This window comes from Virgisporangium ochraceum, from assembly GCF_016863655.1.
GTDB classification, from domain to species: domain Bacteria; phylum Actinomycetota; class Actinomycetes; order Mycobacteriales; family Micromonosporaceae; genus Virgisporangium; species Virgisporangium ochraceum.
The window spans coordinates 57,672-115,342 of record NZ_BOPH01000081.1 but is presented as its reverse complement, the minus strand read 5'-3'; the positions used below and the strand labels follow the sequence as shown (position 1 = coordinate 115,342).

The following is a 57,671-nucleotide window of genomic DNA, read 5'->3' as shown; positions in this document are numbered from 1 at the left end:
GTGCCTCCCATGTCGATGCGCCGCACCACCACGGCGCGCAGGCGTGACTGCGGAACGAAGCCCTCCTGCCGGGAGTCGTAGCTCTCGTCGGGGTTGTCGCCCACCACCAGCACGTGGTGGGCGGGCACCGTGCGCACGCCGCCGAACGCCGGCAGCCCGGCGAACTCCGCCGGCACCGGGTCGCCCGCCGTGGCGCGGAGCCGTTTGACCAGCCACAGCCGGCCCGGGTCGGTCGGACGGACCGCACCCGGCTCGGCCGGCGGCGCGAGCAGTACCAGGCGACCGCGCCGGGCCCGTCCGGGCCCGATCCGGCGGGCCAGGACCCGGTCGCCGTCGACGAGCGTCGGCGCCATGCTCGGCCCGTCGACGCGGACCAGGACGAGGGTGCGCCGGAGCCACCACACCGCCGCGGCCGCCGGTACGGCCGTCAGGCAGGCCGCCACCAGGATCGCCGTCGCCATCGGATCAGCCCATCGTCGGCTGGTAGCCGGAGGCCTGCAGCGCGAACAGGGTCGCGTACTCGCCGCCGGCGTCGACCAGGGTGTCGTGGGTCCCGCGCTCGGTGACCGTGCCGCCCGAGAGCACCACGATCTCGTCGGCGTCGCGGATCGCGTTGAGGCGGTGGGAGATCAGCACACTGGTCAGCCCCTGCCGCTGTGCGCGCAGCCGGGCGTGGACCTCGTGCTCCGCCGCGGCGTCCAGCCCGGCGCTCGGCTCGTCGAGGACGACCAGGTCGCGGCTGTCGCGCAGAAACGCCCGGGCGATCGCGATGCGCTGCCGTTGCCCGCCGGACGGGTTTACGCCGGCGGTCTCGACACCGACCCCGTCGACGCCGGCGTCCGGAACGTTGAAGCGCCGGCTGAGCATCGTGTCGTACCCCTTCGGCAACGCGGCGAGGACGTCGTGGATCCCGGCCCGTTCGGCGGCGGCCGTGATGCGGTCGCGGTCGTCGAGCCGCCGCAGGTCGCCGACGCCGATGTTCTCCGCGGCGGTCAGCTCGTAGTTGACGTAGTCCTGGAACACCACGCTGATGCGGGCCCTCAGCTCGACCGGGTCGAGGTCGCGCAGGTCGACGCCGTCCCACAGGATCGCGCCGCGGGTCGGGTCGTAGAAGCGGCACAGCAGTTTGACCACTGTGGACTTGCCGGCCCCGTTGCGACCGACCAGCGCCACCGCCCGTCCACTGGGGATGGTCAGGTCGAGGCCGCGCAGGATCCACGGATGCCTGTCGCTGTAACGGAACCACACGTCGCGGAACTCGATCCCGGTCCGCAGCGGCCGTGTGCCGCGTGCCGCCACCGGCAGGTCGGGCCCGTCGGCCAGGATGGTGCGGTAGCTGTCGAAGAGCAGCAGCGCCTCGATGGCCCGGGCGACCTGCTGCGCCGCGGCGGCGAGGGCGGCCTGCACACCGAGGACGGCCGCGAGGAACATCGCGATGTCGCCGACGCTGTGCTGACCGGTCCGCGCTCCCGCGGTCACCGACAGGAGCCCGACCCCCGCGACCACCGACGCCGACACCGACAGACCGGCCTGGACGACCACGGCCCGGCGGTCCGTGGCGTGTTCGGCCGCCTGTGCGGTACGCCGCTCCCGCAGCATCCGTTCGCGCAGGAAGCCGCCGAGACCGAACAGCCGCACCTCCTTCGCCGCCTGCTCGGTGGCGAGCATGTCGCGGTAGAAGAGCTCGCGGCGCTTGGCGGGGCTGATGGTCCACTCGGTCCAGGCCCGCCGGCGGCCGATGAGCAGTTCGGCGACCAGGACCGGGACACCGGACAGCAGCACGACGACGGCCATCGCCGGGCTCGCCGTCCACAGTGAACCGACGAACCCGCCGACCGTGACGACGGCGGCCAGCACACCGAACGAGCTGTCGATCACCTGCCCCGGACCCCGGCCACCGGACTCGTCGGCGAGCACGAGCCGGTCGAGGAACGCCGGGTCCTCGAAGCGGGCCACACCCACGACCCGGTCGACGGCGCGGAACAGCCGGTCCTTCGCCAGCAGGGCGATCGACCGTTCGAGGCCGGCACGCAGGTAGGCCAGCACCGCCGGAACGAACCCGACGAGCAGCCCGACGACCGCGAGGGCGGCGACCGCGGCCCGCCCGCCGCTGCCCGCGGCGGCACCGCCGACGAGGTCGTCGAGGACCGTGCGGGTGAGCACCGCCGCGGCGACCGGCAGGCCCGCACGGACGAGCGTGCCGGCCGCGTAGGCGGCCATCCGGCCCGGTGCGGCCCGTACCGCCAGGGCCACGGCAGCGCGGACGTGCGCCGCGATCCGGGCCGGCGCCAGGCCGAGGCGCTGGTCGTCGCCGGGGTTCACGGCCGGGCCGCTCCGGCGAGGGACGGCCGGTCGTAGTCGTGGGCGGCGATGACCTGGTCCGGCCCGATCGTGCAGAACGCCGGCGTGGCCATCACGTGGAAGGCCCGTGCCACCGGTCCCCGGCGCGGCTCGGTCACGGTGCGGACCTCCGGACCGAACGCGGCGACCATGAGCCGGACCTCCTCGGGTTCGCGTTCCCGCACCACCACGAGGGTCCGCGACCGGTCGCCGAGCGCCTCGGCGGCCGCGCGGAACCCGGTCACGTGCGACTGGCAGACCTCGCAGTCGGGGTCGAAGAACCCCACGAGGGTGCCGGTCGTCAGGTCGTCCCGGTCGAGGGGCTCGCCGAGGGTCGTCGTGGCGGAGAACTCACCGACCCGCTCGCCGATGTCGGCCATCGACGGAGCGCCCTTCTCCAGGGCGGCGAGCCGGGCGTCGAAGCCGGCGACCCGGCGCAGCAGCACGAAGGTCAGAGCGACGTTCAGGACGACGACGAGCGTCAGCACGACGGTGAGCGGAACGACCATCGCGGGCGGCCTCCTCCGGGGATGCGGTGACGGGCCGGGCCCGGCGGCGTGCGCCGGGCCCGGTACTCGGTTCAGCAGCAGGGACGCTTGCCGTCGACGGTCCTGCCGGCGATCAGGACGCCGTCGTAACCGCAGCCGTTCACGCACCGGTAACTGATCGGCGCCGCCTTCGCGGTGGCCTCCGGCAGCACCAGTTTGATGACGGCCCGGGTCAACTTCTTCATGCCGATCTCCTTACGGACGTTCGGATCCCCTGCCGGGCGGCAGAAGTCTTCGGTGGCGGCACCGGCCGCAGCAGGTGCCGGAGGTCGTCGAGCACCGTGACGACCGCGCCGGCCAGCACCCCGGCGAGCACGGCGAGCAGACCCGCGCCGAACTCCACGGCGCCGCCCCGTGCTCCGGTCACCGCCGCGGCGACGGCGACGGCGACCAGGGTGAGGTTGCGGACGATGTGGACCGCGCCCAGCGGGGTGTCGCTGTGCCCGAAGCACTGGCAGGTCGTGCGGACGCCCCGGCGCACGGTGCTGGCGATCGCCAGCGCCAGCCCGGTGAGCAGCACCGCGGCCAGGCCCAGCCCCAGCAGCGCGGTCACCGGCAGTGGGACGGCCAGCAGCAGCACGATCGCCACCTCGGCCGCGACGACGAGAACGGCGACCGGGCGCACCCACGGCTCCGGCAGGATCGCCATGCGCCTGGTCGACCGGCGGAACGCGCCGAAGGCGGCCGGACTCCGCAGCTTCGTCCACGCCGAGACCAGGAAGACCGTGGCGAGCAGGGCCTTTCCGCACAGTGCCACGTACTGCATGAGCCCTCCCCCGTGAACCGCGACGGATACCGGTCGCTGATCAACTGCACGGTATGGGACCCGACCCCGCCCGGGACTCAGCCGCGACACACGCCGCCGACGCGCCGCTGACCTGCGTGTCGTCGCGAAACTGCCGCCGCGGTTTGGCGGGCGCCCCATCGAAGCGGCAGAATGACTTCCGGTTGATCTTGGGTAGGTCGGACGAACACGGGGAGGCGTCCGGGTGACCGACGGTGTCGACGACATCGCCTCGAACCTCCGACTCCGCCGCCGGCGGGCCGGGCTGACACAGGCCGACCTGGCGCGGCGCAGCGGCCTCAGCGTGCGCGCCCTGCGCGACATCGAACGCGGGCAGGTCCGCGCGCCGCACGGGGCCACGCTCGCCCGGCTGACGCAGGCGTTGGCCGGCACCGACGAGCCACGGACCCCGGCGGGCACGACAGGCACGACGGCGGGCCCGACGGCGGGCCCGACGGCAGGCACGGCCTTCGAGGTCGACCTGCTCGGTCCGCTCGTGGTCCGCGTCGCCGGGCGCCCGGTCCGGTTGCGGGGTGCGGCCGAACGGGGACTGCTCGGGCTGCTCGCCCTGCACGGCGGCCGTCCGGTGTCCCGCGACGAGATCGTCGCGACGCTGTGGGGCGACCGTCCACCGAAGACGAGCATCACCCAGGTGCAGACCGCCGTCGGTCGGCTGCGCCGGCTCGTCGACCCGGACCGGCGACGCTGGTCCGGCGCCGGGCCGCTGCGTCACGTGCGCGGGTCCTACCAGCTGACCCTGCCGGCCGGTCACACCGACCTGGAGCGCTTCGACACGCTGCTGGCCGAGGCGGACCGGGGCGGTGACGCGGCCCTCGACCTCCTCGACCGGGCGCTGCGCTGCTGGCGCGGGCCGGTGCTGCAGGGCGAGTCGCCACGCCTGCACGCGCATCCGGCGGCCTCGGCCGCCGAACGGCGGCGGCTCACCGCGATCCAGCGCCACGCCGAACTCGCCGCCGCGCGGGGCCGCTACGGTGACGCGCTGCGGCACCTCACCGCGGCATGTCAGGCCGAGCCGTTCCACGAGGGCCTGCACGCGGGCCTGATCCTCGCGCTGGCCGGTTCGGGAGCGCGGGCCGCGGCCCTGCAGTGCTTCACCGACCTGCGGCACCGGCTCGCCGACGAGCTCGGGGTCGAGCCGAGCGAGCCGGTACAGGAGGCGTACCGGCGGGTCCTGCGCGGTGAGACGGGCGGCGGATGGCCGGGCACCGCCGTGCCGACCGGCGCGGGCATCGTGCCGGCGCAGCTGCCCCCGGTCACCACGACTTTCACCGCACGCGACGACGAGCGCGCGCGGCTGCGCGACCACCTCCGCCGCGACGGCGACGGCCCGGCCCTGTGCGGCATCGCCGGCATGGGCGGCATCGGCAAGACCACGCTCGCGGTCAAGGTCGGCCGCGAGGTGGCCGCCGACTTCCCCGACGGCCAGCTGTTCGTGGAGCTGCGCGGCGGCGGGCCGGAACCGGCCGACCCGGGACGGGTCCTCGGCACCTTCCTGCGGGCGCTCGGCCTCGCCGCCGCGGCCGTTCCGGACGGCACGGACGAGCGCGCGGCACTCTTCCGCAGCCGGGTGGCCGGCCGTCGGATCCTCGTCGTGCTCGACAACGCCGCCAGCGAGGCGCAGGTACAGCCGCTGCTGCCGGCCGGCCCCGGCTGCGCCGCGCTGATCACCTCCCGGGCGCGGATGCCGGCGCTGGACGGTGTGCGGTGGACCGACCTCGGGCTGCTCTCCCGGTCCGACGGCGTCCGGCTGCTGCACGCGGTCGCCGCCACGGACGCCGACGCGGCCGACGGGTCCGACGCCGCCGCCGAGATCGTCGACCTGTGCGACCGGCTGCCGCTGGCCATCCGCATCGCCGGCGCCCGGATCCTGGGCCGTCCACATTGGACGCTCGACCGGCTGGCGGCGGCGCTGCGCGACGAACGCGGCCGCCTGGACGAGCTGACCATCGGCGACCTCGCGGTCCGGGGGTCGCTGCGGCTGAGCTACCGGGCGCTGGAAGACGACGCCGCACGGCTGTTCCGCCGGCTGGGTCTGCTCGACGACGGCGACGTCAACTCCTGGGTCGCCGCGACCCTCCTCGACATGCCGATCGACACCGCCGAACGGCTCGTCGACCGGCTCGTCGACGCGCAGCTGCTCCTGGTGTCGTCCCCCGGCCCGGGCAGGCACCTGCGGTACCGGCAGCACGACCTCGTCCGGCTGTACGCCCGCGAGCGCGTCGACGCCGAGGAGCCGCCGGCCGAGCGTGCGGCCGCCCTCGTCCGCACCTGGACGGCGTTGGCCGACCTCGCCACCGAGGCCGACCGCCGGTCACCGCTGCGCATCCTCACCGCGGTGTCCACCGCCACCGGGTCACCGCCGTCGACCGACCCGTGGGCCGAGACCCTGCTGACCGACCCCGCCGCCTGGCTCGACGCCGAACGCACCCTGCTCATCTCGGCCGCCCGCGCCGCGGCGTCCGCCCGCGCCGGCGCCCTGGCCTGGCGGATCCCGGCGGCGTCACTGGTGGAGTTCCAGACACGCGGCCTCTTCCACGACTGGCGGGACACGCACCGCCGCGGGCTGCGGGCCGCCGTCGCCGCGGGCGACCCGGTCGGTCGTGCCGTGATGCACCGCAACCTCGCGCAGCTGGAGGTGTTCGGCGGTGGTGGCGACTGGCGCCGGGGCATCGCGGAGGCCGGTGCCGCCCTGGCCCTCTTCCGGCGGACCGGCCGGCGTCACGGCGAAGTGGACGCCCTGTTCCTGGTCTCCGCGGCACACCTGCGCCTCGGCGACCTGGACCGGGCCCTGCCCCCGGCCGAGGAGGGACTGCGACTCGCCCGCGGCACCGGCGACCGGCGGGCCGAGGCGAACCTGCTGCACCAGGTCGGCTGGATCCACCGGATGAACGGCCGGATCGACATCGCCCTCGACCACCTGGAGCGGGGTCTCCGGCTCGCCGACGACGGCGGCTTCACGCGGCTGCACATCTGGCTGTCCCTCGCGGTCGGGATCGTGCGCCGGGAACAGGGCGACCTCGAAGCGGCGGAACACCACCTGCGAGGGGCACTCGCCGCCGCCCGGCGGGCCCGCACCGACGGCGACGTCGGCAGCATCCTCAACCACCTGGCGGCGCTGCAACGACGCCGCGACGACCCGGCCGGCGCGCGGCGGACCGCCGAGGAGGCGCTGCGCCTCAGCCGCACTGTCGGCCTGGCCCTCAACGCGGCCGACGCGCTGCTCACGCTGGGCGAGATCCAGATCGACCTCGGCGCCGGCGGGCGCGCCCGCGACCTGCTGACCGCCGCCCGCGACCAGCTGGCGGGTCTCGGTTCGGCGTACGGCCAGGCGCGGGCGTGGAAGGCGCTCGGCGTCGCCGAACAGCTCGACGGGCGTCCCGACGCCGCCCGCGCCGCCCGCCACGAGGCCCGTCGCCTGTTCGCCGACGTCGGCAGCGCCGCCGAGGTCCGCGCCCTCGACGCGCTCCTCGAGGAGTGAGGCCGGCGCGGTCTCAGTCGACGTGCAGCCAGGACCGCAGTTCGGCGATCTCGGCGTCGGTCGGGTCCATGCCGGCGAGCCGCGACTGGGCGAGGACGCCGTCGAGCACCAACCGGCCGATGTCCTTGGCCGACGCGTTCGGCTCGGTGTTGAGCATGGTGCCGGCCCACCGGCAGGCGCGGACGGCGAACATGAACCCGGAACGCGGGATCTGCAGGCCGCGTTCGGCGGCCCGGTGCCGCGGCCATCTGGTCGCCTCGGTGAGGGAGAACGTCCCTTCGTGCAGGTACTCGGCGAGCAGTTCGAAGATCACCGGCCAGCTGTCGGACCCGATGCGCGGCAGGTTGGTGATCGCGCTGAACGCCGACACCGCCGCGGGCAGCTCGACCGGGCCGGTCTCCGCTGCCATCGCGTCGACCGGCGGCTCGTGGCGGGTCACGTCCCACATGTGGTGCTGGGAGAAGCCGACGTTCGGCAGGTCCAGGCGGGTGACCGCCTTGACGAACGAGCCCGCCCCGAACCACCGGCTGGCCCGCGCGGCCGGACCGAGGTGCCGCGCGGCCTGCTCCGCGAGCTGGGCCAGGTTCAACGGCTCGTCCGCCCGGGCGTAGGCCGCCTCGATCCACTGCCGGAAGGCCCGCTTGTCCGCGGAGACCGACGTGGTCGGCACGGGCGTGGCGGGGACGGGGACCGGTTCGTCGACGACGTCGAGATTGTCGATCCCGACGTCGTCGCCGGGCTCCGACATCAGGTCGACGACGTCCTGCTCGTCGAGGTAGCGGTCGGCCAGGGCCTCGTAGGCGGCCGACGTCGGGCCGGTGGCGATCACCGTGATGTACCGGTCCTCGGCGCGGACCACCTGCAGCAGCGGGGTGAAGTCGGCGTCGCTGGAGGCGATGATGAACTCGTCGTAGCGCACGGTCGCGCGCATCGCGGTCATGACGTCGATGGTGATGCGGATGTCGGCGCCGTTCTTGGCGCCGCGGGTCAGGCTCGGGCAGTCGATCACCTCGAACCCGGCCCGGGTGAAGAACGGCCGGAACTTCGAGAAGTACAACCGGGTTCCGGGCGCGCGCGGGTCGTCGACCCATCCGGCCGGGTTCATGTAGCTGCGCAGGATCAGCCAGCGCCGCGACACGTCGTCGTGGTGGGCGTCGGCCAGCCGTCTCAACCAGACCGACGGCCGCTCCACGACGGCGAGCGCCGCCTCGGGATCGGCGGCGAGCAGGCCGCCGAAGAAGTTGTCGAAGTCGACGAACAGCGCCGTCCGACGAGCGTCCACGCTCCTACCTCCGCGCCCATCCGACGTGGTCCCTGGTCGGGCCGGCTGGATCGTGCGCGCCGGTCCGGGTGTGACCCTATGCCACGACGCCATGATCAACGGCACGTCACGGCCGCGCACGTCGAGTTTCCCGGATGTTGCCGTCGGGCATCCACCGACATGCCCTAGACACATCTTGTGTCGACCGTTACCGTCATGTCGACCATTGATGTTGTCGAGTGCCGCGACCGGTCCGGAGGTTCAAGCGTGAGAAGCCGCCTGCTCGCCGCCGCCGTGACGATCGGACTGTGCGTGGGTGGACCGGTCCCGCCGGCAGCCGCCGGCACACCCGCCGCCGGCACACCGTGCCTCACGTCGTCGCCCGCACAACCGGTGTGCGTCGAGGGGACCCTGCCCGACGGCACCGCCTACCGGTTCGCCGTCCCGCGCAACTGGAACCGCATCGCCCTCGTCGACCTCGACTTCGCCACCAACGGCCTGACCTCCGACCTGACCGCCCGCCTGCTCGAACGCGGCTACGCCCGCGGCGGCACCACCCGGCTCGTCACCGGCTGGAACATCCGCCAGGCCATCGACAACCAGGCCGCGGCCCTGTCGGCCTTCGAGACCGCGTTCGGCCGCGTCCGGTGGGCGATCGCCTCGGGCAGCTCCATGGGCGGGTTCGTCTCCGCCGGCGTCGCGCAGGTCCACCCGGACCGGTTCGACGCGGCGGTCGCGTTCTGCGGCGGCCTCGGCGGCGCGGTCGGCCAGTGGAACCAGAAGCTCGACACCGTCCACTCCCTCAGGACGCTGCTGTTCCCCACGTCCACCCTGCCCGTCACCGACATCCCCGCCGACATCCCCGCCGCCCAGCAGGCCTGGATCACCGCCCTCGCCACGGCACAGAACACCCCCGCGGGACGGGCGCGGATCGCACTCGCCGCGGCCATCGGCCAGCTCCCGGCCTGGGGCCTGGCCCCCGACGGACAACCCACCCCGCGACCCGAACCGCGCGACACCGCCGCCCTGCAGGAGGGCATGTACCTGGCCCTGGCCGGCGGACCGCTCCCCTACATCGGCCAGGCGATGAGCAGCCGACGCCAGATCGAACAGCTCGCCGGCGGCAACCCGTCCTGGAACACCGGCGTCGACTACACCCGGCAGCTCGCCGCCGCCCGCCCGGAGATCCGCCGCACGGTGCGCGACCTGTACCGGCAGGCCGGTCTCGACCTCGACGCCGACCTCGCCACGCTCGACACCGCACCCCGGATCAGCGCCGACCCGGCCGCGGTCGGGTACCTCACCCGCGGCATCGTCTTCACCGGCCGGCTGCGCGTCCCCGTCCTGACCGTCAGCGACATCGGTGACCAGATCTCCACCGTCGCGCAGCAGCAGTCCTACGAAGCCGCCGTCCACAGGGCCGGCAACAGCCGGCTGCTGCGACAGTCCTATGTGGAGTCCGCCGGGCACTGCGCGTTCACCGCCGCCGAACAGGTCGCCGCCGTCCAGGCCATGACCGACCGGCTACGCACCGGCCGCTGGCCCGACACCGGCGCACGGGCGATGAACCGACGCGTCGACCCGGCCGCCGCACCCGGGCGGTACATCCCCTACGAACCGGAACGGTTCAACCGCCCCTTCTTCGGATGAGCGCCGCTCGTCGGGCACATCCCGTGACGGTCGCGACAGTTTTCGCCTTGGAATCGCGGGCACCGGATCATTACGGTCGATCGTCGGCGCGCCGGCGTTCCTCGGCGGCCCCGGCGCGCCGCCCGCCCGCGCCGCCCGCCCGCGCCGCCCGCCCGGGCCGCCCGTCGCGCGGCCCGGTCACCGCGCGCCTCCACGCGGTCGGTCTGCCGCTCGACGTGACCGACACGCCGGTCCACGAGCTCGACGGCACGGTCGCCGGCGTGCACCGCCTCTTCCTCGACCGCACCGCGGAGGTCCTGGCGGCACGGCGGCCGGCGATCCTGAACGCGCTTGCCCGCACGGAACGCGCCAGCGGCCGGCGGGAGGCGCTCGTCGGCGCCCTGCACCTGTTGGACAGGGCGCCCGACGTGCCGTTCGCCGTCGGGTTCCTGCTCGACGCGCCCGACACCTGGGACACGTGGGCGTGTCCATCGCCGTCGACGATCCCGTAACCCCGGTCTAGGGATCCCGCTCAGAACGTGTTCGTCTGGACGTTGTGGTCGCCGATCTGGACGCCCCGGGCGTTGTCGAGCGTGATCACGTATCGGCTTCCCGACGCGGTGCCGGCAGCGTTCCCGCGGGACGCCTCGTTGACCACGACGCGGTCGAGGAGGGAGAAGAGCACCTCGGCCGAGGCGCGGGCGGCGAACGCCTTGAAGCGGTCGTCCTTGTCGCCGTCCGCGTGGTCCATCACGCCCTTGACCGCCAGCCAGTACGGCACCCCCGCCCCGTGCGCGACGGTCGCGATCGTCGCGGCCTCCATCTCCAGCGCCGCGATCTTCCGCTGTCCCATGCTCTCCAGGGCGGGCCAGATCCCCGGGTGGGCGACGACCGCGCTGCCGCTCGCCATCGGCGCCACCAGAACCCTGAACGGAAGGTGCCGCGGACCGTCGACATCGTCGAACAGCCGCCGCTGGATCAGCGCCGAGCCGGCCGCCGTCAGCTCCACGGTCCCGTCGGGCCGCCGGGCGATCATGCCGTCGGCCTCGAACCGGTTCAGCCGCGACGCCCACTCACCGGGCGGGAAGTACCGCGCGCGGGCCCGGTGCGACTTCGGGTCCTGACCGGCGTGCACCCGCTCCAGCAGCCAGTACAGCGAGTCCTCGGCGGTGGCGTCACCGTAGCTGGGCAGAACGGTGCGATCGAGCTCCTGCGCGGCCCGCACCAGCACCTGGTCCAACCGGTGCTGCCGGTGGTCACCCCTGAACCCGTGTTTGTCCGACCACTTCCCTTCGTCCCACTCGTAGACCGGGTCCGCCACGACCACGTCACCGAGGACGGTCTCGCCCGGGTTGCCCGCGCACACCCCGCACATCGCCACGCAGGCCGGCTTCAACCGGTCCGTCAACATGGCCGTGACCGGGCTCGACTCGCGGCCACCCATGTAGGTCGGCCGCGTCAGCGCCACGGAGAGCCGACCGCCGTTCCGCGTGCGGTACCCGCCCAGCAGGTAGGGCAGCGACGTCCCCGCGCCGCGCTCCTCCCACCCGTCCACCCCGACCGTCAGCGCGGCGTCGCGCGCCGCTTCGAACTCCTCCAGCAGCGCCGTCACCACGACGACATCGACCTGGTCCGTCACCGTCACTCCCGCCCCGGATATTCAGCTGTCACCGGACACCCTGGTCGCCAACCGCACCGGGTACAACCCGTCGGGCACCGGTCGCCGGTCGTTGTTGGCCACCGCCCTATCTGACGGACGACGGATGGCCCTCAGCGCCGGCCGGGGACCGACGGTTCACCCCGGTCGGGTCCGGACGATCAGGAAGGCGATGTCGTCGTCGCGGTCGGTGACCGGAACGCGGCCGATGATCAGGTCCGCGAGGTCGCCCACGCGCAGGTCCGGATGGCGACCGAGAGTGGCGTGCAGGTCGGCGAACCCCTCGTCGAGACCCGCGGCGCGGCGTTCGACGAGGCCGTCGGTGTGCAGGATCAGCGTCGATCCGGGCGACAGGACGCGGACGTGGTCGCGTCGCGTGGCGCCCCGGACGGCGCCGAGGATCAGGTCGCTGCCGGGCATGAGGGCCGGGGCCGCCCCGGGCGCCAGGACGGTGGGCGGCGGGTGACCGGCACTGGACCAGGTGACCGTGTACCGACCCGACGCGTCGGGTTCGAGCACCGCGAGGATCGCCGAGGTGATCGTGGTCTCGCCGAGCGCGAAACAGGCGGCGTCGAGACGGGTGAGGGTCCGCGACGGCGACTCGACCCGGTCGACGAGGTACCCGCGCAGGAGGCTGCGCAGCTCGCTCATCGTCGCGGCCGCGTCGACATTGTGACCGCAGACGTCACCGACGACGAGCGCGACCCGCCCGTCCGGGAACGGCAGCACGTCGTACCAGTCGCCACCCACGAGGTCACCGGTGTGGGCCGGCACGTACCGGGCCTCGACGTCGAGGCCGTCGATGGCCGGCACGGCGGTCAGCAGCGCCTGCTGCAGAACCGCCGCCGCGGTGGTGCGCTGCTCGAGGTGGGTCGCGCGGCGGACCGCCTGGGCGACGTACCCGGCGAGCGTGGAGATGACGGCCAGTTCGTCCGGCTCGATCTCGTGCGGCTGCTTCCAGGCGACGGTGAGGACCCCGACCGGGCCGTCGGGGCTCCGCAGCGGCGCGCCCGCGATCGCGTGCCAGCCGACGTCGTCCATGCCCTCGACGGCGGGCAGCGCATCGGCGATCGCGGCCGGGTCGGCGAGGACGAACGGCCGGCCGGAGCGGGCGGCGTCGGCGGCCGGCCGCACGGCGTGGCGGGCCAGCGCCGCCCACGCCTCGGCGAGGTCGGTCGGCATCGGAGGGACGGTGTGCAGGTCGGCCCCCTGGCCGTCGACCGCCTCCGCGTCGAACAGGACGATGCCGAGATCCACCGGGTCGAGGGCTCCGGTGACGAGCTTCCCGACCGCGGTCACGACGTCGGCGATCGTGCCGGTGTCGGTCAGCGCCTCGCTCGCGTTGAGGAGCACCTGGCTGCGGTTGAACGCCGTCCGCAGCCGCTGCCGGGCCTGTTCGGCCTCGCGCCGACCGCTTTCGGCGACCGCCGTGGAGATCCGCAACCGGAGGCTGTCGGAGCAGGCGGCCGCGAGGTCGGCCAGCAGACGCAGCTCCCCGTCGGTCCATTGGCGTGGCGCGTGGTCGATCGCGCACAGCGAGCCCAGGGCGTGGCCGTGACCGTCGGTCAGCGGCATGCCCGCGTAGGCCACGACGCCGAGGTCGCCGACCGCCGGGTTGTCGCGGACCCGCGCGTCCTCCCGGGCGTCGGTGACGACGAGCGGCTCGGCGGTGGCGACGACGCGCTGGCAGAACGAGTGGCTCAGCGGCGTCTGCCGGTCGGTGTCCCACGGCTCGCCGAGCCCGGACGCGCCCGGGAAACACTGGCGGTCCGCCTCGACGACGGTCACCAGGGCGACCGGCACGTCGAGCACCGTGCGGACCATCGCCGCGAACCGGTCCAGCGCCTCGTCGGGTTCCGACGTCAGGCCGGTCCGCGCCAACGCCTCCCACCGGTCGCCAGCGGTCGTGGCACTGAGCCCTTCGGTCACCACCGGACCCTTCCCGCCGGAGCCCGCGCGCCGGCGCCCGCCATGAATCGTCGCCGAACAAAAGTACCCGGGTGCATGGCCTCGATAAACGGACGCCGCGCGCCCGGCGGCCCCGGCACCGACCGCGTATGGTGGGCAGGAACCGTGGTCCGCATCCCCCGGGGATCGGATGACCACTCCTTCACCGGCCCGCTTCCAGGTGTGCCAGGAGCGATACGGCCCGAGGGAGACGCACGCATGGTCGTGCCCACAGATCTGCCGTGACCGCGCCGCTCACCATCACGACCGGGCGCGGGCAGCACCGCCTCTCGGTCGGGGTCGCCGGCGAGCTCGACCACTCGACCACCGCCCGGCTGCTCGACCGGGTCCAGGCCGACCTGCTTCCGACCGACACCGCGGTGGTCATCGACACGGCCGGCCTGACGTTCTGCGACTCCGCCGGTCTCGGCACGATGGTCAAGATCCACCATCTTCTCGCCGACCGCGGCGGCCGCCTGACCCTCACCGGTCCCACGCCCGCCATGCGGCGGCTCCTGGAGATCACCGCCCTCGACACCATCTTCACCCTCGACCCACCGACCGCCTGACGTCGCCGGTCACCCGGCCGCTGCCCGGGAATGTTCGCGGCTCCGGTGGGAGCGCTCCCAGTCCTTCGGGCACACTGTATCGATGACAACCAATGTGAGGCGGGTCATCGCCGTCGTCGCCGCCGCGGTCGCCGGTGGCGGCGCGGCGGTCGCCCTCGCCCCGGCCGCGGACGCCGCTCCCGCGTGCCAGGTGACGTACCAGGGCAACCCCTGGCCCGGCGGGTTCACCGCCACCGTGCGGATCACCGCCGGCGCGCAGGCGGTCAACGGCTGGACCCTGACGTGGACCTACGCGGGCGACCAGCGGATCACCAGCGGCTGGAGCGCGGCGGTCAGCCAGTCCGGCCAGACCGTCACCGCCACGAACCTGGCCTGGAACGGCAGCATCGCGCCGGGCGGATCGACCGAGTTCGGCGTGCAGGGCACCTGGGCCGCCGCCAACCCGACCCCGACCGCGTTCACGCTCAACGGCGTGGCGTGCAACGAACCCGGCCCGGGCCCGTCGTCGCCGACACAGTCGGACCCGTCGGGTCCGTCGGGTCCGTCAAGCCCGTCGGACTCGGCGGGCCCGTCGGCGTCCAGCTCGACGGGACCCGGCGGCGGCTGCGGATCGGCGACCCTCTGCGACGGGTTCGAGAACCAGTCCGGCGGTACACCGTCGGGCGCCTGGAGCGTCGTCTACCCCAACTGCTCCGGGACCGGCACCGCGACCGTCGACACGTCGGTCGCCCGCGGCGGCGGGAAGTCCATCCGCGTCAACGGCGGCGCCGGCTACTGCAACCACGTCTTCGTCCGGTCCACCGTCGACCTGACGACGATCGGACGGGTCTGGTACGGGCGGTTCTACGTCCGTCACACGACCGCCCTGCCGGCCACGCACGTCACCTTCGCTGCGATGCGTGACGCCGCCGACAACGGCAGGGACCTGCGCATCGGCGGCCAGAACGGCGCCCTGCAGTGGAACCGCGAGTCCGACGACGCGACCCTGCCCGAGCAGAGCCCGACCGGCGTCTCCCTCAGCCGTCCGTTGGCGACCGGTACGTGGACCTGCGTGGAGTACCGCGTCGACGGCTCCGCCGGCCAGATCCAGACCTGGGTCGGCGGTGCGCTCGTCGAGGGCCTGGTCGTCGACGGCACACCCACCCGCGACATCGACTCGCAGTGGCTGGGACGCGCCAACTGGCGTCCCACCCTCACCGACCTGCGACTGGGCTGGGAGAGCTACGGCAACGACGCCGACACCCTCTGGTTCGACGACATCGCCCTCGGCGCCACCCGCATCGGCTGCTGACCCCACCCCGCGGCCGCCCGCTCCCCCCGGGCGGCCGCCGTCGAAGGCCGCGTGCGACCGCCCGACGGCGGATTCCCAGCGCCCGCCGGGCCGATCCGGCAGGATTGGCCGGTGCACGTGGAGTCCAGTCTCGTCTTCGTCCTGGCCGCCGTCGCCGTGATCGTGGTGGTGCACCGGGTCGCCAAGGTGACCGGCCTGCCGGAGGCGGCGCTGCTGCCGCTCATCGGCATCGGCTACTCGTTCCTGCCGGGCCCCAACGTCGGCCTCGACCCCGAGATCATCCTGACGTTCGTCCTGCCGCCGCTGCTCTACAGCGCCGCCCTCGACTCGTCACTGATCGCGATCCGCCGCAACCTACGCACCGTCGTGAGCCTGTCGGTGGTGCTGGTCCTGCTGACGGCGCTGGCGATCGGGTTCGGCTTCGCGTGGTTCGTCGCCGGTGCGACGCTGGCGGCCGGCATCGCCGTCGGCGCGGCCGTCGCGCCACCCGATCCGGTCGCCGCGCTCGCGGTGGGACGCAAGGTGGGCCTGCCCCCGCGACTGCTGACCCTCATCCAGGGTGAGGGGCTGCTCAACGACGCGACCGCGCTCACCATCCTCAGCGTGGCCATCGCCGCGGCGACAGGTGACGGCTTCTCCGCGCCGGCGGCGTTGGGCCTGTTCCTCCTCGACACCGCCGCCGGTGTCGCCGTCGGTGTGGCGATCGCGCTCGTGGTGCGCCTGGTGTCGCGCAAGCTCGGCGACGACCCGATGGCGGCCAACGCGGTGTCGCTGGCGACCCCGTTCTGCGCCTACCTGCTGGCCGAGCAGGTCCACGGCTCCGGGGTGCTGGCCGTGGTGGTGGCCGGGCTCATCGTCGGGCACCACACGCCGCGGACCAGCTCCGGGGCCAGCCGGTTGCAGACCAGCGCGGTGTGGCGTCTCGTCGACTTCCTCCTCGAGGGCCTGGTGTTCCTGCTGATCGGCCAGCAGCTGCCCGCCGTCGTCCGGGGGCTGGCGCAGTACGAGACGTCCACCATCGTCATCGCGGTGGCGATCTCCGTCGGGGTGGTCCTGCTGCTGCGTCCACTGTGGCTGGTCCTGACCCAGCTGCTGCCCCGGTCGCTGCACACGCGGCTCGGCGGCGAGGGGCCGGCCGACGAGCGGCGGCTCGGTGGCCGGGAGGTGGTGGCGCTGAGCTGGTCCGGGACCCGCGGCGTCATCAGCCTCGCGGCGATCTTCACGCTGCCGCTGGTCACCGACAGCGGTGAGCCCTTCCCCGACCGCGACCTGCTGCTGTTCTGCACGTTCGTCGTGGTGCTCGTCACGCTGGTCGGGCAGGGTGTGACGTTCGCACCGCTGGTGCGCGCGCTCGGGCTGCGTGCCAACGAGAGCGACCAGGCCCGGCTGCGCAACGAGGCCCGCGTCGCGTCGGTCGAGGCCGCGCTCGCCGCGCTCGACGACCTGCAGGCCGAGGAGCACGACGACATCCAGGACCACGTCATCGAGACGGTGCGCGTCCAGCTCACCACCCGGGTGACCCGCTACCAGGGCCGGCTGGACATGTTGCGGGACAACGTCTCGCCGGAGATCCCGGTGTCCGCGCACTACGAAGCCGCGCTGCACGTGCGCCGGGTGACCCTCGACGCCCAGCGCGAGGAGCTGCTGCGCTGGCGCGACGCCGGCCGCCTGCCGGACGAGGGCCTGCGGGTCCTGGAACGCGAGCTCGACCACGAGGAGCGCCTGCTCCCGGACCGCAAGGCCCGCCGCTGACGCACGGGCCGGCGCACGGGCCGACGGACGGGGCCGACAGCCCTTGACACGCCCGCCCACACCGGTGACTATGCGCTTATTCACCCACCGAGGAGTGCACCATGACCCGCCAGATGACCACGGTGGCCGACGGCTTCCACTTTCTCGAAGCACCCCGCTGGCACGACGGACGCCTGTGGTTCTCCGACTTCTACGGCTATCTCGTCCGGTCGATGCGCGAGGACGGGTCCGACGTGCGCGAGGAGGCGAGCGTCCCCGGGCAGCCGTCGGGCCTCGGGTGGTTGCCCGACGGGCGGCTGCTCGTCGTGTCGATGACCGACCGCACGGTCCTGCGCCGCGAGCCCGACGGCACGATGTCGGTCCACGCCGACCTCAGCCGGCACGCGACCGGGCACACCAACGACATGGTCGTCGACGCGCGCGGCCGGGCCTACGTCGGGAACTTCGGCTTCGACCTGATGGCCGGCGACCCGATCGAGACCGCCTCGCTGCACCGCGTCGACCCCGACGGGACGGTCACCGCGGTCGCCGACGACCTGTGGTTCCCCAACGGATGCGCGATCACCGCCGACGGCGTGCTGGTGGTCGTGGAGACGTTCGGCAACCGGGTCAGCGCGTTCGACGTCACCGACGACGGGGACCTGGTCAACCGGCGGGTCTGGGCGGAGTTCGGCCCGCTGCCCACGGATCTCAGCGTCGCCGGCTCGCTCGCGCAGGTGAGCGTCGCTCCCGACGGCGCGTGCCTCGACGCCGAGGGCGGGCTGTGGATCGCCGACGCCATCGGCGACCGGCTGATCCGGGTGGTCGAGGGCGGAACGATCACCGACGTGGTCGAGCCCGGGTCGCCGGTGTACGCGTGCGGGCTCGGCGGGTCGGCGGGTACCACGCTGTTCGCCTGTGCCGCGCCGGACTTCCACGAGGGTCCCCGCAAGGCCGCCCGCGAGGCCCGCATGCTCGCCACCGAGGTCGCGGTCCCGGCCGCGCGGTGAGAATCGTCAGGCCATCAGCTCGGCCAGGACGCCCATCTCCCGGTCGGGGTCGACGACGGGCTGGATGACGATCTCGTCGATGCCGGCCGCCTCCAGCGTCGCGATGCGCTGCACGAGTTCGTCGCGCGTGCCGACCAGCGCCAGCTTGTCGACCAGTGACGGCACCACGAGGTCGCGGTCGGCGGCGTCGATGCGGCCGAGGTAGTTGCGGTACAGGCTGCGGTGCCGGTCGGGCGCCGTGGCGGTGGTGCCCCGGCGCCGCAGCAGGCGCCGCACGGCGTCGGCCTCGGCGGGCTCCAGGGAGTCGCCGAACGCGGGGTTGTCGGCGGCGAACGTCAGGAGGGCCATCGCGACGTGGCCCATCGAGTCCTTCGCCAGGTCGCTGTAGCGGTCCTCCCCGTCGTCCAGCACGCGCAGCGACGTCATGACGTAGGAGTCGGCGGCCTCCGGCTGCCCGGCGCCCACGGCCGCCGCCCGCCGCGTGTCGTGGAACGCCGTCCACAGGTCCGGAGCGAGCAGCCCGAAGGAGATGACGCCCGCGCCGATGCGGCCGGCGATCGCCGCGGCCTTGAGCCCGAACGCCGCGACGACGAACTCCACCGGGTCCTCGGTGTTGACGTAGGGACCGACGTGCAGGAACCGGATGTCGCGCGTCCGGGAGCCCTCCGTGTACTCCGTCTCCCGCCCGGCCGTGAGCTCGCGCACCGCCCGGGTGAAGTCCTCGAGCCGGGCCATCGTCGTCGGGAGCATGCCGAGCGTGCGGCGCGCGGTGTTGCCGGTTCCGACGCCGCAGATCACCCGGCCGGGCGCGATGGCGTTGAGGCTCGACACCGCCGCGGCCGCCGCCGGCGCCGAGCGCAGCGCCGGAGAGGTGACGCCGATGCCGAGCCTGATGACGCTCGTCGCCTTGGCGCACAGTGCCAGCGAGACGAACGGGTCGCCGTTGACCATCGGCGTGTCGTAGACCCAGAAGCTGGTGAACCCGAGCTGCTCGGCCCGGGCGGCCAGGTCTTCGACGCCGGGCCGGGCGGTGACGACGATTCCACTGCGCATCGGCTCTCCAGCGGGTGGGAGGGGCGGATCCGGCGCTTGTGACTAAGCGCATAGTCACCCGATGCGTGGGTCGGTGTCAAGGCGTCAGACGCGCACCGCGCCGATCTGCACGTAGCACATGAACGCCGGCCGGTCGCTCCTGTTCTTCCACGCGTGCCGGGTCCCCCGCTGCACCACGCACGTCCCGGGCGTCAACGTGATCTCCGCGCCGTTGTCGAGCTCGAGGCACAGCTCGCCCTCGACACAGATCGCGTAGTCGACGGTGTCCGTCGTGTGCATGCCGTCGTTGCCGTCCTCGAACGGGTCCAGCAGCCCGGGCAGCTTGGCCGCGACGTCGTCGCGGACCGCGGCGGGATCCGCGGCCGGCACCGGCTCCGACGAGTGCGGAGCCCACCGGAGGAAGATGACCCGGCTGCCGCCGACCCCCGGGAAGTACGGCCGCAGAACCGGTTCCGGGTCCGGCTCGCCGACCGTCGGAGCGCCGTCCCGCGTGCCCCACATCATGTAGAACTCGGCTCCGGGCAGTGCCAGCACGCTGACCGGTTCGGGGTGGCGCTCGTCGACGAAGACCGCGTCACCGTCGGAGTTGTGTCCGGTGACGACGAGCCGCGGTTCGAAGGGCATGGCGGAGTCCTTTCGCTAGTCCGAGTCGGAAGTCTGGTCGACGAAGCGTTGCCGCAGCGCCTGCTTCGACAATTTGCCGGTGGCCGTCTTCGGGATCTCGGTCATCAGCTCGATGCGCTCGGGGATCCACCACGACGCGACCCGGTCACGCAGGTGCGCCCGCACGTCCTCGGCCGTGAGGTCGGCACCGGTGGACGGAACGACACACGCGACCGGACGCTCGCCCCACCGCGGATCTCTGACCCCGATGACCGCAGCCTCCTTGACCCGCGGATCCGACATGACGGCGTTCTCGAGCTCCACCGACGAGATCCACTCGCCGCCGGACTTGACCAGGTCCTTGGTCCTGTCGACGATCCGCAGGTAGCCCCACTCGTCGATCGTCGCCACGTCACCGGTGCGCAGCCAGCCGTCGGCGGTGAACGCGTCGGTACCCACGTCGGTGCCGAAGTAGGCGCCGGCGATGGTCGCCCCGGAGACCTGCAGCTCCCCCGGCGAGCGTCCGTCGCGTGGCTGCTCCACGCCGTCGTCGGAGACGACCCGCATCTCGGTCAGCGGCACCGCCGGGCCGGGGGTGCCGAGGAGCAGCCGTCGCCCGTCGCCGTCGAGCCCGGCGTGGTGCGTCCCCAGCCGCGACGTGGTGACGACGGGGCTGGTCTCGGTCATGCCCCACGCGTTGACGAGGGGGATTCCGAGTGCCTTCTCGTACGCGACGGACAACGCGTCGTCGACGGCCCCGCCGCCGCACGCGATGTGGCGCAGGCTGCCGAGGTCGTGGGACTTCAGCACCGGGACCAGGTCACGCCAGACCGTCGCGACCGCGGCGCTGAACGTGGCCCGGTGCCGCGACAGGAGGGAGACGAGCTCCTCCGGTGTGGTGGTGGGTCCCGGGAGCAGGAGGTCGGCGCCGCACTGCATCGCCGCGTACGGAAGCCCCCAGGCGTTCACGTGGAACATCGGCACGATGGGCGCGACGACGTCGCGCTCGCTCAACGCGAACACGTCGGCGCCGAGCAGGAGCAGGCTGTGCAGGACGACCGACCGGTGGCTGTAGAGGACACCCTTGGGATTGCCGGTCGTTCCGGACGTGTAGCACAGCGACGCGGCCGCGTTCTCGTCCCCGACGGGGTTGTCCAGCGGTGCGTCGGGTTGCCCGGCGAGAAGCTCCTCGTAGTCGAGGATCCGGGGGTCCTCCGGTAGCGGCATGTCACCGCCGTCGTCCATGACGACGACGTACCGGACCGTACGGAACGTCGACACCAGCGGCCAGACGACCGGCAGGATGGTCCGGTCGACGAACAGGACGTCGTCGGCGGCGTCCTCGACGATGAACGTGATCTGTCCGTGGAACAGCCGGTGGTTGATCGTGTGCAGAATCCGCCCCGAACTCGGGATCGCCAGGTACAGCTCGACGTGGCGTTGGCTGTTCCAGGCGAACGTCCCGACGCACGCGTTCGCCGGAACGCCGAGGCTGTCCAGCGCCCGGGCCAGTCTGCGCACGCGGGGCGCCACCTCGCGCCAGGTCGACACGGTCTCCACGGCACCGCCGGAGATGACCCGCTTGTGTCCGAAGGTGGTCTCGACCCGGGAGAGCATCGACGGGATGGTCAGCGGCCGGTCCTGCATCAGGCCGCGCATGGGATGTGTCACGTGACTTCGTGCCTTCCGAAAGAGCGACCGGTGGTTCTCGATTGCAGCTGGGTGCGCTGCCGGACGAGCGCACGGTGCAGGTCCGGGGCGTCGACCACGACGATGATGCCGAGAAGGCCCGCGAAGAACAGCTGCGTGACGTATCCCGGAAGGGCGGTGACCGTCACGATCTCGGCGAGGATGGCCACCGCCATGATTCCGCCGAGCAGACCCGGTGCCGAGCCGCGCCCGCCGGCGAGGGACACCCCGCCGAGCAGCGCGGCGGCGGCGGCCACGATCAGCGGCTGCACCCCGGGGTCGGGGTTCGCCGATCCCAGGCTGAAGCTCAGGAGCGAACCGCCGAGCGCCGACAGGACGCCGGAGACCGCGAACGTGCCCACGATGAGACGGTCGACCCGCACCCCCGCCACCCGGCTCGCGCGCCGGTCGCCACCGATCGCGCGCAGTTCGTACCCCCACCGGGTGAACGACAGCACCACCGCCGCGAGGGCGAACAGCCCCAGGGTGATCAGGCTCCGCGGGGAGAAGAACGTCAGCACCGTCCGGTCGACCCACAGGGTCACCGACACGTTGGAGTAGGTCTTCGTGAGTCCGCCGGACAGCGCACTCGTGAGGCCGAGCAGCGCGATGTACGTCGCGAGCGTCACCGGCATCGACGGAAGCCGCAGCCCCGCGATCAGCCCACCCTGCACCAGGCCGATGGCCGCGCCGGCGGCCACCGCCGCGAGAAGGCCGAGGAGCGCGTTGTCCTGCCCGAGCTGGACGGTCAGCATGCCGCCGAGGGCGTACGTGCCGACGACGGACAGGTCGAACTCCCCCGCGATCATCGTCAGCCCGAGCGCGAGCGTCAGAAGACCGAGCCGCGCGAAGATCTGGAACGTGTTGTAGACGTCGAACGGGGCTACCGTCGAGTCGGTGTACGTCGGGATCAACGCGAACGCGACGACGGTCACCGCGACGGCCGTCACCGGCATCAGCACCTCGGGTCGTCTGGTCATGCCCGGCCGTCCCTCGAACGCAGGTGCACGATGACGACGACGAACAGCACGATCAGTCCCTTGACCATGATCTGCACCCCGGTGGAGTAGCCGCGCAGCAGGAGGATGTCCGACACGGCGGCGATCAGCACCGCACCGGCCAGGGTGCGCAACGCCGACCCGCGCCCGCCGGCGATCGACGTGCCGCCGGCGAGAACCGCGGCGATGGCGTCGAACGTGAGCGTGCCGCCGAGGTTGACGTTCGCCGACGTGTTGAAGGCGGCGGTGAACACGGCCGTCACCGCGAACAGGGCGCCCGCGCCGAGCCAGGCGAGCGTGGTCGTCAGCCCGACGGGCAGGCCCGCGGCGACGGCGGCCGGACGGTTCTCGCCGACGAGGTACAGCCGTCGCCCGAAGCCGGTCCGGCGCAGGATCCACTCCACGGCCAACGCGAGCACGACCAGGACGTAGACGCTCAGCGCCACGCCGCCGGGTGTCGCGTTGAGGCTGTCGTATCCGGTGCCCGTCGGTGACACCGTCGACCCGCCGCTGACCCCGATCGCCGTGCCCGTGATGGCGAAGCTCGCCGCGATCGTGAGGACCACCGGGTTGGCGCCGGCGAAACCGACCACCGCGCCCTGGACGCCGGTGACGAGCGTCCCGCACGCCGCGGCGACGAGCAGTGCCGGCACCAGCCCGAGCGACTGGGTCGCCAGGAACGTCATGCCGACCGCGGCCACGGTCGGCGAGACGGCCAGCGACACCGCCGACCCACCGATCGTGATCAACGTGAGGCCGAGCGCCGCGATACCGACCAGGCTGGCCGACGTGAGGATCGCCTTGGCGTTCGCCACCGTGACGAAGCGGTCGGTCGACAGGCCGACGACGATCGCCGCCAGCACGGCGAGGACCACCGTCACGGTGATGGCGACGTCGACCCGCGACCGTTGCCGTTCCGGCCGGACCGGTGCCGCGTCGGACAGCCGGGGCCGGGACAGGACCTTCACGGCCGCTCCTTCGTCAGGGTCACCGTCGCGCCGTGGGTCATCTCCCGGACCAGCACCGCGCCGGCCGTCGTGCCCTCGTGCCGCTGGACCGCCACGCCCTTGTGCATCGTGACGACGACGTCGGCGAGGTCCAGCAGCTCCTCCAGGTCGGTCGAGCTGAACAGGACGGCCACACCACGTCCGGCGGTCTCCCGCAGGAGCGTGTGGATCGCCGCGCGGCCACCGATGTCGACGCCGCGCGTCGGGTCGTCGAGCAGCAGCACGCGGACGTCGTCGCGCCCGAGGCTGCGCCCGACGAACACCTTCTGCTGGTTGCCGCCGCTGAGAGAGCGCACCGCGTGCTGGGACCGCGCACCCTCCAGGCCGCACAGTTCGACGAGCCTGTCCAGCGTCGCCGACCAGAGCCGCCGGTTGACCACCCCGAGCCGGGTCACGTGCGGCAGCCGGGTGGCGAGCAGGTTCCAGCTCGTCGGCCGGTCCAGGAACAGGCCCTCCGACTTGCGGTCGTTGGAGACGAAGGCGATCCCGGCCCTGATCGCGGCGCGCGGCCGGCCGGGGGCGACCGGGACGCCGTCGACGGTGATGCCGGCCGGGGTGCCGGTCGTGGCCGACGGGACGAGCCCGGCGATCGCGCGCAGCACGTCGGACGCGCCCGACCCGAGCTGACCGGCGACGGCGCACACCTGTCCCGCCCGCAGGACGATGCCGAAGTCGTCGACCCGCCCGGGAACGGACAACCCGGAGACGACCAGCGTCTCGGCGGACGCGCCGACGTCGTCGCCGGTCCGCTTGTCGGGCCGGTGCGGCAGCTCGCCCAGCATCTGCACGATGAGCGAGTCGATCGTCAGGTCGGCGACCGGCGTGGTCGCCACCACGTCGCCGTCGCGCATCACCGTGACGTTGTCGCACAGGTCGAGCACCTCGCCGAGCCGGTGCGACACGAACAGGATGGCGCAGCCGGTCGCCGCCACGCCGCGGACGGCCGCGTAGACGTACTCGCTCTCGACGTCGCTGAGGGTGGCCGTCGGCTCGTCGAGGATGACCAGTCGCGCGTCCTGGCCCAGGGCGCGCGCGATCTCGATCAGCTGACGCTCGCCGATGCTCAGCCCGGACAGCGGCCGGTCGAGGTCGACGTGGCCGAGGCCGACGCTGTCGAGCAGCGTGCGGAACCGGGCGCGGGCGGCGCGTCGACGCGTGAGCCAGCCGGTCCGCACGTCGCCCAGCATCAGGTTCTCGGCGACCGTGAGCGACGGGACGACGCTCAGCTCCTGGTCGACCAGCGCGATCCCGTTGGCCTGCGCGACCCGCCGGCTGCGCAGGTCGAGCACCCGGCCCGCGACGCGGATCGCGCCGCTGTCCGGGGTCTCCTGCCCAGACAGCATCTTGACGACGGTGCTCTTTCCGGCGCCGTTGTGTCCGCACAGCGCGTGGATCTCACCGCGCGCGATGCTGAACGACGCGCCGCGGACGGCCTGCGTGCCGCCGAAGCTCTTGGCGAGGCCGTCCACCCGGAGAAGCTCCTCGGTGGACGGCGCCGCCCGGCTCACGCCTTGCTGCACTGTTCCTCGAACTGCGCGACGTTCTTCGCGGTCACCCGTTCCTCCTTGACGATCTCCTTCTTCGGCGGGTTCTCGCCGTTGAAGTACCGGATGACGTAGTCGGCGGTCTGCTCGGCGATCGTCCCGGGGTCCTCGGTGGCGGTTCCGTAGAGGGTGCCGGCCTTGATCGCCTCGATGCCCACCTTGAAGCAGTTGCTGGCGGTGACGATCACGCCGTTCTTACCGCCGACCTCGCAGCCGGCCTGCTTCGCCGCGGCGACGATCGGGAGCGCCATGTAGTCGGCCATGCCGAAGGCGCCCTGGATGCCCGAGCAGCCGTACTTGGCGAACAGCTGCGTGGCGATCCGGCCGGAGAGCGTGGGGTCCCAGTTGCCGTCCTGGTTGTCGACCACCTTGTACCCGGGCGTCTTGGCCAGCTCGGCGTCGAAGCCCTTCATCCGGTCCTGTGACGCGAACCCGGACTTCGTGCCGGTGATCACGATGATGTTGCCCGACTCCTTGCCCTGGCCCTTCAGCCCCTCGACGAGGTTCTGGGCCGCCGCGATCCCGAGCGCCTCGTTGTCGGAGAGGACCTGCATGACGTCGCCGTCGACGGACGGGTCGGGCCGACCGTCGAAGACGAGCACCGGGATCTTCGCCTGCTTGGCCTTCCTGATCGGCACCACCGTCGAGGAGGTGTCGAGCAGGGCCGCGACGATCAGGTCGGGCTTGTTCGAGATGGCCTGGTTGAAGTTGGTCACCGCGGTGCCGGGGTCCATCGTGGTGAGGTCGACGACCTTGGCGCCCTGGGATTCGAGCTTCTTGATGAACACGCCGTTGAAGTAGGCGCCCCACGGGTTGTCCTTGCCGTAGCCGACGAAGTCGATCGTCTTGCCCTTGAGGCCTCCGCCGCCCGACGCGGCCGCCCCGTCGCCGGAGGAGTCGTCCCCGCACGCGGCCGTCAGGAGCGACACACCCAGAAGGACTGCGGCCAACGTTCGGAACCGGTGCACGAAATGGACCTGAAACATGCCAGACTCCCGATTTACCCGGTGCTTGTGATGCGCGTCACCACTCCGGGGGACTTTAGGGCCGTCGAGAGGCTTCGGTGAGAGACGTTTCCGCCACTGTTCATGGGGAGTCGGTGTGCTTATCCTCCACCCGTGGAGAACGCTGACCTCGCGTCGTACCGCCACCGTCGCGAGCGGGAACTCGGTGCGCTGTACGCGACGGCGCGGTCGCTGACGGCACTCGGTGAGCTCGACGCCGTGCTGGACTCCATCGTCCGCGAGGCGCACGAGCTCGTCGGTACCGACTTCACGTACCTCTCGCTGGTCGACCCCGAGGGTGAGCTGACGCTGAAGGCGTCGCAGGGCACGATCTCGTCGACGTTCAACCAGGCCCACGTGCCCGCCGGAACCGGTGTCGGCGGCCGGGTCATCGCCACCGGCGCGCCGGCGTGGGTCAGCAACTACCTGCAGGCGCAGGACCTCCCGCACGACCGCACCTTCGACGACCTGGTCGTTCCCGAGGGCATGGTGGCGCTGCTCGGTGTGCCGCTGCTCGTCGGCGAGGAGGTCATCGGCGTGCTGTTCGCCGCCGACCGCACCGAGCGTCCCTTCGAACCCGACGAGGTCGCCCTGCTGAGCGCCTTCGCCGACCACGCGGCGATCGCCCTCAACAACGCCCGCCTCTACGACGAGAGCCGGTCCGCGCTCAAGCAGCTGCAGGCCGCGTACCTCACGATCGAACGCCAGGTCGCCATCATGGAGCGGGCCCAGTCCGTCCACGAGTCGCTGACCCACGTGGTGCTCAAGGGCGGCGGCGCCGACGAGATCGCCCGGCTGCTGGTCGACCACCTGCAGGGCGCCGTCACGGTGTTCGACCGGTCCGGCGCCGTCGTCGCCCGGTGCCCGCCCGGTCCGGACGTGGCTCCGGAGCCGTCCGACGACGCGGTCGACCGGGCCCGCCGGTCGGGACGATGGGCGACGACCGTCGACCGCACCGGCCGGTGGCACGGCGCGGCCACCGTACAGGCGGGCGACACCTACCTCGGGGCGGTGGTGCTCACCCGGGCGCAGGAGCCCACACCGGTCGACATCCGCACGGTGGAACGCGCCGCGCAGATCATGGGACTGCTGATCCTGAAGGACACCGCGGTCGCCGAGGCCGAGGAACGGGTCAGGGGCGAGCTGCTCACCGAGCTGCTGGTCTCCGCGCCGCCGGTGGGGCCCGCCCACCGGGCGCGCGCCCACGCCCGGGGCGTCGACGTCGGGTCGCTGAACGTCGTCGTCGTGGCGATGTCGGAGACGAGATCCGTCTCCGACGTCGGTCGTCGGCTGCGTGTGCTGGCTTCGGAGTGGAACGGGCTCGCCGGGGAGCACCGGGGCCGCGCCACGCTTCTCGCCGCGGCATCCGGTGCCGCGGAGGTCGCGGACGCCGTGCACGCGCGGCTGCGCAAGGAGCTCGGCTCTGCGGTCAGGGTGGTCGCCGAGCGGGTCGCCGACGACAACTGGGGACGGGCGTTCGAGCGGGCCAGCCGGTGCTGCGACCTGATGCGCAACCTCGGTGTGACCGACCGGGGGGCGACCGCCGAGCGGTACGCCATGTTCGCCCTGCTGTTCGACCCCGACCGCGCGCAGGACCTCGACCGGTTCGTCACCGACACCCTGGGGCCGCTGCTCGCCTACGACGCCCGGAGGTCGACGCGGCTGGTCGCCACCCTGACGTCGTACTTCGTCAACGCCGGCAACCTCACCCGCACGGCCACCGCCCTGCGGGTACACATGAACACGCTGCTCAAGCGGCTCGACCGGGTCGAGGGCATCATCGGCGCGGACTGGCGCGCGCCCGACCGGGCCCTGCAGCTGCAGGTGGCGCTGCGGCTGCACGACCTACGGACCCGGACACCCCCTACCGCAGCTCCTCCGCCGCGTCCTTGAGCGAGGTCAGTACGCGGCGGCTGTGCGGCGTGTCCGGCAGCACGGCCAGCAGCAGCGGGGTGCTCGAGAACGACGTCTGGTGGATCATCAGCCGGCGGACCCACTCCATGCCCGCCGCCGACTCGGCGACCGGATCGGTGGCCCCGCCGCCGCGCACCCAGTTGCCGAGCGCCGCCCGGTGGATCGCGTCGATGAGGGCGGCGAGGGCGATCGGCTGGAACGACGGGGTGTCGGGCGGAAGGTGGTCGCGCAGGTACGCCCGGGTCAGGGCCACGTACCGCTCGTGTTCGACGATCTCCCGCTTGCGCAGCTCGGGGACGACGCGTGTCAGCTTGTACCGCCGCAGCGCGAGTTCGGGCCGGCTGAGGAAGTCGTGCAGCGACGCCTCCGTGGCCGCGATGACGGCGTCGACGGGGTCGGTGCCGGGAGGGGATTCGAGAAGACACCGCTCCACCAGACCGAGGCGTTCGGTGTGGTCGGGGAAGACCAGTTCGTCCTTGCTCTCGAAGTGCCGGAAGACGGTGCGTCGGGACACGCTGGACGCCTCGGCGACGGCCTCGACGGTGACGTTCGCGTACCCCTCCTCGAGGAACAGGGCCATCGCCGTCTCCGAGATCCGGTACTTGGTCTCGAGAATCCTTCTGGAAGTCACCGACAGGCGCCCTCTCCCGACGTCGCGCGGGCCCCGTCGGCGGCTTGCCGCCTCACCCGTCAGCGTCGGCCGGACCGCGACGTGACGAGGTGCGGCGCTGCTGCCGGGCCAGCCATCGGTTCCGAACGGTACCCCAGATCCCACGGCGGAACAGCAGCACGACGAGGACGAAGACGGTGCCGGTGATCAGGTCGATTCCGTGGAAACCGGACGAGGCGAGGTAGTCGGCGAGCATCACGTTCAGGAACGCGCCGATGGTCCCGCCCCACAGGGTGCCGATGCCGCCGAGCACCGTCATCAGCACGACCTCGCCCGACGTGCTCCAGTGCAGTTCGGTCAGCGCGACGAAGCCGTGGTTGATGGCGAACACGCCGCCGGCCAGCCCGGTCAGCCCGGCCGACAGCACGAAAGCGATGACCTTGTACTTCTCCACCTCGTAGCCGAGGGCCCGGGCCCGTTGGCTGTTGTCGCGGATCGCCACCAGGACGCGTCCGAACGGCGAGTGCACGATGCGCCAGGCCGCCCACATGCCGAGCAGGAGGATCGGCAGGGCCGCGTAGTAGAAGTAGAACGACTCGGTCTCGACCAGCTCGATGCCGAAGAACGTCCGGGGCACCCCCTGCAGGCCGTTCTCGCCGCCCGTCAGGTCGCTCCACCGGTAGCCGATGAAGTAGACCATCTGCGCGAACGCGAGGGTCACCATCGCGAAGTAGATCCCGGACCGGCGCACCGACACGTACCCGATGGGCAGGGCCAGGATCATCGCGAACACCGCGCCGCCGAGGACGGCCACCGGGAACGGCACGCCGTAGTGCGTCGCGATCAACCCGGTCACGTACGCCGAGCTGCCCCAGAACGCCGCGTGGCCGAACGAGAGCAGGCCCGTATAGCCGAGCAGGATGTCGAGGGCGATCGCGAACAGCGCCAGCGCGACGATGTCCATCGCCACCGGCGGATAGACGAACCAGGGCAGCGCCAGCGCCGCCGCCAGCCCGACGGCCAGCAGGACCCACCGCAGCCGCGGCCGGCGGGCGGGTCGGGTCGGGTCGGCCGGTGCGGCCGTCACCTGGGTCGCCACGGACGGGGTCACGCCGCCTCCTTGCGTCCGAACAACCCGGCGGGCCGGACCAGGATGACCAGGGCCATCAGCACGAAGATGAGGATCTGCGCGAACGTCGGCGCGTAGGCCTGACCGAACGCCTCCACCAGACCCACCATGAACCCCGCGACCACCGCGCCGACGATCGACCCGAGCCCTCCGATCACGACGACCGCGAACAGGATGATGGCGAAGTTGCTGCCCATGTCGGCGGTGATGGCCCGGAACGGCGCGGCGAGCACGCCGGCCAGACCGGCGAGCGCGACGCCGAAGCCGAAGACCGGGGTCACCCAGCGACCGACGTTGATGCCGAGGGCCCGGGCCAGCTCGGGCTTCTCGGTCGCCGCCCGCACGATCATGCCGACCCTGGTGCGGGTCATCACCACCCAGACGAGCACGCAGACCGCGACGGAGAACAGCAGGACGAACAGCTGGTACCGCGGCAGCACCACGCCGGCCAGGTCGAAGCGGCCCCGCAGCGGCTCAGGCAGCCGGTACGGCAGCCCGGACACGCCGTACCGCTGCTTGACCAGTTCGACGAGGACCAGCGTGAGGCCGAACGTCAGCAGGAAGTTGTAGAGCGGGTCGAGCCGGAGCAGCCACCGCACGAGCAGCCGCTCCACCACGACGCCGAAGGCGAACATCAGCACCGGCACGACGAGCAGCGACCACCACAGCGACAGGTCGAGCGCGTCGAGCAGGACGGCGGTGGTGACCGCTCCGAGCATGTAGAAGGCGCCGTGGGCGAAGTTCACCACACCGAGCACGCCGAAGATGATCGCCAGGCCCAGGGCGGCCAGCGCGTAGAAGCTGCCGGCCGCCAGTCCCTGGACGGTGTACTGGAGGAACGCGTTCACATCGAGCAGCCCGACGCCTCGGCCGGAGCGAACGCCTTCGACGCGGGGATCGTGGCCACGATCTCCTCGTAGTCCCACTCCTCCTTGACCTCGGCCGGCTTCTTCACACGGACGAGGTAGGCGTCGTGGACGACGGAGTGGTCCTTGGCGCGGATCTCGCCGTTGCGCAGGAACACGTCGTTGAGCTTCTTGCCTTCGAGCTCTCCGACGACCGCGTCGGCGTCGTCGGTTCCGGCCGCCTGCACCGCCTCCAGGTACTGCAGCGCCGCGGAGTAGTTGCCGGCGTGTTCGAAGGTCGGGCGGGTGCCGGTCTCCGCGCGGAACCGGTCGGCCCACGCGCGCGCCTCTGCGTCCATGTTCCAGTACCAGGCGTCGGTGAACATGGTGCCGGCGAACTGGTCGACGCCGAGCGAGTGGATGTCGGTGATGAGCATCAGCCCGACGGCCAGCTCGATACCGCGCTCCTTCAGCCCCGACTCGTTGAACTGCTTGACGAAGTTGATGAGGTCGCCGCCGGCGTGCATCGTGCCGATCACGTCCGGATTGGAGCTTCCCGCCTTGGTGAGGAACGTGGCGAAGTTCTCGTTCGGGAACGGCGTCGCGATGGTGCCCTGGACCGTGCCGCCCGCCTTCTTGATCGCGTCGGTGAACGACTTCGTCATGTTCTGGCCGAACTCGTAGTCCGGATAGACGATGTGCCAGTTCTTCCCGCCGTTCTCGGTAACCGTCGTGCCGGTGCCGTTGGCGAGCATGTAGGTGTTGTAGGCCCACTGGAACGTGTACTTGTTGCACTGGGCGCCGGTCAGCGCCGTGGTCGCCGCGCTCACGTCCAGGAACAGCTTCTTGTGGTTCTTCGCCTGGGTGGCGACGGCCAGGGCGGCCGACGAGGTCGGCACGTCGAGGATGACGTCGGCGCCGCCGCGCTCGTACAGCTCCGACGCCTTGGTGTTCGCGATGTCGGGCTTGTTCTGGTGGTCGGTCGACGTCACCTCGATCGTGTCGACCACCGCCTTGTCGCCGTACTTCTTCCTGAAGTCGGCGACGGCCATCTTCACCGCCTTGACGGAGTTGGGTCCCGACGCGTCCTTGTAGACCCCGGACTGGTCGTTGAGCACGGCCAGCACCAGCTTGTCGTCGGAGAAGTCACCGTCCGACCCTCCCGGTCCGCCCTGACCACACGCGCCGAGGAGCAGCACGGCTGTCAGGGCCGAGGCGCCGGCCCGCATTCGCTTGCTCTTCATGGTTCTCCCCATCTCAGATACCGAGGTGTTTCAGGAGCTCGCCCTCCCGGCGGCGGAACTCGGAGCTGTCGAGGGTCTCCACGACGCGTCCCTGGCCGAGCAGGTAGTGCCGGTCGGCCACGGTGGCCGCGAACGCGACGTTCTGCTCGATGAGCAGCACGCCGGCGCCGGTGGCCCTGATCTCGCGGATGATGGCGCCGATGCGGGCCACGACCACCGGGGCGAGGCCCTCGGAGGGCTCGTCCATGAGCAGCAGGCGGGCGCCGGTGCGCAGCACCCGGGCGATGGCCAGCATCTGCTGCTCCCCGCCGGACAGCGTGGTCCCCGACGCCTTCCGGCGCTCGGCGAGCACCGGGAACGCCTCGTAGACCCGGTCCAGCGGCCAGGCCCGGTCGGAGACCGTGGGCGGCAGGAGCAGGTTCTCCTCCACCGTGAGGCTGGCGTAGATGCCCCGGTCGTCCTGCACCCAGCCCATGCCCGCGCGGGCCCGCTGGTGCGCCGGCACGCGGGTGACGTCGCGGCCGAGGAACCGCACGGTGCCGCGGACCTGCTGGTGCAGTCCCATCAGGCAACGCACCGTCGTCGTCTTCCCGGCGCCGTTGCGGCCGGCGAGCGCGACGACCTCACCCTCGCCGACGGTCAGGTCGACACCGTGCAGCGCCTGCGCCTGGCCGTACCACGCCATCAGACCGGTGACCTCAAGCATGGTGGGCCTCGCCCAGGTACGCGGTGATCACCCGTTCGTCGTTGCGCACCTCGTCGTAGTCGCCCTCGGCCAGGATCCTGCCCTGCTGCAGCACGGTCACCCGGTCGGCCAGGCTGCCGACGACGCGCATGTTGTGGTCGACCAGCACCACCGTGCGGCCGGCCGCGATGCGGCGGACCAGCTCGATGGTGCGGTCGACGTCCTCGGTTCCCATTCCGGCCGTCGGCTCGTCGAGAAGCATCACCGGCGGGTCCAGCGCCAACGCCAGCGACAGTTCCAGCGCGCGCTTCTGCCCGTAGGCGAGCGCACCCACCGGCGTGTCCGCCAACGGCATCAGCCCGACCTGCCCGAGCAGTTCCTCCACGCGGGCCGTGTCTCGTCCCAGCAGCTTCTCCGAGCGCCAGAACCGGAATCCCTGCCGGCCGGTGCCCTGCAGGGCCAGCTCGACGTGCTCGCGGCTCGTCAGGCTGTCGAAGAGGCTGGTGATCTGGAACGACCTGGCCACCCCCCGGCGCGCGATCTGCTCCGGCGGCCGGCCGGTGACGTCCTCGTCGAACACCTCGATCGTTCCCGACGTCGGTGCGACGAACCCGGTGAGGAGGTTGAACAGTGTCGTCTTCCCCGCACCGTTGGGACCCACCAGCGCGTGCACGTTCCCCTCGCGGACCTCCAGGTTCACGGAGTCGACCGCGCGGAAGCCCCGGAACACCTTGGTCAGGTCCCGCGTGCGCACCGCGACCCGCTCTACCGCCGTCACCGGGCCTCCGTCCGGCCCGCCGCCGGGGTCACGGCGCACACGTGAAGCTCCGGGCGTCGTCGGGGTCGCCGGCGCGGTACCTCGGCCAGCGCGGGTACTCGCAGAGCGGGCGCGTCCTGCCGTCGCGGTTGTCGACGGCGACGGGTGCGACCGGCGGCCGTCCCTCCTCGACCCACCGTTCCAGGGCCGACAGCGAGTCCCAGGTGGCGGCGAACGCCGGCGCGCCGAAGTTGGCGTGGTTCGCGCCCGGCACGAGGTAGTACCGCAGGAAACCGTGGGTCTGCCGGGCTCCGACCGTGTCGAGCACCCGCCGGTAGTAGTCGTTCGTCGAGCGGTGCGAGACCAGTTCGTCGGCGGCGCCGTGGAGCAGGAGCAGCCGTCCGCCGGACCGCGCGAAGGGACGGAGGTCGACGGTGTTGCGGTCCTGGATGGTGGAGAGGTGGCTGATCCGGGGCAGCCACGTCCCCGGATGCCGCGGGTCGAGGCGCAGCGAGTCGAACGCGGGATCGCGGGTCAGGAAGTACCTGACCCACTGTTCCCAGTACCGGGGGCCGAACCCACTGGTCGCCGGCATCGGCGTGGCGGGTGCGGTGGTGCCGAACCCGAGATACGGCGTCCTCATGTCCGCGCCGGACAGGAACGGGAAGCCCGGGTAGTGGCGCTCGCCGCTGGCGAGGCGGTACGGCCAGCTGAACGGCGTCGACGCGGCGACCACCGACGCGAGCTGCGGGTCGGACAGACACGTCGGCCCGGTGTCCGCGCCGCCGGGGCAGCGCAGCGTCGCGGGGTCGAAGCGGCACCCGGTCTCGTTCGAGATGATCCGGTCCTCGACGCCGTCGCGTCCGTCGCACGCGGCCATGACGCTGTCGTAGAGGAGGGTCTGCTTGTCGGGGACGGGGAACGCGCCGGGCCGCGCCATCAACCGCGTCAGGTGTCCCAGCTGCAGGATCTCGGCCATGTTGTTCCAGGCCGGGTACGCGGAGATCACGCCGTCGAAGGCATCGGGCCAGCGTTGCGCGACGACGAGAGCCTCGCGACCACCGGTCGATCCGCCCGCGAAGTAGGCGTGGCGCGGCCCGGCGCCGTAGCCGCGACGGATCAGGTACAGGGCGGCGTCGTGGGTCTTCTTGAGCGCGTCGCCGGCGGCGAAGTTGCGCAGCGCCTCGTCGTTGACGCCGAAGGACCCGTCGAGCGGTCCGGTGGGACCCGCCTGGTGCCCGGAGTCGCTGGCGTACGTCGCGTACGCGCGGGCCAACGGCGTCGGCCGGTCGGGACGGCCGAACGGTACGTTCTGCGCGACGTCGGGGACCGTTCCGTTGAACCCGCCGCCGCCGAACATCACCGTGGCGCGGTTCCACCCGACCGGCATGGCGACGCGCAGCCTGATGTCGGGTGCGGCGGGATCCACCGGCGACAGCGACGCCTGGACGTTGCAGTACGCGACGGTCGTGCCGCTGACGACCTGCGTCACCACCGCCGCCGAGTCGACCCGGCCGCCCTTTGTCGGCAGGGTGATCGCCGATGCCGGGATCCGTCCGCCCGCCAGGTCGGCGCAGCGGGGAACCGTGCCGGCCGCTGCGGCGGAGGGCGCCGGCCCGAGAACCGCTGTCGCGCCCACCAGCACCGTGACGACCGTCAAACGGGCGGATATCCGCCTCGATCTCTCCTGAACTCGCAGTACTCGGCTCATAGCGAAGCTCCTGACCAAGCAGGCTGAAAGATGCACGCTGTGCCGTCAGTCCGCATATAGACGGCACTGAGTGCCGTTCACTGTGCCATGGGTCACAGCGGCCCGCAAGGGTCAGGGTGAGGAGAACCGGGCGTTACGGGCGCCGACACCGACACCCGGACAAGGGGGCGCTACGCCCAGCCTCTCCGACGAGCAGACGTGGACGCGATCGAGCGCCAATCAGGGGTGTTCGTCGGGCCGGGGCGGGCGCACCACGTCGCGGTAGCGGCGGGCGCTCGCGCCGTAGATGGAGTAGTTCAGCCGGGCCTCGTCGAGGGTGCGTTCGCCGTTGAGACCGTCGACCGCGGTGCCGGAGTGCCGGCCCGCCGCGCCGTCGTGCGTCCAGTAGCAGACCGGGCAGGTGGCACAGCCTGTCCGGTAGCCGCAGCACGGACACCGTGGAATTGAAAGGCGATCCACCCGCCAAGCCTTTCACGCCCGGCGTGACAGTTCGCGTCCGCGCACCGTCACATTCGGATCACAGCCCCTGTCCACCCGCCGGGGAACGCGCGTCAGCGCACGGCCTGCCGGACCTTCGCGGCCGGATCGATCCGGTAGACGACGTCGTTCGGCTGGGTACAGGCCAGGGCCTCCGGCGCGCTGAGACCGAGCAGGTGCCGTTGCAGCATCCGGCCGATCATCTCGTGGGACACGACCAACGGCCGGCGGGCCGCGGACCCGCTGATCCGCGTCAGGGCGTGCCCCGCCCGGACGTCGGCGTCGGCGTAGCTCTCGCCGCCGGGGAACGTCCAGGTGTACTTCTGCGACGCGCGGCTGTTCCACTCGTCGGGCCACCGGTCGCGGACGTCGTCGACGGTCAGGCCGGCGAACCGGCCGTGGTGGACCTCCGACAGCTCGTCGACCACCGTGACGGGCAGGTCGAGGCCCGCGGCGATGATCCGCGCGGTGGCCACCGCCCGCCCCAACGGGCTGGCGAACACCGCGTCGACCCCGTGCGGCCGCAGCACCGCGGCCAGATGCCGGGCCCGGGACACGCCGACGTCGGTCAGCGCCGAGTCGAACTGACCCTGCATGCGTCGTTGCAGGTTCCACTCGGTCTGACCGTGCCGGGCCAGAAACACGCACTCCCACCGGGCGTCCACCCCACCATCCTGACCCACGGCACGGAGTGCCACGGCATATGCTCCGGCGATGAGCGACGAGCCGTTCGCGGTACTGACCCGCGGCCACGGCCGGCGGACGTCCGAGTCGTCCTTCACCGAGGTGACCGACCGCATCGCACGCTGGCTGTCCGCCGTCGAGGCGGCCGGCCTGGTCGCGGCGTTCGACGGAGCCGCCCCCGACGCGCGCGTCACGCTGCCCTTCGACCGGCTGCGGTCCCTGATCGGGCCGGCGCGGGCGGCCTGCCGCGCCGCCGGTGCGCCGTCGGATGCCTTCCTGGACCTGCTGGGCAGGCTGCGGACGCGGCTGGGCGCGTCGCCACCGCCGTCGCTGGTGGACTTCTGGGAGCTGCGCGAGCGCAGCCCGCAGTGGCGCGATGTGGTCTCCGCGCTCGTCGGTCCGACAATCTACGACCCGTCCTCCTACCTCGACCACGGCTCGGACCCGAAGTACCGGTTGTCGGTCGCGCTCCGGGGCGACTCGAGGTCGCCGGTGTACGCGACGCTGGAGGACGAGTACGTCGAGTGGTTCGAGGACACCGACGAGGCTCAGCGGGCGACCGCCGCCACCTGGCAGCGCTTCTCCGTCGGGGACGGGGTCATGCTCGACCCCGACATCCGGTACTCGTTGATCGAGATCGCTTCCGATCACGGCGAGTGGGTCGAGGTGGTCACCGACTGGCGTGACGCGTCCGGCGAGTCGCCGATCTTCCGGTCCGGCGACGACTACGAAGGCTACGCCGACCTCCTGGCCACCAGCGTGCCGCAGTGGCTCGGCCTCGAGATCGACGCCACGCTCGCCCGGCTCGCGGGATCGGTGGACTTCCGGGCGGTCGCGGGCGGAACGACCCCACTCACCCCCTGACGGGCACCCGACCGGCGCGGGACATCCGATCGTGCGACCGTGTGCGAAACTGCCCGGACTTCACCCGACAGCGGTGAATGTACGGGGGGATCATGGGACACGACGGTGAACAGCGACCCGACCGCACCGACACCGCGGCGGTGTCCGGGGATCCGTCGCGGTACGCGTACGCGCGGGCCGCCCTCCACCGCGACGACGACCCGGCCGGCCCGCCCGCCGAGCGGCGCGTGGAGCTCGCGCTGCGCTCCCTCACCGGGGTCACCGACGGACCCGTACCGCAGGCCGACCTCGACGCGATCGACGGGCTGCGCCTGCGGACGAGCGGCGCCACCGCGTTCAACCAGCTGTCGACGCTGCGGAACCTGCAGTGGCTGTCCATCGAGACGACAGTGCCGTTCGACCTCGCGCCGCTGGTTGACGCCGTCGCCGGTGCCGACGCCCTCGGCGACCTGTCGCTGAGCGGGCCGGTCGACGACATCGCGCCGCTGGCGCGGCTGCACGGCCTGCGCATCCTGCGGCTGGAGAACACCGGGGTGACCGACGTGCGCCCGCTGGCCGGGCTGGCGTACCTGCACGACGTGGGCATCACCGACGGGCCGCTGGCCGACCTCTCCCCCCTGGCCGCCCTGCCGCTGACCCGCCTCTTCGTGTACGACACCCGGGTCACCGACATCGGTCCGCTGACCGGCCACCCGTCCCTGCAGGTGCTCGGGCTGTGCGGGTGCCGGATCGACGACCTCTCCCCCACCGCGACGATGCCGTCGCTGCACTACGTGAACCTCAGCCGGTCCCGGTTCGTCGGGCTCGACGCGCTGCGGACCCGGCTGCCGCACGTCACGTTCGAGGCGCGTGCCGACGACGCCGGACCGACGCCGCCGGAGCCCGCGACGGCCGCGCCGACGACGGCCGGCCCGGACGCCCGGGACGCGGCGACCCTGCTGGCCCGGTACCGGGAGACGGAGGACTTCGAGGAGCGGTGCGCCCTGGAACTACCGCTGGTCGCCAGCCGTGATCCGGAGGCGGTCCAGGAGGTCGTCCGCGACCGCGAGATCACCGCGTACACCGTGCGCGGGATGCTCTTCCGCGACGGCGTCGGAAACCTGCCGTTCGCCGCGAACCCGTGGGGTGTCGGGTCCGGCGACGACTGGTCGGCGGCGCTCGACCGGGTCTGGGCGCCGGTCGCGGACCACGCGCCGCGTTTCGTCGCCGCCGTGCGCGCCCGTACGGTGGCGCTGGTGCTGCTCGCCGACCCGCAGGGCAGCACCCACCTCGCCTACCTGTCCGTCCTCAGCGACGCCGACGAGCCCGGGTCCGGACCCGGCCTCGACGACCCCCGTCCGGACCTGTACCTGCAGATCGTTCTGGGACGCGCGCCGGAGCCGACCGACGCGACCGCCGTCGTGCCCGTCATGGCGGGACCGGTGCCGCGGCCGGTCCGGGACTTCCGCGCCGCCCACGCCGGCTTCGGCCGCCTCCGCGCGGAGGTCGACCGCAACGTCGACGACTGGTTCGGGCGGGGCACCGGCTTCGCCACCGGACGGCTCGACGGGCTGCCACCGGACCGCTTCGTGGTCGGTGCCGGCATGATCGACTGGCAGGGCTACCTGTTCGACCTCGACGTCCTCGACGACGACGGCGCACCGACCGTGGTCAGCTGGGCGTTCAAGGAGAGCGGACGGATCTCCGACCACACGTCGTTCTGGGACTGGGTCGACAGCGACGGCGCCGAGGTCGCGTTCCACGGCTGACCGCGGCCGCACCGCTATGGTGTGCCGGTGCGCTCGTGGTGGGGCTGGGGCCGGGTCGACCGGGCGCTCGACGACGGGCAGCTGCGCGCCCTGGGCGAACAGGTCGGGCTGTTACTGCCGCTCGACGGTGCCGTCACCCCGGTGCCCGACGTCCCGCCGCTGCCACCCCCTCGGATCCGGCCACCGGCGTCGCTGGCCTCCCTCGTCACCGACGACGACCGGGACCGGGCCGGGCACGCGTACGGCAAGGCGTACCGCGACGTCGTGCGGGCGCTGGCCGGCCGCGTCGACCATCCACCCGACCTGGTCGCCCGGCCCGACACCGACGCCGCCGTCGCCGCGCTGCTCGACTGGGCCGGCGACACCGGGACCGCCGTCGTGCCCTACGGCGGCGGGTCGTCGGTCGTCGGCGGCGTCGAGTACCGCGGGACCGGTCCGTGGCTGTCCCTGGACCTGGGCCGGCTCGCCGGCGTCAGCGAGGTCGACCCGGTCAACCACGCCGCGCGCGTCGGCGCCGGAACCTTCGGCCCGGCGGTCGAAGCGGGGCTCCGCCCGCACGACCTGACGCTGCGCCACTTTCCGCAGAGCTTCGAGTTCTCCACCGTCGGCGGCTGGGTCGCCACCCGTGCCGGTGGCCACTTCGCCACCGGACCGACCCACATCGACGACCTCGTCCAGGCGCTGCGCGTCGTCACCCCGATCGGGGTCAACGAGACCTTACGCGTGCCGGCGAGCGGTGCCGGGCCCGCGCCGGACCGGCTGTTCCTCGGGTCGGAGGGCATCCTCGGCGTCATCACCGCGGCATGGTTGCGGGTGCGGCGCCGCCCGCGCTTCACCGCCGCCGCCGCGATCCGTTTCGAGCACGACGCCGACGGCCGCGCCGCCGCCCGCGCGATCGTCCAGTCGGGGCTGCAACCGGCCAACTGCCGGCTCCTGGACCCCCTGGAGGCGGCGATCCAGGCCGGCGTCACCGACGGCGGCGCACGCCTGCTGCTCGGGTTCGAGAGCGCCGACGTCCCGGTCGACCCGCTCCTCGCCCGGGCGGTCGACATCAGCCGCGCGCACGGCGGCACCGGGGAGACCACCGGCGGCGGCACCGGCGGCGCCTGGCGGGAGGCGTTCCTGCGCGCGCCCTACGTGCGCGACGCGCTGGTGCGGCTCGGTGTCATGGTCGAGACCGTCGAGACGGCGTGCGCCTGGGACCGGTTCGACGACCTGCGCGACGCGGTCGTCGACGCCGCCGGCCCACGTGGCTCGACGGTGGTCACCTACCGGCTGACGCACGTGTACCCCGACGGTCCCGCGCCGTACTTCACGATCCTCGCGCCGGCGCCGCGCGGTGCCGAGGTCGACCGCTGGGACGAGGTGAAGCGGGCGGTCAACGACGCCATCGCGGCACACGGCGGCACGGTCACCCATCACCACGCCGTCGGTCGGGACCACCGCCGGTGGTACGACACCGAACGCCCCGAGCCGTTCCACGCCGCGCTCCGCGCGGCGAAGGCGGCCCTCGACCCGCGCGGGGTCCTCAATCCCGGCGTCCTGATCGGGTGACGCCGAAGGCGGGCCGCGCCCGCCACCGCGGCCGGTGCCGGCCCGGCGCGGAGTCCACTGTGGGCAGTCGCACCGTGAACACCGCCCCGCGGCCGGGATGCCCGTCGGCGGTGATGGTGCCGCCGTGACCGGTCACCACCTCGCGCAGCAGCGCCAACCCGAGCCCGTGCCGCCGCTCGCCCGCGTTCGCGCCCCGGTGGAACCGGTCGAAGATGCGCTCGGCGTCCGCCGGGTCGAACCCGTGACCGGTGTCGGCGACCAGCACCTCGGCGACCGGCCCGTCGGGAACGAGGTCGGACCGGACCGTCACGCTGATCCGGCCGCCCCGCGGCAGGTGGGCGAACGCGTTGGCGAGCAGCTCGCCCAGCACCCGGCGCAGGGCCGACTCGACGCCCGGCACGAGCACCGGATGCTCCGGCACGGTCAGGGTCAGCACCTGACCGCGTTCGGCCGCCCCGTCCAGCTCCAGCTCGACGGCGTCGACCGCCAGCGCGGCCAGGTCGACCGGTCCGGCCGTCCGCGGCTCGCCGGGCGTCGACGCGAGGCGCGCCGACAGCAGCATCTCGTCGACGATCTCGCCGAGGCGGCGGGTCGCCAGGACCAGCCGTTGCAGATCCTCCGGTTCGGCGGTCGCGCGACGGGCCAGCAACTGGGCGCGCGTGTGCACGTGCGCGATCGGGGTGCGCAGCTCGTGGCTGGCGTCGGCGACGAACCGGCGCTGCCGGGCCAGGGCCTCGACCAGCGGCGCCACCGCGCGGCGGCCGACCTGCACGCCCGTCACGGTCGCGGCGAGAAGGCCGGCCGATGCCGCCAGCGCGAAGGCCCACAGCAGGTGCCGGCGGTCGGAGAGCTGGAACCGGGCGTCGAACACCACCTGGACGACGCCGCCGTCGCGCCGCTCGGTATGGACGTAGTACACGGTCCCGTCGCGGGCGACCTCGACGTCGTCCGGGTCGCCGGTCGCCGCGACCCGGTCGACCGCCGACCACAGCGGGAAGCCCGCCGGTGGCGGGTTGTTGGCGCGGCTGAGGCTGGCACCGGACGCACTGTCGGAGAAGTGGAAGATGAAGCTGCAGGCGGGCGGCCCGGCGATCGCGCCGTGCGCGGCGCCCCAGGCGAGCTCGCGGTGGATCTGCGCCTCCTGGCTGCGCAGCAGCACGGCGTAGGAGATCCCGCCGGCCAGCGCCAGCAACGCGGTGACCGCCAGCCCGACGCCCAGCCCCAGCCGGAGCCGGGCCCGCCGGACGAGGGCCTCGTCGAGGGGGATCACACCGACCCCAGCCGGTATCCGAGGCCGTACACGGTGCGGATCACCGACCGGCCGAGCTTGCGGCGCAGGTAGTACACGTAGGTGTCCACAATGGACGCCGCGGCCGCCTCCTCGAAGACGCGGCGGCGCAGCTCCGAGCGGGAGTGGACGCCGGTCGGCCGGGCGGCGAGCGTCCGCAGCAGTTCGAACTCCCGGGTGGACAGTGCCGTCCGCGACCCGTCGGGCCGCACCACGTCACGGGCCACCAGGTCGAGCCGGCCCCGACCGACCGGCAGGGACTCGGTCGGAGCCGGCATCCGCCGGCACAGCGCCCGCACCCGGGCACTGAGCTCGTCGAGGTCGAACGGCTTGGCGAGATAGTCGTCGGCGCCCGCGTCGAGGCCGGCGATCCGGTCGTCGACCGTGCCCAGCGCGGTCAGCAGCAGGGCCCGCGCCGGAACCGACCGCGACCGCAGCCGCGCGACCAGGTCGAGACCGTCGAGCGCGGGCAGCAGCCGGTCGATGAGCATGACGTCGTAGCGCCGGGTCAGCCCTAAGTGCAGTCCGCGGTGCCCGTCGGGTGCCCGGTCGACGAGGTAGCCCTCGTCGACCAGCGCGCCGGTCAGCATCTCGCTGAGCTCCTCGTCGTCCTCGACGACGAGGAGCCGCCCCACAGCAGACATCCATCGACGATCGCACATGTCTTTGCGTCGGCAAGTAGTGATCGATGTCTCAATCTCGACTCACTGCCAGCTCCCTGTCCGGCGGGGCGGCGGAGCGGTCCCGCCGATCGAGCCAGGACAGCACCGGCGTCGTCATCAGCGTGGTCACCAGGGCGACGAGGACCAGCACGGTGAACAGCAGCGGACTCACGATGCCCGCCTCCAGCCCCACGTTGAGCGCGATGAGCTGCATCAGGCCGCGGGCGTTCATCAACGCGCCGATCCGCAGCGCCACCCCCTGCGGCTCCCCCCGCACGCGGGCCGCGGCCCAGCAGGCGCCGAACTTGGCGACGATCGCCACCACGACGCACGCCACCGCGAACGCGAGCACCGCCGGGTCGCCGAGGAGCCCGAACTCCGTGCGCAGCCCGGAGTAGGTGAAGAACAGCGGCAGGAACACGGTGGCGGCGACCGGCGTGAGCGTGTCGACGACCCGGTCGGTGCGGTCGGTGTGCGGCATCACCACGCCGACCGCGAACGCGCCGAAGACCGCGTACAGCCCGATCTCGTCGGTGTACCAGGCCACCAGGAACAGCAGCGCCACCGTGCCCAGCATCCGGGCGCGGTCGTCGAGGCGGTCGCTGCCCATCAGGACGCGGGTCACCCGCGGGCCCAGGAGCCACATCACCAGCCCGAAGACCACGGCGCCGCCGGCCGTGACGAACGCCGGCCCGGCCTCACCCGACGCGAACGCGAGCACCACGGCGAGCATCACCCACGCGGTCACGTCGTCGAGGGCGCCGCTCGCGAGCGACACCGACCCGTGCCGGGTGCCGGCCTGCCCGCGCTCGGTGATGATGCGGGCGAGCATGGGGAACGCCGTGATGGCCAGCGCCACCCCGACGAACGCCGCCGTGACGCCCAGCGACGTGCCCTCCTTCTGCACCGGCACCTGGCGGTGCAGGAGCACGACGAGCAGCACGCCGAGCGTCAGCGGCGCGGCCACACCGGCCACCGACACCGCGCCGGCGGTGCCCACGACCCCGGAGATCCGGTGGGTGGTGAACGCGTAGCCGGCCTGGAACATGAACAGCACCAACCCGACCTGACCGACCACGTACAGGATCGGCAGCAGCTGCGCCGGGAACAGCGCGTCCTGCACGCCGGGCAGGAGCAGGCCGAGCAGCGACGGGCCGAGCAGGACGCCCGCGAGCATCTCGCTGACCACCGGTGGCTGGCCCACCTTGGCCAGCAACCAGGCGACCGCCTTGCAGAACAACAGGATCACCGCCACGGCGATGAAGAACCGGGGTGCGAGTTCGACCGGCGTCACGTACCAACCTCCTCGAAGAACGACGTACAGAGCCGTTGCCGCCGCGCGTCGACGACCATCCAGGTGCCGAGAACGAGTTGCCGCACCGAGCGCCCGACGCCGGCCCACCGGTCCCCCAGCCGCTGCGCGGCCAGGCGCGCCCGGCCGGGCCCGGCGAGTCCGACGGGCGTCAGGTAGGCGGGGCCGCGGCTGGGCAGCGACCTGGTGTGCTCGACGGCGGACGCGAGCGTGAAGCGGCGCAGCACCTCGCGGGTGGCGGCGCGCAACATCACCGGGGCGGCCCCGCGGGCAGGGCAGGCGCGGTTGGCGGTCACGCCGTACGGGATGAAATGCGCCTCGCGGCGCGGGACGGACAGCCACCGGTCCGGGTCGAAGGCGGCGTCCGCCGCCGGGCCGGTCCGCTGGTAGGCGAGGTAGTTGAACAGCAGCACCGAACCCGCCGGCAGCGTCACCGACGCGTCGACGACGATCGGTGCCGAGGTGATCCGGTGCGCGATCCCGAACAGCGGATGCACCCGCAGCGTCTCGTCGATGAACCGGTCGAGGGCGTCGTCGTCGGCGTACGGCGGCGCCGGATGCTGGGCCGCGCACAGCAGGATGTGTGCCATCGCCTCGGACATCTGCACCACGGCCGTGTTGAAGAACGCGCCCTGCAGGTACCACGTGGTCTCCTGGGCGGTGAAGCCCGGCAGGGTCACCGGGCACGTTCCGTCCTCCAGCCGTCCGAGCAGGTACCGGGTGAGGCGGTCACGCCGGTCCATGTGCCGCAGGCCGGTCGCCTTGAGCGCGGTGACCACGTCGTTCGCGTTGGCCACGATGAGGTCGCGCGCCGCCGTGGGGCACGGCTCGTCGAAGACCAGTTCGTGGAACACCTCGGCCCAGACCGGCATCATGAGGTCGCGCAGCCGCACGGCCGCGGTCCGCCGGGGCGTCAGGACGTCGAGCGCGCGGCGGGTCGCGGCGGTCGCCAGGTCGTCGCACCGGTCGTGCGGGACGGCGAGGACGCGGCGCGTCGTCCTCGCCACCACGCGGTAGCGCTCCCCCGGCTCCAGGTGCTCCTGGTGCATCTGCGGCCCCGGCGCCAACCAGTACCAGAACAGGTCGGACAGCCCGGCGCCGCGGCTGCGCCCGTCGGCGGCCGGGTCGCCGTAGACCCGTTCGAAGTGCTCGGGACCCACCAGCGGGCCCGGAACCGGGATCCCCTCCACGCCGTTGACCCGCACGAAGATCCGTTCGCGCAGCCGCACCACCATCGCGGGCAGCCAGCGCGGAACGGTCCACAGCAGCACCGCTGCGACGACGAACGCGGCGATGGTCATGCGGCCGCCACCAGGTCGGCGGTCAGCTCCGCCGGGGTCCGGGCCCCGGCCAGGGCCAGCGCCGCGTCCAGCCCGACCATCAGACCGTCGAGGGCATCCCGGACGCCCGCGGCGCCGCCGGCCGCGAGCGCCCACACGACAGGCCGCCCGACGAGGACGGCGGTGGCACCGAGCGCGAGCGCCACCAGCACGTCGACGCCGCGCCGCACGCCGCCGTCGAGCAGGACGGGAAGCCGTCCGCCCACGGCCTTCACGACCGCCGGCAACGCGTCGATGGTCGCGATCGCGCCGTCGAGCTGACGCCCGCCGTGGTTGGACACGATGAGCCCCGACACGCCGTGCTCCACGGCGAGCTCGGCGTCGGCCGGGTGCAGGATTCCCTTGAGCACGATGGGCAGGCCGGTGATGGCGCGCAGCCGGTCGACGACGTCCCAGCCGAGCCGGTCGTCCATCGCGATGCTCCGCACCCGGCCCGTGCCGTCGCGCAGGTTCTCGCACACCATGCCGGCCGGCAGGTCGAGGAACCCGTTGCGCACGTCGCGCGGCCGGTGCGCGAACACCGGCGAGTCCACCGTCACCACCAGGGCCCTGACACCGGCGGCCTCCGCGCGGCCGACGACCGACGCGGTGAACGCGGCATCGGGTTGCGGGTAGAGCTGGAACCACAGTGGACAGTCGGTCGCGGCGATGTCCTCGACCGGTGCGGTCGCGGCCATGCTGACCACCATCAGGGATCCGGCGGCGGCGGTGCCGCGCGCGGTGGCGACCTCCCCGTCGGGGTGGGCGAGGCGGTGGAACGCGGTCGGCGCGACGAGGACCGGCGCGGCGACCTCGGTGCCGAACAGCGTGATGCGCAGGTCGCGGTCGCCGGTGGCCCGCAGCACCCGCGGAACGACGCGGATCCGGTCGAAGGCGGCCTCGTTGGCCCGCAGCGTCCGCTCGTCGCCGGCGCCTCCGGCGAAGAAGTCGCGGTGGACCGGACTCAGGTCAGGCATCGCGCGACGAACTCCGCGAGCGGCCGGACGTGCACGTCGGGCCGGTCCCACCGGTTCTCCAGGTTCTCGGCGAGGTGGTGGACCGCGACGGTTGCGCCGTCGCGGCGGAAACGCACCACCGGGTGCAGGTACGCGGCATCGTGTGCCTCGCCGACGGCGTCCTGCCTGATCCTGCCGACGGTGATGTCGAACGGGTCGACCTTGTCGTGGTCGGGCCCGTACTCGAGGGTGACGACGAACGCCGGCCCGGTGCCGTCGATGTAGGCGACCGGAACCTCCTCCAGGTACCGGGCGTCGGCGCCGTCGACGGTCACGACGTCGGCGAGGAAGCCGAACTGCTGCCACAGCGCGGAGGTGCGGTTGACCCGGTCGACGACGGCCCGCGTGATGGCGTCGGGGTTCGCGTCGAGCTTGTCGGCGGGCCACGGTGTGTCGTGGTACCGCTCGCCGAGGATGCGGTGCAGTGCCCTGACGCCGTACCGGAAGCCGTGAATGAACCCGTTCGTGGACTTCTTGAAGTCGCGTTGCTGGGTGAGGGTGCCGGCGAAGTACAGGCCGGGTACGTTGACCGACTCGAACGCCGGGGTCTGTTCGGGGAAGCGGTCGTTGATGACCAGGCGCGGCCGCGCCGTGTCGTCGAAGACGGACGCGTCGAAGCGGAACCCGGTGCACGCCAGCACCCGGTCGTAGTACAGCTCCTTCACGACCTCGTCGGCGCGGGAGAAGCTGAACGTGACGCGGTACCCGGTCCCGTCGCGTTCGATCCTGCGCACGTTGCCGTCGAGGATCGCGTTCGCCGACTTCAACTGGTACGTGTCGAGGAAGTTGTTGTTGACCGCGCGCAGGTGCCCGACGTAGTGGGTGCGCCACGCCATGCGGATCGAGCTCGGGCCGGCGACGTGGATGACCGCGGCCTTCTCGATGAGCGCGTCGGCGGTCTCGAACGCCGAGTTGCCCTTGCCGACGACGAGCACCCGCTGGTCGGTGTAGTCGGCGGGATCGACGGACATGTCGGAGTAGTCCTCGGCGAGGTCGAAGCCGTCGATGTCCGGGCGGTAGGGCTTCGACACCCCGGTGGCGACGACGACCCGTCTCGCCGTGAAGATCTCGTCCCCGGCCCGCACCGTGAACCCGCCGGCGTCCTTCGACACCCGGTCCACCCTTGTGTGGTAACGGATTTTCGCGCCCGTCGCCGCGGCGACGTCGGCGAGGTAGCGCACCATGACGTCCGCGTGCGGGAAGTACCGCTCGGTGTAGTCGGTGAACAGGTGCCCCGCGTCCAGCAGCGAGTTCCAGTCCAGCCGCAGGTTCAGCTCCGGGTCGTCGGTGCCCGTGTGCGCCTTGTTGATGGAGATGAGCTGCCGGTGCCGCGGGAAGCGGGTGAAGAACGTCCCCGGCGCCCCACCGGCTTCGAGGACCAGGTAGTCGTGCCGGCCCTCGGCCTCGAAGAGGGCGGCCAGCTGCAACCCGGCCGGGCCGGCTCCGATGATCAGGTACTCCAGCGTCACGACGGTCACCTCTCGAAGTTCGCGACGACGTCGGCGGCGCGCCGCACGTCGTCCTCCAACGGCCGGTCCGGGTCGATCGGGGGTATCGCGTCGGCGAGCGCGGCCAGCACCGCGGCGCAGCGCGGCGCGGTCGGTGTGCGGGCGCCGACGTGGACGGCCTGGCGCAGCCCGAGCGCCAGCGACCCGACGAGCAGCCGCAGCAGCCGGGCGTGGTCCAGGGCCCGCAGGGCGGCCTGGGTGCCGAGCGGCACGACGTCCTGGTTGTGCAGGTTGGTCGGCAGGCTCTGCATGCTGGCCGGAACCGCGTCCCGGCGCAGCTCCGCGACCAGCGCGGTCGACGCCAGCTGCACCCCCTGCAGGCCGTGCTGCTGCCCCGGCCCGGCGGCCAGCATCGGCGGCAGGCCGCCGTTGCGGTGCGGGTCGACGAGCAGGTCGAGCTGCCGCTCGGCGAGGTTGCCGACCTGGGCGGCCACCATCGACAGCACGTCGGCCGCGAACGCGGCCGGCTGGCCGAAGAAGTTCCCGCCGTGCACCACCGCGTCGTCGTCGGGGAAGAACACCGGGTTGTCGCTGACACTCGCGAGATCCGCGGCCACGACGCCGTCGACGTAGCGCAGCGCGTCCTCGGCCGCGCCGAGCAGCTGCGGCGAACACCGGATGCTGTACGGCTCCTGCAGTGCCCGGGTGCCCGACGCCGTCAGGCCCTCCGCGGTGGCCCGCATCGCGGCACCGACCGCGACGGCACCCGGATGGCCGTACGCGGCGAGCAGGCGGGCGTCGAGGAACTGCGGGTCGCTGCCGAGCAGGTCGGCGAGCAGGCAGGTCAGCGTCAGCACCGCCCGGTGCGACCGGCGCACCGCGTCGAGGGCCAGCGCCGTCGCGGCGGTGGTCAGCGACGTGCCGTTGACCATCGCCAGCGCGTCGCGGCCGTCGAGCGGCAACGGCTCCAGCCCGGCCCGGTCCAGCGCCCGCGCCGCGGGCAGGCGCACGCCGTCCACATAGGCGTGACCGCGGCCCCGCAGCGCCTGCGCGGCCGCGCCCAGCGGGATGAGGTCGCCGCTGGCGCCGACCGACCCCAGCCGCGGCACCGCCGGGACGAACGTCGTCGCCAGCATCGCCGCGATCGCGTCGACGACGTGGGGGGACACGCCGCTCGACCCGCGGGCCAGCGACCACACGCGCACGAGCATCGTCGCCCGCACCACGTGCGGGTCGAGGTCCGGTCCCTGGCCGGCGCCGAGGTGCGCGAGCGTGTTGTCGGCCTGGTCGCGCAGGTCGGCCCGGCCGGCGTACCCGACGAGCGCGCCGAACCCGGTGGTGGCCCCGTAGACCGCGCGGTCGTCGCCGAGGACCTTGGTCAGGAACACGCGGGCGGCGGCGACGCGGGCCGTCACCCGCTCACCGACCACGACCCGGACCGGGTCGCGGGCGGCGTGCAGGTCGGCGACCCGCAGCGGACCGGCGAGATCCACCTGTGGTGTCATGGGACGGCACGCTAGAGACACATTCTCAGAAGCTTCTGAAATCGCGTCCCTACGGTGCACCACATGACGACGGACTACCTGATCATCGGGGCCGGACCGGCGGGGCTGCAGCTCGCCGCCCTGCTGGAGCGCGACGGCCGCGACTACCTGGTCCTCGAAGCCGGCTCGGCGCCGGGCACGTTCTTCACCACGTACCCGCGCCACCGCCAGCTGATCTCGATCAACAAGGTGTGGACCGGGTCCGAGGATCCCGAGTTCAACCTCCGGGCCGACTGGAACTCCCTGCTGACCGACGACCCGGCGCTGCTGTTCGGCAACTACAGCCGCCGCTACTTCCCCGACGCCGACACCATGGTCCGCTACCTGGCCGACGTCGCGGTCCGCACCGGCGCGCGGATCCGTTACGACACCAGGGTGTCGCGGGTGTCACGCGACGCCGACGGGTTCACCGTCGTGGCCGGCGGCGAGACCCTCACGGCGCGGCGGGTGGTCGTCGCCACCGGGGTCGGGAACCTGTACGTCCCACCGATCCCCGGCGCCGAGGTGGCCGAGCGGTACGACACCGTCAGCGTCGACCCGGACGACTTCACCAACCAGCGGGTGCTCATCGTCGGCAAGGGCAACTCGGCGTTCGAGACCGCCGACGCGCTCGTCGAGACGGCCGCGGTCATCCACGTCGCCGGGCCGCGCGCGGTGAAGATGGCGTGGCAGACGCACTACGTCGGCCACCTGCGCGCGGTGAACAACAACTTCCTCGACACCTACCAGCTCAAGTCGCAGAACGCGGTGCTCGACGGCACCGTGGAACGGATCTCCCGCCGGGAGGACGGCGGCTACCGGATCGACTTCCGCTACGCCCGCACGGTCGAGGCGCTGCGGCAGATCGACTACGACCGCGTCATCCTGTGCACGGGCTTCCGCTTCGACGCGTCCATCTTCGACGACACGGCGCGGCCGCGCCTGGTCATCAACGACCGCTTCCCCGAACAGACCCCGGCGTTCGAGTCGGTCAACGTACCCGGCCTGTACTTCGCCGGCACCCTCACCCAGCAACGCGACTTCAAGAAGTCCACCAGCGGGTTCATCCACGGCTTCCGGTACGGCGTCAGGGCACTGCACCGCATCCTCGGCGAGCGCTACCACGACACGCCGTGGCCGTCCGTCGCCGTCGAGGCCACGCCCGAGGCGATCGCCGACGCGGTCATCGCCCGGATCAACCGCACCTCCGCGCTGTGGCAGCAGTTCGGTGTCCTCGCCGACGTGGTCACCGTGACCGCCGACGGCGCGCGCTACCTCGAGGAGTTGCCGGTCGCCCACGTCGGCTCCGACGGGCTGGCGTTCCTGGTCACCCTGGAGTACGGGCCGGAGCACGACCGGGTGGACCCGTTCGACATCACGGTCCCGCGCATCGCCGAGAACGACGCGGCGGCCGCCCACGACGCCAGCTACCTGCATCCGGTCGTGCGTGTGCGCCGCGACGGCGCCGTGGTGACCGAGCACCACCTCGCCGAGAACCTCGAGAACCACTGGGACCTGCCGGCCGTGCACCACCAGCCGCTGGCGCAGTTCATCAAGGGCGTGCTGGCAGATGGCGTCTGAGGTCTGGCCGCAGCCGGTCCTCGACCTGCTCACCACCGGCGACGACCGCCCGGTGTTCGAGGACGGCGACCGCGTCGTCACCGCGGCCGGCATGGCGTCGCTGGTGCGGCGGGCGGCGGGCGGGCTGCGCGCCGCCGGGGTCGGGCCGGGCACCGGGGTCGCGCTGGAGGTCGGGGTGTCGCCGGAGGCGTTCGCGGTGATCATCGCCGCGTTCGCGCTCGGTGCGCGGGTCTCGGGCGTGCGTCCCGGGCTCACGCCGTCCCAGAAGAGGCCCTTCCTGGACCTCGACGGTGCCGCCGGGGCCGCGCTCGTCGACGACGCCCGCGCCGCCGACCTGGCCGCCGGCCCCGACGACGGCGCGCCGCTGGTCGCCGCCGGCCGCCCGGCCGACCTCGCCCGGATCACCTGGACCAGCGGCAGCACCGGTGTGCCGAAGGGCTGCGTGCGCACGTACGCGGCGATGAGCGCCGCCTGGGCGCCCTACCCCGACCGGTGGCCGCCGGCCGTCGCCGACCTCGCCGCGCGGCTGGACCGTTACCTCGTCTTCGGGTCGCTGAACAGCCTGGTGATGCTCGAGTACGCCGTGCTGACCCTGGCCGCCGGCGGCACGCTGGTCGCCGCGCGCCCGCCGGGCCTTCCCGACATGGTCACCCGGCACCGGGCGACCGCGAGCGTCGTCACCGTCGGGAAGCTGCACCAGCTCGTGCGCGACCAGCGCTCCCGGCCCGCCGACCTGAGCAGCCTGCGGGCCCTGCTGGTCTCCGGTTCCCCGCTCGAACCGGGCCGCCTGACGGAGGCCCTGGACGTGCTCGGACCGGTGGTCTTCCACGGCTACGGCCAGACCGAGACCGGCATGATCGCCATGGTCACGCCGGCCGAACTGGCGGCCGACCCGCGCCTGCGCGCCTCCGTCGGCCGCGCACCCGCGGTGACCGACCTGTCGATCCGCGACGCCGCCGGCCGACCCGCCGCCGAGGGCGAGCTGTACGTCCGGACCCCGTCGCAGGCCAGCGGGTACTGGGCCGACCCGGACGGGACGGCAGAGGTGTTCGACGCCGGCTGGGTCCGCACCCGCGACCTCGCCCGCCTCGACGAGCGCGGCTACCTGTACCTGGACGGGCGCATCCGCGACATCATCATCGTCAACGCCGAGGTGGTCTACGCCGGCCCGGTCGAGCGGATCCTCGGCGGCGACCCGGCCGTCGCGGAGGCGTACGTCGTCGGCCGGCCCGACGACGCCACCGGCGAGGCCGTCCACGCCTTCCTCGTGCCCGCCACCGGACACACCCCCGACCCGGACCGGCTGCGCACCCTGGTCGGCGCGGCCCTCGGCCCGGCGGCGGTTCCCCACACCGTCCGGCTGATCGACCGGGTGCCGGTCACCCCGAACGGCAAGCCGGACAAGAAGGCCCTGCCCCGGTGAACCGGCGCAACGGCGTTACGGACCGTGAACCGTTCGGGGGCCGCCATCGCGGCCGCTACCCAGAGATCAACCTCTCTGGATGAGCAACTGTTCACCCGGTGGGTTGGGGGTGCCCGTTGTGTTCGGCGCTGTCCGTGAGGCTGCGCCGCCACGTCGGGATCGGCCGTCGAACGCGCGAAGCCCTGGCGATCGTGGACTCCCCTACACGTCATGGCATGTCTGGAAGTCCAAGATCAGGCCGGGCGTCGGGGCCGGGGAGAGAAATGCTGGAACCACCGCACCTTCTCTCCCACGATCACTGCCGCCATAACCGCCGGGCAGCCGGCCGACGAGCGCACCACTGCGTGAACAGTCTCGCGGCCGTCGGGGCGGCGGTCACCGGTTCGTAAGATCTGCCGACGGCGCGGACCGGTAGGGTCGCGGCGTGACCCTCCGACGTCTCGTCGTGTCCCTCGTCGCCGCGATCACCGCGGTCGCGGTGCTCGCCGGTGCGGCCGGCTGCGCGGATCCCGCCCCCACCGACGCCGCTGGGCCGGTGGCCGCGTCGTCGACGACGGGCGCCGCCTCCACCCCCGCCTCCGGTGCCGCCGTGCCGTCGACGTTGGCGTTCACCGCCCGGACCGTGGGCGGTGCGGCGTTCGACGGTGCCACGCTGGCGGGAAAGCCGACCGTGCTGTGGTTCTGGGCGCCGTGGTGCCCGACGTGCGCCGGTCAGGCCAAGGGTGTGAAGACCGCCGCCGAGCAGCTGGCCGGCAAGGTGAACGTGGTCGGTGTCGGTGGGCTCGACGACGAGGACGCGATGCGCCGGTTCATCACCCAGTGGAAGCTCGACGCGGTGCCGCACCTGTCGGACGAGGCGGGCACCGTGTGGAAGAAGTTCGGGGTCACGTCGCAGAGCACGTTCGTGCTGCTGGACAGCCGCGGAACCGTCGTGCACAAGGGTGTCCTGACCGGTGACGCCCTTCCCGGCCGGGCCGCCGCGCTGACCTGATGGCCGACCTCGGGCTCGCGCTGGCCGCCGGGCTGGTCGCGGCGGTCAACCCGTGCGGGTTCGCGCTGCTGCCGGTGTACCTGACGCTGCTGGTGCTCGGCGACGACAGTCCCGGCCGGATCGTCGCCGTGCGGCGGGCGCTGGTCGCCACGGCCGCCATGACGGCCGGGTTCGTGGTCGTGTTCGGCGCCGTCGGGTCGGCGGTCGCACCGGTGTCCGGCGCCCTGTTCCGGTACCTGCCGTGGTTCACGGTCGCGTTCGGGCTGCTGCTGGTGGTGCTCGGCGGCTGGCTGACCGCCGGCCGGCACCTGCCGTCGTTCGTGCTGCCGGTCCGCGGCCCGACCGTGCGCCGCTCGGCCGGCTCCATGGTGCTGTTCGGCGCCGCGTACGCGGTCGCGTCGTTGTCGTGCACCATCGCGCCGTTCCTCGCGATCGTCGCCTCGAGCTTCCGCGCCGGTTCGGTCCTCGACGGGGTGGGGCTGTTCGTCGCGTACGCGCTCGGCATGGGCCTGCTGGTCGGCGCGGCCGCGCTCGCGGTCGCCCTGGCCCGCCCGGCCGCGCTGACCCGCCTGCGCCGCTTCGGCCCCGCGGTGTCGCGGCTCGGCGGCGCGGTCATGCTCGTCGCCGGCGGCTACGTCGCCTACTACGGCTGGTACGAACTGCGCGGCGACGTCGACGACCCGGTCATCGCCGGCGCGCAGTACCTGCAACGGGCGCTGGTACGTGCCGTCGAGACGCCGGGCGTGCGGTGGATCGCCGCGCTGTTCGCCGTTCTGCTGGCCGGCGCCCTGACGACCGCGTCGATCGCCCGCCGCACCGGCGGACCACGGAACTGACCCACCCGCGACGGTGGGACACCGCGGTCACGACGAAGGTCGTGTGCGATGGGGGACCCACAGCTCGACCTCCGTCCCCCTTCCGGGGCGGCTCCTGATGCCCGTCGTGCCGCCGAGGTCCCGGATCCGGCCCCGGATCGACTGGTGCACCCCGAGCCGTCCCGCGCGGGCCGAGTCGTCGAGCCGCCCGGGCTCGACGCCGATCCCGTTGTCGCGGACCGTGACGCGGACGCCGTCGCCCTCGTCCTCCAGCAGGATCCACGTCCGCGCGCCGGCACCCGCGTGCCCCCGTCACGCCACATCGGGTGGTCGTCGACCACCCATCACCCGCACGGTCACGTCCGCCACGATAGAGGCGGTACCGGGAACCTGCTGGCGGCCCTCGAGCCGAGCGACGATGGTGGAGGCATGACTGTCATACCGTCGACCTCGCACTGGGGCGCCTTCGGGGTGCGCGTCGACCCGGACGGCGGCCTCACGGTGGTGCCGCACCCGTCCGACCCGGCGCCGTCGCCGCTGCTCGGCAACGTCGTGGAAGGGCTGCGGCACCGCACCCGGGTCGCGCGGCCCGCGGTCCGGCGCGGGTGGCTCGACCACGGCCCGGGCCCGACCGACCGCCGCGGGCGTGACGGGTTCGTCGAGGTCGGCTGGGACGAGGTGCTCGACCTCCTCGCCGCCGAGCTGAACCGGGTGCGCACGGAGCACGGCAACGAGGCCATCTTCGGCGGCTCATACGGATGGGCCAGCGCCGGCCGGTTCCACCACGCCCAGAGCCAGCTGCACCGGTTCCTCAACCAGTTCGGCGGGTTCACCGGGTCGCGCAACTCCTACAGCAACGGCACCTCGGTGGTGCTGCTCCCCCACGTCGTCGGCGACGCCGAGACGGTGCTGCGCGGCGCGTCGTCGTGGCCGACGATCGCCGCGAACACCGAGCTGATCGTGGCGTTCGGCGGCATCCCGGCCAAGAACGTCCACGTGGTGCCCGGCGGGGTCACCCGGCACGGCACACCGGGACACCTCACGGCGCTGGCCGAGCGGAACGTGGAGGTCGCGCTCGTCAGTCCACTTCGGACGGACCTGCCGGCGACGGTGCCCGCCACCTGGTACCCCGTCGAGCCCGGCACCGACGTCGCGCTGATGCTGGGGCTGGCGCACACGCTGCTCGTCGGGGGCCTGCACGACAGGGCGTTCCTCGACCGGTACTGCGTCGGCTTCGACACCGTCGCGCGGTACCTCGTCGACGGCCGGTACGACGCCGACTGGGCCGCGCGCGTCTGCGGCATCCCGGCCGACGACATCCGGGCGCTGGCCCGGCGGATGGCGGCCCGCCGCACGCTGGTGACCGTCACCTGGTCGTTGCAGCGCATCCGCCACGGCGAGCAGCCGGTCTGGGCCGGGCTCCTGCTCGCCGCGATGCTCGGCCAGATCGGGCTGCCCGGCGGCGGGTTCGGGCACGGGTACGGGTCGATGGGCGACGTCGGCGACAACGGCCCGACCGTCCGGCTGCCGTACCTGCCGCAGGGCACCAACCCCGTCCGCACGTTCATCCCGGTGGCCCGCATCGCCGACCTGCTCCTGCACCCCGGCGCCACCTACGACTACAACGGCCGATCGCTGACCTACCCCGACATCCGGCTCGTGTACTGGGCCGGCGGCAACCCGTTCCACCACCACCAGGACCTGGCGCGGCTGCGCACCGCGTTCGGTCGTCCCGACACCGTCGTCGTGCACGAGCCGCACTGGACGGCCACCGCCCGGCACGCCGACATCGTGCTCCCCACGACACTGCCGCTGGAACGCGAGGACGTCGGCGGCGGACGCCGCGACACCCACCTCATCGCGATGCACCGCGCCGTCGAGCCGTACGGCGAGGCCCGCGACGACCACCACATCCTCGCCGGGCTCGCCGACCGGCTCGGCTTCGCCGACCGGTTCACCGAGGGACGCACCGCCCGGCAGTGGCTGGAGCACCTCTACGACCGGTGGCGCGCCGACGACGCGCCCACCTTCGCCGACTTCTGGGCCGCCGGCGGGCACGAACTGCCCACCGGCCCGAGCGACTTCACGTTGTTCGATCGGTTCCGCGCCGATCCCGACCGGTCGCCGTTGAAGACCCCGAGTGGACGCATCGAGCTCGCCTCCGAGACCGTCGCCGGCTTCGGCTACGACGACTGCCCCGGCCACCCGGCGTGGCTGGAACCGGAGCCGGCCGACCGGAGGTACCCGATGCACCTCATCGCCAACCAGCCCTCCACCCGCCTCCACAGCCAGCTCGACGTCGGACCTGTGAGCCGGGCGTCCAAAGTGGACGGTCGCGAGCCGCTGTCGCTGCACCCGGACGACGCGGCCGCCCGCGGCATCGCCGCCGGCGACGTGGTGCGCGTCTTCAACGACCGCGGTGCCTGCCTCGCCGGCGCGGTCCTCACCGACGGGATCCGACCCGGCGTGGTGCAGCTGGCCACCGGCGCCTGGTTCGACCCCGTCGACACCCCGGACGGCGTGCTGTGCGTCCACGGCAACCCGAACGTGCTGACCGCCGACATCCCCACCTCCCGGCTGTCGCAGGGCTGCGCCGGCCAGCACGCCCGCGTCCAGGTCGAGCGGTACACCGCGACGCCACCCCCGGTCACCGTCTTCGACCCACCGGCGGGGCTCGCGCGATGACCTCCCACGCGGGGCTCGCACGATGACGGCCCACGGCGTGGCGAGCGCCTCGGTCGGCGCGAGCCGGGCCGCGCGGATCGCCGGGTAGAGGCCGGCCATCGCGCCGATCACCAGTGTGGCCAGCACACCACCGGCGGTCGCCCACGCGGGCACCACGGTCAGCCATTCCCGGGTGAGCGGGTACATCGCGGTCACCGCCACCCCGGTCACCATGCCGCCGGCCCCGCCCAGCGCCGACAGCAGCAGCGACTCGGCCAGGAACTGCCCACGGACCTGGCCGCGCGTGGCACCCAGCGACCGGCGCAGGCCGATCTCCGCCCGGCGTTCGAGCACCGAGATGACCATCGTGTTGGCCACACCGACGCCACCGACCAGGAGCGCCACCGCGCCGAGGCCGAGCATCAGCCCCGTGAACACCTCGTCGGTGGCCTCCCGCGCGGCGAGCGCGTCCGGGTGCTGATCCTGACCAAGCTGTCGCTCCGCGACCGGGTGCAGGCGGTGATCTACGCCTACGAGCACGGCCTGGTCCGCGCCGGCCACCCGGACCGACCGTCTACGCGGTGGGCCGGTCGGTGGTGTAGTGGATGTCGCGGAACGGTCGGCGCCACGCGGTCACCTCCGCGGCGACGGCCTCCGGAGGGCCGGTCAACGCCCGGGCGACGAACGACGCGAGCGTCGGCATGTCGGCGACCGTCATGCCCAGCCGGGCCAGTTCCGGTGTGCCGATGCGCAGCCCGTTCAGGTCGCCCGGCACCGGCGCGACGGGCAGGCCGATGCCGCAGGTGAGCAGGTTCGCCCGGCGCAGGCGGGCCGCGGCGGTCTGGCCGCCGCCGAACGCCGCGGCCTCCACGGCGAACTGGTGCGACCGGGTCGCGACCCCGCCGGGCCGGAACACCGGGATGCCGGCGGCGGTGAGCCGGTCGGCGAGGGCGTCGGCGGTGCGCACCATCGCGTCGGCGTAGGCCTTGCCGGCGACGGTCCAGTCGAGCATCGTCTGCGCCAGGGCCGCGGTCCTGCCCGCGTCGAAGTTCGCGGTGAGCCCCGGATAGGCGATGGCCTCGATGCGCTCGGCCAGTTCGGCGTCGTTGGACAGGAGCAGACCACCGGCGGGACCGCCCAGGCTCTTGTAGGTGCTCATGGACATCAGGTGCGCGCCCTCGTCGAGCGGGTTCGGCCAGGCGCCGCCGGCGATGACGCCGCACAGGTGCGCGGCGTCGAAGAG

Annotated in this window: 48 protein-coding genes and 2 pseudogenes (2 of these 50 cut by a window edge); 16 read left to right on the top strand and 34 right to left on the bottom strand. The window is 73.0% G+C overall.

Annotated features, from left to right (window positions below; genetic code table 11):
- The 5 genes from Voc01_RS27600 to Voc01_RS27580 all read right to left on the bottom strand — a co-directional run.
- Nucleotides 1-461, bottom strand: partial view of a S26 family signal peptidase gene (locus tag Voc01_RS27600; protein ID WP_203930470.1) — the 5' portion only. The gene continues 13 nt to the left of window position 1, outside the view; only the first 461 of its 474 coding nucleotides appear in the window; the start codon lies at nt 459-461; its stop codon lies beyond the left edge, outside the window.
- A gap of 4 nt (nt 462-465) precedes the next feature.
- The gene (locus Voc01_RS27595; RefSeq protein WP_239160531.1) at nt 466-2,322 is read right to left on the bottom strand and encodes an ABC transporter ATP-binding protein; all 1,857 of its coding nucleotides are present in this window, start codon (nt 2,320-2,322) and stop codon (nt 466-468) included.
- Nucleotides 2,319-2,849 carry a peroxiredoxin family protein gene (locus tag Voc01_RS27590; protein WP_203930469.1) on the bottom strand — a complete coding sequence of 177 codons (531 nt, stop codon included), beginning with the start codon at nt 2,847-2,849 and terminating at the stop codon, nt 2,319-2,321. The genes Voc01_RS27595 and Voc01_RS27590 overlap by 4 nt, the downstream gene beginning before the upstream one ends.
- 71 nt (nt 2,850-2,920) lie before the next feature.
- A complete protein-coding gene (locus Voc01_RS27585; RefSeq protein ID WP_203930468.1) occupies nt 2,921-3,073 on the bottom strand; it encodes a hypothetical protein in 153 nt (50 codons plus the stop codon).
- Nucleotides 3,070-3,654 carry a MauE/DoxX family redox-associated membrane protein gene (locus tag Voc01_RS27580; RefSeq protein ID WP_203930467.1) on the bottom strand — a complete coding sequence of 195 codons (585 nt, stop codon included), beginning with the start codon at nt 3,652-3,654 and terminating at the stop codon, nt 3,070-3,072. Before Voc01_RS27580 ends, Voc01_RS27585 begins: the two co-directional genes overlap by 4 nt.
- 223 nt (nt 3,655-3,877) lie before the next feature.
- On the opposite strand from Voc01_RS27580, the gene Voc01_RS27575 reads away from it, so the two are divergent.
- A complete protein-coding gene (locus Voc01_RS27575) occupies nt 3,878-7,171 on the top strand; it encodes a BTAD domain-containing putative transcriptional regulator (RefSeq protein WP_203930466.1) in 3,294 nt (1,097 codons plus the stop codon).
- Between the two features lie 13 nt (nt 7,172-7,184).
- On the opposite strand, the gene Voc01_RS27570 is transcribed toward Voc01_RS27575, so the two are convergent.
- Nucleotides 7,185-8,453, bottom strand: a complete 1,269-nt coding sequence (locus tag Voc01_RS27570) for an NYN domain-containing protein (RefSeq protein ID WP_203930465.1) — start codon at nt 8,451-8,453, stop codon at nt 7,185-7,187.
- Nucleotides 8,454-8,699: 246 nt separating this feature from the next.
- Between Voc01_RS27570 and Voc01_RS27565 the strand changes: the two genes are divergently transcribed.
- Together Voc01_RS27565 and Voc01_RS27560 are read left to right on the top strand one after the other, a co-directional pair.
- Complete coding sequence (locus Voc01_RS27565; protein WP_203930464.1) at nt 8,700-10,082, top strand: alpha/beta fold hydrolase; 1,383 nt, start codon at nt 8,700-8,702, stop codon at nt 10,080-10,082.
- Between the two features lie 215 nt (nt 10,083-10,297).
- A complete protein-coding gene (locus tag Voc01_RS27560) occupies nt 10,298-10,573 on the top strand; it encodes a hypothetical protein (RefSeq protein WP_203930463.1) in 276 nt (91 codons plus the stop codon).
- Between the two features lie 20 nt (nt 10,574-10,593).
- On the opposite strand, the gene Voc01_RS27555 is transcribed toward Voc01_RS27560, so the two are convergent.
- Both Voc01_RS27555 and Voc01_RS27550 read right to left on the bottom strand, forming a co-directional pair.
- Complete coding sequence (locus Voc01_RS27555; RefSeq protein WP_203930462.1) at nt 10,594-11,700, bottom strand: phosphorylase family protein; 1,107 nt, start codon at nt 11,698-11,700, stop codon at nt 10,594-10,596.
- Between the two features lie 156 nt (nt 11,701-11,856).
- A complete protein-coding gene (locus Voc01_RS27550; RefSeq protein WP_203930461.1) occupies nt 11,857-13,647 on the bottom strand; it encodes a SpoIIE family protein phosphatase in 1,791 nt (596 codons plus the stop codon).
- Nucleotides 13,648-13,907: 260 nt separating this feature from the next.
- On the opposite strand from Voc01_RS27550, the gene Voc01_RS27545 reads away from it, so the two are divergent.
- The 4 genes from Voc01_RS27545 (at nt 13,908) to Voc01_RS27530 (ending at nt 18,266) form a co-directional block, all read left to right on the top strand.
- A complete protein-coding gene (locus Voc01_RS27545) occupies nt 13,908-14,234 on the top strand; it encodes an STAS domain-containing protein (RefSeq protein WP_203930460.1) in 327 nt (108 codons plus the stop codon).
- Between the two features lie 82 nt (nt 14,235-14,316).
- Nucleotides 14,317-15,525, top strand: a complete 1,209-nt coding sequence (locus tag Voc01_RS27540; protein WP_203930459.1) for a cellulose-binding domain-containing protein — start codon at nt 14,317-14,319, stop codon at nt 15,523-15,525.
- A gap of 111 nt (nt 15,526-15,636) precedes the next feature.
- Entirely contained in the window at nt 15,637-17,277 is a 1,641-nt protein-coding gene (locus Voc01_RS27535; protein ID WP_203930458.1) for a Na+/H+ antiporter, read from the top strand.
- Nucleotides 17,278-17,378: 101 nt separating this feature from the next.
- On the top strand, nt 17,379-18,266 hold the full coding sequence (locus tag Voc01_RS27530; RefSeq protein ID WP_239160530.1) for an SMP-30/gluconolactonase/LRE family protein: 888 nt from the start codon (nt 17,379-17,381) through the stop codon (nt 18,264-18,266).
- A 6-nt stretch (nt 18,267-18,272) separates the two neighbouring features.
- On the opposite strand, the gene Voc01_RS27525 is transcribed toward Voc01_RS27530, so the two are convergent.
- From Voc01_RS27525 to Voc01_RS27495, 7 genes are all read right to left on the bottom strand, one after another.
- Entirely contained in the window at nt 18,273-19,319 is a 1,047-nt protein-coding gene (locus tag Voc01_RS27525) for an LLM class flavin-dependent oxidoreductase (protein WP_203930457.1), read from the bottom strand.
- A gap of 84 nt (nt 19,320-19,403) precedes the next feature.
- Nucleotides 19,404-19,943, bottom strand: coding sequence for a cupin domain-containing protein (locus Voc01_RS27520; RefSeq protein WP_203930456.1), 540 nt, complete (start codon nt 19,941-19,943; stop codon nt 19,404-19,406).
- 15 nt (nt 19,944-19,958) lie between these two features.
- Entirely contained in the window at nt 19,959-21,593 is a 1,635-nt protein-coding gene (locus Voc01_RS27515; protein WP_239160529.1) for a long-chain fatty acid--CoA ligase, read from the bottom strand.
- Nucleotides 21,590-22,591, bottom strand: a complete 1,002-nt coding sequence (locus Voc01_RS27510) for an ABC transporter permease (RefSeq protein WP_203930455.1) — start codon at nt 22,589-22,591, stop codon at nt 21,590-21,592. The genes Voc01_RS27515 and Voc01_RS27510 overlap by 4 nt, the downstream gene beginning before the upstream one ends.
- Nucleotides 22,588-23,577 carry an ABC transporter permease gene (locus Voc01_RS27505; protein WP_203930454.1) on the bottom strand — a complete coding sequence of 330 codons (990 nt, stop codon included), beginning with the start codon at nt 23,575-23,577 and terminating at the stop codon, nt 22,588-22,590. The genes Voc01_RS27510 and Voc01_RS27505 overlap by 4 nt, the downstream gene beginning before the upstream one ends.
- Entirely contained in the window at nt 23,574-25,124 is a 1,551-nt protein-coding gene (locus tag Voc01_RS27500; RefSeq protein WP_203930453.1) for a sugar ABC transporter ATP-binding protein, read from the bottom strand. Before Voc01_RS27500 ends, Voc01_RS27505 begins: the two co-directional genes overlap by 4 nt.
- Entirely contained in the window at nt 25,121-26,146 is a 1,026-nt protein-coding gene (locus Voc01_RS27495; RefSeq protein WP_203930452.1) for a sugar ABC transporter substrate-binding protein, read from the bottom strand. Before Voc01_RS27495 ends, Voc01_RS27500 begins: the two co-directional genes overlap by 4 nt.
- Nucleotides 26,147-26,278: 132 nt before the next feature.
- Between Voc01_RS27495 and Voc01_RS27490 the strand changes: the two genes are divergently transcribed.
- On the top strand, nt 26,279-28,057 hold the full coding sequence (locus Voc01_RS27490) for a helix-turn-helix domain-containing protein (protein WP_239160528.1): 1,779 nt from the start codon (nt 26,279-26,281) through the stop codon (nt 28,055-28,057).
- Here Voc01_RS27490 and Voc01_RS27485 read toward each other — a convergent pair.
- The 9 genes from Voc01_RS27485 to Voc01_RS27445 form a co-directional block, all read right to left on the bottom strand.
- Nucleotides 28,029-28,709 carry a TetR/AcrR family transcriptional regulator gene (locus Voc01_RS27485; protein ID WP_203930450.1) on the bottom strand — a complete coding sequence of 227 codons (681 nt, stop codon included), beginning with the start codon at nt 28,707-28,709 and terminating at the stop codon, nt 28,029-28,031. The two genes, Voc01_RS27490 and Voc01_RS27485, sit on opposite strands and share 29 nt — an antisense overlap.
- Nucleotides 28,710-28,761: 52 nt before the next feature.
- On the bottom strand, nt 28,762-29,799 hold the full coding sequence (locus Voc01_RS27480) for a branched-chain amino acid ABC transporter permease (RefSeq protein ID WP_373873877.1): 1,038 nt from the start codon (nt 29,797-29,799) through the stop codon (nt 28,762-28,764).
- A complete protein-coding gene (locus Voc01_RS27475; RefSeq protein ID WP_203930449.1) occupies nt 29,796-30,665 on the bottom strand; it encodes a branched-chain amino acid ABC transporter permease in 870 nt (289 codons plus the stop codon). The genes Voc01_RS27480 and Voc01_RS27475 overlap by 4 nt, the downstream gene beginning before the upstream one ends.
- A complete protein-coding gene (locus tag Voc01_RS27470; protein ID WP_239160527.1) occupies nt 30,662-31,906 on the bottom strand; it encodes an ABC transporter substrate-binding protein in 1,245 nt (414 codons plus the stop codon). The genes Voc01_RS27475 and Voc01_RS27470 overlap by 4 nt, the downstream gene beginning before the upstream one ends.
- Before the next feature lie 13 nt (nt 31,907-31,919).
- Nucleotides 31,920-32,612 carry an ABC transporter ATP-binding protein gene (locus tag Voc01_RS27465; RefSeq protein ID WP_203930448.1) on the bottom strand — a complete coding sequence of 231 codons (693 nt, stop codon included), beginning with the start codon at nt 32,610-32,612 and terminating at the stop codon, nt 31,920-31,922.
- Nucleotides 32,605-33,369: an ABC transporter ATP-binding protein gene (locus Voc01_RS27460; protein ID WP_239160526.1), complete on the bottom strand. Its 765-nt coding sequence runs from the start codon at nt 33,367-33,369 to the stop codon at nt 32,605-32,607. The genes Voc01_RS27465 and Voc01_RS27460 overlap by 8 nt, the downstream gene beginning before the upstream one ends.
- Nucleotides 33,370-33,397: 28 nt before the next feature.
- A complete protein-coding gene (locus Voc01_RS27455) occupies nt 33,398-35,008 on the bottom strand; it encodes a tannase/feruloyl esterase family alpha/beta hydrolase (protein ID WP_203930447.1) in 1,611 nt (536 codons plus the stop codon).
- Between the two features lie 270 nt (nt 35,009-35,278).
- Nucleotides 35,279-35,518: a CPCC family cysteine-rich protein gene (locus tag Voc01_RS27450; RefSeq protein WP_203930446.1), complete on the bottom strand. Its 240-nt coding sequence runs from the start codon at nt 35,516-35,518 to the stop codon at nt 35,279-35,281.
- A 92-nt stretch (nt 35,519-35,610) separates the two neighbouring features.
- Nucleotides 35,611-36,201, bottom strand: a complete 591-nt coding sequence (locus tag Voc01_RS27445) for a histidine phosphatase family protein (RefSeq protein WP_203930445.1) — start codon at nt 36,199-36,201, stop codon at nt 35,611-35,613.
- 49 nt (nt 36,202-36,250) lie between these two features.
- Here Voc01_RS27445 and Voc01_RS27440 point away from each other — a divergent pair, with 49 nt between their 5' ends.
- From Voc01_RS27440 to Voc01_RS27430, 3 genes are all read left to right on the top strand, one after another.
- Complete coding sequence (locus Voc01_RS27440; RefSeq protein WP_203930444.1) at nt 36,251-37,084, top strand: hypothetical protein; 834 nt, start codon at nt 36,251-36,253, stop codon at nt 37,082-37,084.
- Nucleotides 37,085-37,176: 92 nt separating this feature from the next.
- The gene (locus Voc01_RS27435; protein WP_203930443.1) at nt 37,177-38,832 is read left to right on the top strand and encodes a leucine-rich repeat domain-containing protein; all 1,656 of its coding nucleotides are present in this window, start codon (nt 37,177-37,179) and stop codon (nt 38,830-38,832) included.
- A 27-nt stretch (nt 38,833-38,859) separates the two neighbouring features.
- Complete coding sequence (locus Voc01_RS27430) at nt 38,860-40,386, top strand: FAD-binding oxidoreductase (RefSeq protein ID WP_239160525.1); 1,527 nt, start codon at nt 38,860-38,862, stop codon at nt 40,384-40,386.
- On the opposite strand, the gene Voc01_RS27425 is transcribed toward Voc01_RS27430, so the two are convergent.
- Genes Voc01_RS27425 through Voc01_RS27395 form a run of 7 tightly spaced genes read right to left on the bottom strand, consistent with a single transcriptional unit; the run spans nt 40,361 to nt 48,936 of the window.
- On the bottom strand, nt 40,361-41,656 hold the full coding sequence (locus Voc01_RS27425; protein WP_203930441.1) for a sensor histidine kinase: 1,296 nt from the start codon (nt 41,654-41,656) through the stop codon (nt 40,361-40,363). The genes Voc01_RS27430 and Voc01_RS27425 overlap by 26 nt on opposite strands.
- Entirely contained in the window at nt 41,653-42,318 is a 666-nt protein-coding gene (locus Voc01_RS27420) for a response regulator transcription factor (protein WP_239160524.1), read from the bottom strand. The genes Voc01_RS27425 and Voc01_RS27420 overlap by 4 nt, the downstream gene beginning before the upstream one ends.
- Before the next feature lie 49 nt (nt 42,319-42,367).
- Nucleotides 42,368-43,630 carry a cation:proton antiporter gene (locus Voc01_RS27415; protein ID WP_203930439.1) on the bottom strand — a complete coding sequence of 421 codons (1,263 nt, stop codon included), beginning with the start codon at nt 43,628-43,630 and terminating at the stop codon, nt 42,368-42,370.
- Nucleotides 43,627-44,949, bottom strand: a complete 1,323-nt coding sequence (locus tag Voc01_RS27410; protein ID WP_239160523.1) for a cytochrome P450 — start codon at nt 44,947-44,949, stop codon at nt 43,627-43,629. The genes Voc01_RS27415 and Voc01_RS27410 overlap by 4 nt, the downstream gene beginning before the upstream one ends.
- Entirely contained in the window at nt 44,946-45,944 is a 999-nt protein-coding gene (locus Voc01_RS27405; RefSeq protein ID WP_239160522.1) for an alpha-hydroxy acid oxidase, read from the bottom strand. The genes Voc01_RS27410 and Voc01_RS27405 overlap by 4 nt, the downstream gene beginning before the upstream one ends.
- Nucleotides 45,932-47,461 carry an NAD(P)-binding domain-containing protein gene (locus Voc01_RS27400; protein ID WP_239160521.1) on the bottom strand — a complete coding sequence of 510 codons (1,530 nt, stop codon included), beginning with the start codon at nt 47,459-47,461 and terminating at the stop codon, nt 45,932-45,934. Before Voc01_RS27400 ends, Voc01_RS27405 begins: the two co-directional genes overlap by 13 nt.
- A complete protein-coding gene (locus tag Voc01_RS27395; RefSeq protein ID WP_239160520.1) occupies nt 47,458-48,936 on the bottom strand; it encodes an HAL/PAL/TAL family ammonia-lyase in 1,479 nt (492 codons plus the stop codon). Before Voc01_RS27395 ends, Voc01_RS27400 begins: the two co-directional genes overlap by 4 nt.
- A gap of 63 nt (nt 48,937-48,999) precedes the next feature.
- Here Voc01_RS27395 and Voc01_RS27390 point away from each other — a divergent pair, with 63 nt between their 5' ends.
- The 4 genes from Voc01_RS27390 (at nt 49,000) to Voc01_RS27375 (ending at nt 53,785) form a co-directional block, all read left to right on the top strand.
- Nucleotides 49,000-50,535, top strand: coding sequence for an FAD-dependent oxidoreductase (locus Voc01_RS27390; RefSeq protein WP_203930438.1), 1,536 nt, complete (start codon nt 49,000-49,002; stop codon nt 50,533-50,535).
- Nucleotides 50,525-51,958 (top strand): class I adenylate-forming enzyme family protein, encoded by a 1,434-nt coding sequence (locus Voc01_RS27385; RefSeq protein WP_203930437.1) that lies wholly within the window; start codon nt 50,525-50,527, stop codon nt 51,956-51,958. The genes Voc01_RS27390 and Voc01_RS27385 overlap by 11 nt, the downstream gene beginning before the upstream one ends.
- A gap of 424 nt (nt 51,959-52,382) precedes the next feature.
- Nucleotides 52,383-52,949 carry a peroxiredoxin family protein gene (locus tag Voc01_RS27380; RefSeq protein ID WP_239160519.1) on the top strand — a complete coding sequence of 189 codons (567 nt, stop codon included), beginning with the start codon at nt 52,383-52,385 and terminating at the stop codon, nt 52,947-52,949.
- Entirely contained in the window at nt 52,949-53,785 is an 837-nt protein-coding gene (locus tag Voc01_RS27375) for a cytochrome c biogenesis CcdA family protein (RefSeq protein ID WP_203930436.1), read from the top strand. Before Voc01_RS27380 ends, Voc01_RS27375 begins: the two co-directional genes overlap by 1 nt.
- 27 nt (nt 53,786-53,812) lie before the next feature.
- Here Voc01_RS27375 and Voc01_RS27370 read toward each other — a convergent pair.
- A pseudogene (locus Voc01_RS27370) lies at nt 53,813-54,058 on the bottom strand (ATP-binding protein); the annotation flags it as partial.
- A gap of 135 nt (nt 54,059-54,193) precedes the next feature.
- Here Voc01_RS27370 and Voc01_RS27365 point away from each other — a divergent pair.
- Entirely contained in the window at nt 54,194-56,449 is a 2,256-nt protein-coding gene (locus Voc01_RS27365; RefSeq protein ID WP_203930435.1) for a molybdopterin-dependent oxidoreductase, read from the top strand.
- Between the two features lie 36 nt (nt 56,450-56,485).
- On the opposite strand, the pseudogene Voc01_RS27360 reads toward Voc01_RS27365, so the two are convergent.
- Nucleotides 56,486-56,902: pseudogene (locus tag Voc01_RS27360) on the bottom strand (ABC transporter permease); the annotation flags it as partial.
- Between the two features lie 100 nt (nt 56,903-57,002).
- Nucleotides 57,003-57,671, bottom strand: partial view of a serine hydroxymethyltransferase gene (gene glyA / locus Voc01_RS27355; RefSeq protein ID WP_203930434.1) — the 3' portion only. The gene runs 666 nt beyond the window's last position; only the last 669 of its 1,335 coding nucleotides appear in the window; its start codon lies off the right edge, out of view; the stop codon is at nt 57,003-57,005.

Coding starts and splice junctions, on each gene's coding strand:
- Voc01_RS27590 (WP_203930469.1), bottom strand. CDS start 2,849: ATGGTCGTTCCGCTCACCGTCGTGCTGACGCTCGTCGTCGTCCTGAAC.
- Voc01_RS27585 (WP_203930468.1), bottom strand. CDS start 3,073: ATGAAGAAGTTGACCCGGGCCGTCATCAAACTGGTGCTGCCGGAGGCC.
- Voc01_RS27580 (WP_203930467.1), bottom strand. CDS start 3,654: ATGCAGTACGTGGCACTGTGCGGAAAGGCCCTGCTCGCCACGGTCTTC.
- Voc01_RS27540 (WP_203930459.1), top strand. CDS start 14,317: ATGACAACCAATGTGAGGCGGGTCATCGCCGTCGTCGCCGCCGCGGTC.
- Voc01_RS27530 (WP_239160530.1), top strand. CDS start 17,379: ATGACCCGCCAGATGACCACGGTGGCCGACGGCTTCCACTTTCTCGAA.
- Voc01_RS27525 (WP_203930457.1), bottom strand. CDS start 19,319: ATGCGCAGTGGAATCGTCGTCACCGCCCGGCCCGGCGTCGAAGACCTG.
- Voc01_RS27520 (WP_203930456.1), bottom strand. CDS start 19,943: ATGCCCTTCGAACCGCGGCTCGTCGTCACCGGACACAACTCCGACGGT.
- Voc01_RS27510 (WP_203930455.1), bottom strand. CDS start 22,591: ATGACCAGACGACCCGAGGTGCTGATGCCGGTGACGGCCGTCGCGGTG.
- Voc01_RS27495 (WP_203930452.1), bottom strand. CDS start 26,146: ATGTTTCAGGTCCATTTCGTGCACCGGTTCCGAACGTTGGCCGCAGTC.
- Voc01_RS27470 (WP_239160527.1), bottom strand. CDS start 31,906: ATGAAGAGCAAGCGAATGCGGGCCGGCGCCTCGGCCCTGACAGCCGTG.
- Voc01_RS27465 (WP_203930448.1), bottom strand. CDS start 32,612: ATGCTTGAGGTCACCGGTCTGATGGCGTGGTACGGCCAGGCGCAGGCG.
- Voc01_RS27440 (WP_203930444.1), top strand. CDS start 36,251: ATGAGCGACGAGCCGTTCGCGGTACTGACCCGCGGCCACGGCCGGCGG.
- Voc01_RS27435 (WP_203930443.1), top strand. CDS start 37,177: ATGGGACACGACGGTGAACAGCGACCCGACCGCACCGACACCGCGGCG.
- Voc01_RS27420 (WP_239160524.1), bottom strand. CDS start 42,318: ATGTCTGCTGTGGGGCGGCTCCTCGTCGTCGAGGACGACGAGGAGCTC.
- Voc01_RS27410 (WP_239160523.1), bottom strand. CDS start 44,949: ATGACCATCGCCGCGTTCGTCGTCGCAGCGGTGCTGCTGTGGACCGTT.
- Voc01_RS27405 (WP_239160522.1), bottom strand. CDS start 45,944: ATGCCTGACCTGAGTCCGGTCCACCGCGACTTCTTCGCCGGAGGCGCC.
- Voc01_RS27395 (WP_239160520.1), bottom strand. CDS start 48,936: ATGACACCACAGGTGGATCTCGCCGGTCCGCTGCGGGTCGCCGACCTG.
- Voc01_RS27390 (WP_203930438.1), top strand. CDS start 49,000: ATGACGACGGACTACCTGATCATCGGGGCCGGACCGGCGGGGCTGCAG.
- Voc01_RS27385 (WP_203930437.1), top strand. CDS start 50,525: ATGGCGTCTGAGGTCTGGCCGCAGCCGGTCCTCGACCTGCTCACCACC.
- Voc01_RS27375 (WP_203930436.1), top strand. CDS start 52,949: ATGGCCGACCTCGGGCTCGCGCTGGCCGCCGGGCTGGTCGCGGCGGTC.
- Voc01_RS27365 (WP_203930435.1), top strand. CDS start 54,194: ATGACTGTCATACCGTCGACCTCGCACTGGGGCGCCTTCGGGGTGCGC.